The following is a 57,671-nucleotide window of genomic DNA, read 5'->3' on the forward strand; positions in this document are numbered from 1 at the left end:
ATCCGGAAGCATTACACTTGGATCGTATTTGAATTCTTTTTTTGTAAGTTCAAATTTTCTTTTAGTAACTTCTTTTTTAGCATTAAAAGCAGTCCAGGTTCCCGCTAAAAGTGTGTCATTTCTTATTTCAAAATCAAAAACACCATCATTTTTATCATCACCGGGTTCTTTAAGAGTAAAATAAAATGTATTTCCCGTTCTTCTCATAAAGCCTTTAAGAGGTCTGCTGTTTCCTGCAACAATACTTTGTCCGGTAACTTCTGTAGCGGTTATTTTCTTTATGACAATATTGATTTTGTTACTGTATTTTTCTTTTACTTCTCTGGTTGTATCGCGTTCCAAAACAATAAAATCACCAACCCAGGAACCGTACAAATCGGTTCTGATTTCTTCAGGCATTGCATTATCAGCATTGTTTTTTGCGAGGTTCTTTTCTTTAGAATTACAGGAAAAAAGGAATATTGATAACAGTAAACAAAAAAGTTTTTTCATTTTTTTAATTGGTTATAAAGATAATATTCAACGATTAATAAATTAGGAATCCAGCCCAGCCAAGCAATTATCTGATAGACATCCATAGGCGCGGGATGAAACAAATATACTAGAATAACTTTCCAGAAACGTAACGTAATAGCAGAAAAGGTCAGGGCAAAACTTCGGAACATAAATGCTTTATGTTTTATGATATTTTTATTTTTAATAGCTGTAAAACCTTTAAGAGTAAAGTAAAACCATAAAATCGATAAGGACACAAAAGAGATTTTGGAGTAAAATCCGCCATTTGCAAATATGCCAATAAATAAACCTGAAGGTGCGCTTAAAAAGAGCACGACAAAAACATAAAATTTCCCGATATTTCGATGTGTCGTAGGATATTTTTTTAAAAGCGCAGAACTAAATTGAGAAAATCCCGCCAGCAAAACAAAAATAGCCGAATAAACATGTACATAAAATATGGGATAGTAAAACGGAATTTGGCTAATCTCCGTTTGTTTTATTTGTAGAAAAGCAACATTAGAATTTAAAGGAATATATTGTAGCGTTATCTTAATCATTAAAATGAAAAAATAACTAAAACAAACCAACCATGCAATTGATAATAAACGACTGGGATTTTTTTTCAATTTATTTTGCAGATTTTGTTTCAAACAAATGTAAAGAAAATCTCTAATAAGTTTCTAAGAAACTAAGTTACTAAGTCGCTAAGAAAAAAAACTTAGAACCTCAGTAACTTAGAACCTCAGAAGCTTAAAAATTACTTTTTCAAAAACAAAATAAAACCAAGAATACTAACAATCAAAATGGTCAAAGCTGCCAAAACCATTGTTAGATCGCGAATGTTTTTTCCTGCCCAATCCATAAATAAGAATTTGTGAAGAATTGCAAAAGAATATCCTTCGACCATATCTGAGCTTTTTACTACAGCTGCTAATCTTGAAGTTGCAGTTTCTATGAAATAAGTAGTTTTTTCTGGTGTGTCATATTTCAGTTTTACAACGGGCAATCTTTTGTTTACAAAACCATATTCTCTGCTTTCGAAATCAGTTAGAACTTTAGATTCTAATAATTTTGCATTTTCTAAAGAAACCGGAGGTTCATCTGAGCTTTGATCCATTTCGCAACAAGCTGCTTTTGGTGCGCCATCTGTAAAATAATACGCTAGAAACTCAGCATATTCAAGATCAATATTCGGAACAATTTTATTGGTTGTAGCATTGATATAAATTACTTCAGATTTTTGATCTTCTTTTTTATTCCATTTTGAATTTGAATCAGATTTAGATGTTTTGAATTTTTGTTTTTCAAGCAATTGACAACGGAAATAAGTCGTGTCGTTTAAAGTGATTATACTTATATTTTGAAAACGATTCCAATCTAAATTCAAAGCGTTATTTGCCAGCGGAATTTCATTTGTTTTGAAAGTTGGCTCGTAAACCATTTGCGATAAAGTATATGGATTCCATTTTGTTGTAGCATGATAAGCGCCGCTAAAAGCAAATGTCAAAGTAAAAAGTGAGATCCAGATTCCAATTTGGCGGTGGTATTTTCGAAGTCCTTTTTTAGGCGCTAAACTATCCGTTTTTTTGAATTGTTTCCAAAGTAAACCATAAATTAAGATTCCACTCAAGGCAGAAAATCCAATTATTGACAATAAGAAAATCATTGTAATAATTCGGATACTGTTGTTTGAAATTGCATCGATAAATGACCAATTATGAAACGTGTCAAAGAACCAAATAAAAGCTTGCCTTGAAGTTGGATTATAAGTCGCCAGTTTGCTTGAAGACGTTTCTACATAAACTTGCATGGCATCAGGACGATCAAAACTGAGTTTGTAAACGGGTAAATAACGATTTACATATTTGTATTGCGAAGTGAATTCTGTGACGATTTCACTCGTTTTTATGGGGCTTTTTTGATCTTCTAAGAAATATCGCGAAAGCCATTCAGCATATTTTTGATCTCCGTTTTCCAGTTTCTGGGAGTTTGAAGTGTCAAAATACCACAATTCACCAAGTATAGTTTTTAGCTGATAATAAGTTTTATTGTTGAAGGAAACAATTCTGAAATTTTTGAATTGCGTTAGTTCGTTTTTTTGCAACACTTCCTGAATCGAAAAATGCAGTTGATTCTTATCGATAATTTGTTGTTCCAGTTTATCATGGGCAATTTCGGGTTTAAAAAAATGCGCCATAAACGGATGCATCAAACCTGATAATGTCCAGAAAATTACTGGAATAATGGTAATTAAACCAATAACACGATGCCATTTGTACATGTGTTGTTTGATTTTTTTGACAAACTTAGAATCCTTCTTTTTAGACTTTTTCTCTTTTATTTCTTTGCTCATTGTTAGGTTTTTTAGCCCCGATGGAGGCGGTATCCTTTTTATGGCTTTTTCTGCCATAAAAAGATAAAGCCGAGAGCGGGATTAGCTTCTAATAATTATTATTTTATTGCCACTGATTAAAGGATTAAAAAAAGATTATTTTAGAAAATCATTCTAATCATTTTAATCTGTGGCAAAAAAACTCTATTTTTTTAATGAAAAATTGTACTGAATTCCAAAGACAAAAGTTCTTGGAGCTGCTGCTGTATAAGTTGGTTGAGCATTTGTGGTATTGGCTCTCGAAACATTATAAGCGTATAATTTATCAGTTAGGTTTAGTACGTTTCCGTAGATTTCAATTTTTTTCCATTGATAACCAACTCTGGCGTTGAATATGTTGTAACCGCTATATTTTACAGTATTAATTTGATCTTGGTAATAGCTTCCTACAAGTTGCCATTCGACAGAAGTTCTAAGATTTGGAAGCCAATTTGGATAATAACTTACCTCAGAATTCCCAGACCATTTTGGTGCTGCCGGCATTTCTTTTCCGTTCAAATCCTGAATTGGATCCGATGGTTTGTCTGAAAGTTTAAAATCAATATAAGTATGTTGCGCGTAAGTTCCGCCAAAGCGAATGTTGAATTGTTTCGATGGACGATACGAAGCGCCAAACTCAATTCCTTTATGACGCGTTTCTCCAGCCGAACGATAATCTGTTGAGTTATCTGGAAGTTTGATGTTCAAAAGCTCATTTTTTCCTTCCATATAATAGAAAGCATAATCAAAATTTAGCTTGTTTTGAAGGAAAGAAAACCATCCGCCAACTTCATAATTGTTGAAAGTTGCTGGTTCCAGATTGTAATAAAAATCAGCAGGAACGCCAGTTGTTCCGCCAGTTCCGGGTTTTGTTCTAAAAATTGAGGTAATTCCCGGAGGTGCAAAGCCTTGTGAATAATTGCCATAAAAACCGGCAAACTCAAACGGATTATAATTTGCTCCGGCTTTAAAAGTCATTTTGTCATAAACTTTGCTTCCGGTAGAATTGTCCAGCGCATTGTCATAATTGACTTTCATGTTGTCGTAACGTCCGCCAATTGTGATTACTAATTTCTCTATTGGATTAAAACTCAATTGCGCATAACCCGCAGTGTTGAAAATATCAGCAGTATAATCGGCTAATTTTGAATCAGGATGTTCGGCAATAATTTCATAAGAATCTACCGTTTGTTTTCCTGGAGTTCCCGGATTTAGATTTGCTTTCAAGTCAATAACATACGACCAATACGTTACGGGAGAATAATCGTATAATGCTCCGGCAACGAGTTTGGCATTTAAGAAATCGAATTTTTGAGTATGTTGTCCGATAGCGCCATAACTTTTGAAATTATTCGAATTTACTTCGCCTTTTGCTGTTGTAGGATTTACAGTTGGGCTCCATTTAATTCCGTACGAAGGATTTTGACCTAGTTTATTGTCGCGTAAATAAGCTGTGATGTAACTGCTTGAATTGCTGTTCCAGTCGTGTTCTAGTGTCAATCTTGTTCGTAAAGCATCAGATTTTCTATAGGTAAAATTCGAAGTGCTTTTGTAGGTTCTGTTATTAAAAGCATCTTCGTTTACAGTTCCGCTCATGTCCGAATAATATTTTCCGTACATAGTATTACTGATCAATCGGGTAGAAGGAGAGATGTTATAATCGATTCTCGCATTCAGATTGTCTTTGTTATAATCAGAATAAGTCATCCAGCCATTTTCCTGCAAACTCGAAATTCCTGCAATATGAAAACCAACTTTCCCAATTGTTGCGCCACCTGCAGCCTGAAATCTTCTATAACCATAATTATCTGCCTGAACGCCAAATTTAAATTCCGGATCTACAGGCGGTTTTAGCGAAATTAAATTAATAGTTCCGCCAACGGCTTCTGGTCCGTACAAAGACGAAACGGGACCTTTTACAACCTCAATACTTTGCAAATTGTACTGATTAATTTCCAGTAAAGCGTTGTGATTGAAGATTCCCATTGGGCGTATTGGCAAACCATCTTCAAGATATAGATAATAAGCATTTGTTGTCATTGGCTGACGAATCGACATCATATGTTGCTCATTTCCTAAATTAACCATTAAAACCCCGGGCGTTTTATTTATGATTTCGTAAACCGCTGTAGCTTTAGTTTCGTTGATTGTTTTTGCAGTTATTTTGCTAATTGCAACAGGCGTTTCTTTGCGTAAAGTCGCAGTACGATTTGCCGTGACAAAAATGTTTTCGAGTTCCTGAGATTTTGTGGTGTCTTTTTCGACTTTGTTTTGTGCGAAGACAATTTGCCCTACAATTAATAGGGTAAAGTATATTTTTTTCATTTTGAATTATATAAATTTTAAAAGTAACGGGCGTTTTTCATGACTTTTAAACAAGAAAAACGATAACTGAATTTATATAAAACAGGATGGAGGATGAAAAGTTAGATTCGAAACCGAAATTGGTTTTTTAGTGCAATAAGTAAAACGTTTCGTTTCTGATTCAACTGGAGCTATAAATGTGCAATCAGGAGTAATTGTGTTTTGAATGTAAACAATTTCGGCTTTTTCTTTAAGATTGTCCTGCATTTTTTTTTCGTTGTCCGAGTATTTCTTGAGGCTTTTTTGAAGCTCACAACGACCGTTACAAGAATTAAAAATCATCTTTCGCTGAACACAGATCGTCTTAGAAATTTCTTCCTGATTTAATTTGAAAGAGGTATAAACAAGGAAACTGCCAAATGATGGCAGTAAAAGCATAGTGGAAAGAAATAAGATTATAATTTTTTTCAAAGCTTGTTTTTCGTTGTTTTTAGTTTTAATTCAAATCAAAAGTTGGAATGTACCTTTAGGTACAAAATATTGGTGTCTATATGATTTGAAATTAGTTGGCGTGCCGTAGGTACGCAATGATTATCGTTTTGTTGCTTACCTACGGCACGCTAAATTTATTTTAATTGATGTTTTCTACCAATATTTAGTGCCTAACGGCACAAATTGAAAACTTTTATAATTATAAAGTATAATTCAAATTTACGCTCCATCTGTAATTAGCTTCCATTTTGCCATTTGATAAATTTTGATTAATCGGAAGCATTGCATTAACACCAATCGAAAATTTATCTTTTCCCGCTTCAAAACCAAATTTCCCAAAGAGAATATCTCCTGCCGTATTTGGCAAATCTAAACCGTGTTGTTTGTTCGTTTGGTAAACTTCGCCAGCCAATCCGGCTTGTGGCACAATTTGTATTGATTTCAAATCGAATAAATAAAACATCGTTGCAGCATAATTAAACTGATCTCCGTATTGATATTCTTTTTTGTTTTCGGTCTTAAAAACATAATTTAGCGTTGTGTTTAAACCCAGATTTTTTCGGTTAATCACATATTCTGAAACAACCGAATAATCCCAACTTCCGGTTCCCAACTGAAAACTTTGGTTTACACTTCCCAGATTATTTGCCTCAGTAAATTTACCTGTTGGAATTTTTATTCCTGCGCCAATATTTATTTTATGTGTAAAAACGGCGCTGTCTTTTTTCGTTTCAAAAATTTTGTACAATCCCATTACCGTAATATCACCCAAACCAGAAATACTTTCGGTTCCGGCAGTTAATTCTCTTTCATGAAAATGATACGGAATCAAAGCTGAAATCTGAATTTTCTCCGTAACCGGAATTCTCGTCCAAACCTGAACTGTATTGAAGTTTTCGTCAATCCAAGGTGAATTATCAAAGATTCCGTCACGACTTGTATAGCTTTGTTTGAAATAGCGCACGCCCACAAAATTATTATTCAGCATTGAGCTAAAACCCATACTTCCACCACTTGCCGAACAGCCACAAGCATCACAATCAAAGTCCTCCATCATTGCCAAACGCTGAAAAGTAAAAGATGAAATACTGTCTTTTACTGTAAAACTAAAGGCAGAAAGACCAATAAACAATGTGCAGATAACTATTATTTTTTTCATTTTAATTATTTTTTTTAGAAGCTGATCCCGCTTTCGGCTATATCTTTTTTAAGGCGAAGAAAAATCGCCTCAAAAAAGGATACCGCCTCTATCGGGGCTAGGACTCCAGTTTTCATTATAACTTTATTTTTTGCCACTTGTGATAACACAATCTTGTCATTTCGACGGAGGAGAAATCACACGAGAAACTCCGTAAAGAAAAGCGCCAATCTTTGTCGACTAACGAGTGTGATTTGCTTCGCCTGTTCGCTATCGCTCGAGTCTAGAGTCTCGTTTCTCGAAATGACAAACTCTGGCGATATTTTTTGCCACAGATTACACAGATTAAAAAGATTTTTTTAAACACGATTTCCAATTGATTTTAAATCTGCATTAATCCGTACAATCCGTAAAACCCGTGGGCTAATTTTCTTAAAACTCCGAGAAACGCTTATCAGTCAAATATTGATTATCCGTCAATGTTTTTAAGAAAGCTATGATTTGCTTTTTATCCGTTTCCGAAAGTGCAATTCCTAATTTCCCATTTTTATTCAAAAGCGGATCTAAAGTTGCCGAAGCTGTAACACCACTTTCATAATGATCTAGAACGCCTTCCAAAGTTCCAAATCTTCCGTCGTGCATATAAGGTCCTGAAACTTCGACATTGCGCAAACTAGGTACTTTAAATTTGTAATAATCGGAAGCAAGTTCAGTTACTTTATAGCGACCAACATCGTTTACCATTGGATTTACAGGAAGACCATTATTTCGAAATGAATTATCCGTTTGTAAATCTGTAGCGTGACAAGAAGCACATTTTGATTTGAATAAATCATATCCTGCCAATTCATTAGATGTGAATGTTCCGCCGGCTTCATTTCTTCTGTATTTGTCAAATTTTGAATTAGACGAAACGATCATAACCATAAACTGCGAAAGCGCTTTCAGCATGTTTTCGGTTGTAATTGCTCCATCATCAAAAGCTTGTCCAAATAGTTTTTGATATTCTTTATCCGCTTTCATCATTTTTAGAATAGCGCTCAAATTGCCATTCATTTCAATAATACTCGTAAGCGGAATAATTGGCTGTAAATCCAAATGGTCTGCCGCTCCGTCATACATGAAAATACTTTGATACGCCAAATTTTGAATTGGTGGTGTATTTCGTGTGCCTTGAGCATTATCGACACCATGACTTACTGTGTGCCCGTGATGTGTAAAAGCATTCGCTTGTATGTGACAGAAACCGCAAGAAACTACTCCGTCAGACGCTAAACGTCCGTCGTAGAATAGTTTTTTTCCTAGTTCAAATCCTTTTTCTGTTGGTGGATTCAGCGTAATGTTATACGCTAAAGCAGGGAAATTTGTTGGAACTTTAAATTCTAATGGAACATTTACATATTCCTCGTCCTGATTTGAGCAACTCCACAACAAAGGAAGGATCAATAGTAGAAAATATTTTATTTTCAGCATGATTTTTTTAATTTAAAAAAGCAAAACAGTATGTTTTAGCCACGAATTGCACAAATTTGCACAAATTAAAATGTGATTGAAATTTCTTTGTAGTGATTGCTTTTTGGTTCTTAGAAGTACAAAAGTTGTCGTGTAGCCCCGATGGAAGTGGTATCCTTTTGTCGCGGTCCCGATAGCTATCGGGAGCGACAAAAGATATAATGTACAGCGGGACTTTATTTCTGGGAAACCGAAACTGTTGTGCTCCTGAAAATAAAATTAGTCGTTATGTACGTGATCAACTCTAAACATTGAAGATACGTTCTGAGTGATTAATGGCAAATTTGCTCCGCCCATAATCATAGCGCCCATTCCGCCCATGTTGTTGTCAGTAAGTTTGATTTTGTTAGTTCCGTCGATGATTTTAGAAAGGTCTGTAATCATGTGAACTTCTGGCGTAATATTAGTACGAACCAATGCTTTTGTTGGCAAATCTAAAGTTACTTCGGTATAGTTATAATCCGTTCCGGTTTTACCAGTATGAACCATAAAAGGAGTGGCAGAAGTTACGGTTGGTGAAGTAAAAGTTCCTTCGAAAGCAAGGAATTTATATCCTGCAGCCCAAGACCACATCATGCCGGCATCATTTGCCTTTGCTAGAAAATCACCTTGTCCGTCTGCGCCAAGTTTCCATTGTTCCTCATCAACTCCAATTCCGAATTTTACTTTTACGTAATCTCCCGCAGGAATATCAGTAAGTTTAAATTCGCGGCCTTCTTCAGAAGATTCATCGGCTATGAAATAACTTTTGCTTTTTGGATATGTAAAAGTAGTTCCGTCAGCTTTTGTCAAAACAACATTGCTTACAATATATTTGATCAGGCTGATTTTTAAAACTTCGTTGTTTGAGGTTTTAGTATTTTGTGCGTTTAGAATAAGATCGTTTGTTCCGTAAGCGTTATCAAATTCTAATGTAAGTTTTCCTTGTCCTGTAACATTTTGACTGCTATCGTCGCTTGAACATGAAGCTAAAGTAATTGTAAGTGCAACAATAGAAAGTGCTTTGTATAAAGTATTTTTCATTTTATGAATTTTATATAATAGTAATTTTAAATTTTGTTTGTGCGCAAACACTATTTCATTGTTTTTGGGACAATGAAAATCATTTCAAATAAAAATTGAAATGGAATTAAAATTATATAAAATAGGATGGAGGGTGAAAAGTAGCGTTTGAAACCGAAATAGGTTTGCTATCGAAAGAAGCAAAATTTTCTGCTTTAGGTTCGATTGAAGCTACTAATCTAAAATTGTTTGTTGTAGTATTTTGAATGTAAACAACTTCTGCTTTTTCTTTCAGGTTGTTTTGCATTTTCTTCTCGTTGTCAGCGTATTTTTTTAAACTTTTTTGAAGTTCGCATCGACCGTTACAACTATTAAAAAGCATTTTACGTTGTACACAAATGGTTTTCGAAATTTCGTCCTGATTTAATTTGAATGAGGTATAAACAAAAAAACTGCCAAATGATGGCACTAGAAGCATACAAGAAAGAAATATGATAAATATCTTTTTCAAAGGTTGTTTTTTGTTTTCGAGAGCAAAAATACATTTTATTCTTTTTAGTTATTACGATTTTTGTCATTTAACATAAAAAATGTCAGCAAAATAAAAAAATCTACAATACGTAATGATGGAATTTTTTTGAATAGACTCCAGCTTTAGCTGGAGTTTAAATATAAAATTATAAGATGGCTTTAGCCGAAAAGTACGTTTGAAATTTGGCTAAAGCCAATTATTATTTTCAAAAAAAAACCTCCAGCTAAAGCTGGAGGCAATTTAATTTATGATTTTAGAATAAAATTATTATTTAACAAGAACCCAAGCACCTGAAGCGATTAGGGATTCTGCTTTTTTAAATTTCATTTCTTCAGTTTTACCTGTTGCAACTTCCTGAACTGTAACAGTATCATTACGATTGATTTTTGGCATATCTCTCACAATGGTTTCTGTAACCTGACGTTGTTGTGTTTCTCCAGCTTCGCGGTTGATGTCTTCGCTGTTTACAATTTCGTCTTTGCTTAATTTGAAGTTTTCTTTTTGACGAACTTCTTTTGCTTCGTGAATTTCAGGAACGTTTTGAGCTGGTAAATCACCTTTGAATAAGAATGAGATAACTTCTTTGTTAACGTTGTCTAACATTCCTCTAAACAAATTGAATGCTTCTAATTTGTAAATAAGCAATGGATCTTTTTGTTCGTGAACGGCTAATTGAACTGATTGTTTCAATTCGTCCATTTTACGTAAGTGTTTTTTCCAAGCTTCATCAACGATAGAAAGTGTTATGTTTTTCTCAAAATCAGCAATTAACTGAGCTCCTTCGCTTTCGTATGCTTTTTTCAAGTCAGTTACCACATTCAAAGTTTTGATTCCGTCAGTAAATGGAACTACGATACGCTCAAAATGATTGTTTGGCTCTTCGTAAACTCCTTTAATGATTGGGAAAGCTTCTCTTGCGCTTCTTTCTGTTTTTTCTGTATAGAAAGCTAAAGTTTCTTTATAGATTTTTCCAGTGATTTCCATGTCAGATAATTTCAAGAAATCAGCTTCAGAAATTGGAGAAGTGATTGAGAAATAACGAATCAAATCAAATTCGAAATTTTTGAAATCATTAACTGGTTTAGTTTGACTTACGATTAATTCGCAAGTATCATATAACATATTCGCGATATCAAGTTTCAAACGCTCACCAAATAATGCGTGACGACGACGTTTGTAAACTACTTCACGTTGAGAGTTCATAACGTCATCATATTCTAATAAACGCTTACGAACACCAAAGTTGTTTTCTTCTACTTTTTTCTGAGCACGCTCGATAGATTTAGTCATCATCGAATGTTGAATAACTTCACCTTCCTGAAGTCCCATTCTGTCCATAACTTTAGCAACTCTTTCAGAACCAAATAAACGCATTAAGTTATCTTCAAGGGAAACATAAAATTGAGAGCTTCCCGGATCTCCCTGACGTCCTGCACGACCACGTAACTGTCTGTCTACACGACGAGAATCATGACGCTCTGTACCAACGATTGCTAAACCTCCGGCAGCTTTTACTTCTGGAGATAATTTAATATCGGTACCACGACCAGCCATGTTTGTTGCAATAGTTACAACTCCGGCTTTACCTGCTTCTTCTACAATTTGTGCTTCTTGTTTGTGCATTTTAGCATTCAAAACGTTATGTGTAACGCCTCTCATTTTTAACATTCGGCTTAATAATTCTGAAATCTCTACAGAAGTTGTTCCAATTAAAACTGGTCTTCCTGCATTTGATAATTCAGTTACATCTTCGATTACAGCATTGAATTTCTCACGTGTAGTTTTGTAGATATAATCTTCTTTGTCTATTCTTGAAATCGGACGGTTTGTTGGAATTTCAACTACGTCTAATTTATAAATCTGCCATAACTCTCCAGCTTCTGTAACTGCTGTACCTGTCATACCTCCTAATTTGCTGTACATTCTGAAATAATTCTGTAATGTAACAGTTGCAAATGTTTGTGTAGCAGCTTCGATTTTTACATTTTCTTTAGCTTCAATCGCCTGGTGTAATCCGTCAGAATAACGACGACCATCCATGATACGACCTGTTTGCTCATCGACAATCATAATTTTGTTGTCCATGATCACGTATTCTACATCTTTTTCAAAAAGAGCATACGCTTTTAAAAGTTGTGTAAGTGTGTGAATACGCTCGCTTTTTACTCCAAAATCCTGGAATAATCTTTCTTTAGCTTCCGCTTCAGCGTCTTTGTCTAATTTTTGTTTTTCGATAGCAGCAATTTCAGTTCCAATATCCGGAAGTACAAAAAAGTCTGCATCTGTATCTCCTGAAAGGTATTGAATACCATTATCAGTTAATTCTACCTGATTGTTTTTTTCTTCAATTACAAAATACAAAGCTTCATCAACTTTATGCATTTCGCGATTGTTATCCTGCATGTATTGATTTTCAGTTTTTTGAAGCAATTGTTTAACTCCTTCTTCACTTAAAAATTTAATTAATGCTTTATTTTTAGGTAAACTTCTGTAGGCTCTTAATAATAAGAATCCACCTTCTTTAGTGTTTCCTTCTTTGATTAATTTTTTAGCTTCTGCTAAGAAACCATTCGCTAACTGACGTTGTTGCGCTACTAAGTTTTCGATTTTTGGTTTCAACTCATTAAATTCATGACGATCTCCCTGAGGAACCGGACCTGAAATAATAAGTGGAGTTCTTGCATCATCAATCAATACAGAATCGACCTCATCGACAATTGCATAATTGTGTTTTCTTTGTACTAAATCGCTTGGCGAATGTGCCATGTTATCTCTTAAGTAGTCAAAACCAAATTCGTTGTTGGTTCCGTAAGTGATATCTGCGTCGTATGCTTTTTTTCTTTGTTCTGTACTTGGCTGGTGATTATCGATACAATCAACAGTCAAGCCGTGAAATTCGAATAAAGGTGCTTTCCATGTACTATCACGTTTTGCAAGATAATCATTCACAGTTACTAAGTGAACTCCATTTCCAGTCAAAGCGTTTAAGTAAAGCGGAAGTGTAGCCACTAAAGTTTTACCTTCCCCCGTTTGCATTTCGGCAACTTTACCTTCGTGCAAAACCATACCACCAATTAACTGAACATCATAATGAATCATGTCCCAGGTAATTTCTTTACCGGCAGCATTCCATTTATTAGCCCAGGTTGCTTTGTCACCTTCAATAGTAACATAAGTTTTTGAACCTGAGAATTCGCGGTCTTTTGGAGTTGCAGTTACTTCGATAAAAGAATTGTCTTTAAAACGACGTGAAGTTTCTTTTACTACAGAGAATGCTTCCGGAAGGATTTCCAATAAAGTTTTCTCTGAGATTTCGTATGCTTCTTTTTCAAGAGTATCGATAGCATCATAAAGATCTTCTCTTTTGTCGATGTCTTCGATGTTTTCTACTTCAGCTTTAAGCGAAGCAATTTTAGCATCTTTATCAGCTCTGGCTTCTTTTATTTTTTCTTTAAAAAATACGGTTCTAGCTCTTAGTTCGTCGTGAGACAAACTCATTAAGCTGGTTTCGAATGTTTTAATCTTATTTAAATAAGGCTGTAAAGCTTTGACATCTTTCTGTGATTTATCACCTACAAAGACTTTAATAATACTGTTTATGAAACTCATGATTTATTGTATTTCTATTTTATGTAAATGTGTATTTGAACCAAAAAAAAAGCCTCGGTGATGAGACTTTTTCCTTTGGTTTATTTTTTAATATTCATCCTCATTCCAAAGATAATCTTCGTCTGTTGGATAATCAGGCCAAATTTCTTCCATTGATTCATATATCTCGCCTTCATCTTCGATTGACTGAAGGTTTTCTACCACTTCTAATGGAGCACCAGCTCTAATAGCGTAGTCAATAAGTTCATCTTTGTTAGCAGGCCATGGCGCATCACTTAAATAAGATGCTAATTCTAATGTCCAATACATCTGTTATCTGTTTAGTTTGTGCAAAAATAAATTTTTTACTGAAAAAGACAAGTAAAATTTGATTTATTTTAATAAAATTTAAGAACGTCGTTACTAGTATTCAGTTTTTAGTGCCTGTTTTCAGTCTTAAAACTGAAATTTGTTACTAATTGCTGTGTTTTTTCGTATTCAGTTTTTGGTGCTAGTCTGCAGTCTGAAAACTGAAAAATTGCGACTGTTTACTTTCGTGGAATCCATTTTACTTCATCCGCTTTTAAGTCTGAGGACAACTTCCGTGCCAAGACAAAAAGGTAGTCAGAAAGTCGGTTTAAGTACATAATTGCGATCTCAGGAACGTGTTCATTATGACTTAAATGTACTGCCAAACGTTCTGCACGACGACAAATACAACGTGCTATATGACAATGTGACACAGTTGGATGTCCTCCAGGTAAAACAAAATGAGTCATTTGCGGAAGACTTTCCTCCATTTTATCAATTTCGTTTTCTAATAATTCAATATCTGAATCAATTATTCCGAGATTTTTTAAGCGAAGTTCTCCGTTTTTTAAAACTTCTTTTTCTTGTGGTGTTGCCAAAATAGCGCCCACAGTAAAAAGACGATCCTGAATTTCGATTAAAATAGTTTTATAATGCGAATCGATTTCCTGATCGCGAATGAGTCCTATATAAGAGTTCAATTCATCAACAGTTCCATAACTGTCAATTCGTATGTGATCTTTAGGAACGCGTGTACCGCCAAAAAGAGCCGTCGTTCCTTTGTCTCCTGTTTTTGTATATACTTTCATTTTTTCTTGTTTGAGGTGCTATCCCGAAGCTTCGGGACTGAGATGCTGAGTAACTAAGCTTTTTTAGTTTTGTTTGAAACCCAATTGATGATTCAGTTTTTCAAATTCTAATGCGGCTTTTTTATTAAAATCGCCATTTAAACCTGCAGTTTCTGCAGATGATTGAAATCGGGAGCAACCTATACAAACTATTGTCTGGCAGATTACTTCATTATTTTTAAAGTAAACAAATCCAAGTCGTGGTTCATAACAATTTGCAATGTTCGGATTCTCGAACATTTTTTTATTACTAAAAATCGAATTCAATTTTGAAATCTGTTCGTTACTAAGTTTTTGTTTTTTACGAATGGTACTTATATATTGTCCTTTTTCATTTATTGGAAAATAGAAATCTTCGCCAGAAAATCCAATATAGTCAATTCCGATAACTGAATCACATTCAAAACCTTTTATATAAGATAAATGATTTTTGGTTTTTATTTTAACCTGATTTTCAGTCAACCATTTTATTTCGGTTTTCGGTGCTTTTGGCGCCAAATTAGTATAACGAATCTCTTCTACAGGTTTTTCTTTGCAGGCTGCAAATAATAAAAAAACTAATAAAAAAGATTTAATAAAATTGGTCATTTTTTTCTTTTCCGATTAAACAATTAAACTATTTTGTCGTATCACTTTCAATCAAACCATCTCTTAAGCGAATAACTCTATGTGCATAAGCTGCGATATCTTCTTCGTGTGTTACAAGGATTACAGTATTTCCTTGTGCGTGGATATCTCCAAAAAGCTTCATGATTTCTACAGATGTTTTACTGTCTAAGTTTCCTGTAGGTTCATCGGCAAGAATAATCGAAGGTTTGTTAACCAAAGCACGGGCAATTGCAACACGCTGGCGTTGTCCTCCGGAAAGTTGATTAGGTTGGTGATCCATTCTGTCTGACAGATTTACTTGTGTCAAAACTTCTTCAGCTCGTTTGGTGCGTTCTGATTTTGAATATCCTGCATAAATCATTGGCAATGCTACATTGTCTAAAGCTGTAGTTCTTGGCAAAAGATTAAAAGTTTGAAACACAAATCCGATTTCTTTGTTTCGAATTCCTGCCAATTCATCGTCTTTCATTTGGCTGACATCTTTTCCGTTTAAAACATAGTGTCCGGAAGTTGGTGTGTCTAAACAACCAAGCAAATTCATTAAAGTTGATTTTCCAGAACCCGAAGGTCCCATTAAAGCTACATATTCGCCTTTATTAATTTCTAAATCTATACCTTTTAAGACATAAACGATTTCGTTACCTAATACAAAATCTCGTTTGATGTTTGTTATTTTAATTAATGGATTCGCCATTTTGATTTACAATTTTGGATTTAAAAGTACAAAACACTTTTCAATAAACGATAAGTAGTTTCTAATTGATTTTTGTTACAACTATTAGGATTTAAAATGATGATTTTCTACAAATTATCATTTTTATATAAATTATAATTAAATCAGACGAAAATCTGTTATGTGATTTTGTATTCTTTTTATATAATCTCCATTTTTTAGTAATTTTATTGAATTATAATGTTTTAAAAGTTGTAAAAGTGATAATTATGTAATGTTAAGCTCTGATTCGTAACTTATATTTGTTATATAATCTTAAATAATCAGAATTATGAAAAATATACAATTATTATCAGGAATTGCTTTAATAGCATTAAGCTTAACGTCGTGTAAAGATGAGAAACAAGAAAAAGCTCAAAAAACTGTAGACTCTTATGTGGCTTATGTCGATTCAGTTAAAAACGTTAAATCAGATGATCTGAAAGCAGGTTGGAAAGATGTTGAAAATGAGTATGACAGAAGAGCTGCAGAAGCTGATTTGGCTTTAGCCGATATTAAAGACAATTCGGCTGCGACCGAAAAAGTGAATACAACTAAAGTGAAATATGAAGAGTTTAAAAAAGAAATGACCGCCGTTTTTGCCCCACCTGCTCCAAGTCCACAACAACAATTAAGAAATTCTTTGTTTGGTGAAGGAAAAATTGGAGAGGATATGAATTTTGATTGGGTAAACGCTAAAAATATTCACAGTGTATACCAACAATTTGTTCATACCGTAGAGAATAATAAAGATAAATATTCACGTGAAGACTGGGATAAAATTAAAATGATGTATGAAGCACTTGACAGCAGAAAAAATACCGTTGAAAAAGAAGGTTTAACATCTGAAGATAACAGAAAAATTGCCGGTTTGAAATTGAAATTTGCTCCAATGTATACTTTAAATAGAATGGGAGCTAAATCTGAAGAAACTGCAGAAGCAAAAAAATAATTATTAAGTTAATTTGAATTAGTATTTAAATGACAATCAGAAATGGTTGTCATTTTTTTATGCCTACTTATTAATATTATTATCTTATTTTCGTGAGTATTAAATAATAAATATGGAGTTTTTTTTTAATTTGAATATAATTTATAAGGCTTTGCTTTTAATACTTTTTACAATATTACTTTTTCGTTTATGTTATTTTTTTGAAGGGTTTTCTACGTTTAAGTTTTTTGATTTAGTGACTATTTTTGTTTTATTGTTTTTATTAAATTTTATTGTTTTTAAAACTTTAAATGGAATTTACTATACAGCCGGCATAAAAGAGGACTATTCCTTAACAAAAGGAGAAATAACATATTATAAGTCAGGTAAGGGAAGAAAAAATAGAGGACAAGTTAATTATGATTACATTGTAAATAATGAATTGATTTCGACTGCTGTCGATGAGAATGATTATGTAGAGATTCCTGATAAAAAACCTGATACAACGATTAGTTATTTAATTATTTACAACAAAAAAACACCTCAGAATAGTTATTTATTGTTCAATTATCCGATAAGAGAAAAAGAAGATATACTCGAATATCAAGAATTATTCAAAAATGGGATCCCAGATAATGTCTTTAATGATTAAGCCCTAATAACAAAATGTTCTTTTTCCTGCTCGTATCTAAAAAAGACAAATCCCCATTGAAAAGTATCAATTGTTACCGTAACTTTTGGATGATTTTTTATGATTTTCCAAGCTTCTTCCATTTCTAAAGACCAATGGATATCATCAAATATCCAAACAGAATCATTGGTAATCGTTTGTAACAAAAGATCAAAATAGGCCAAAGTTGCTTTTTTAGAATGATTTCCATCAAAATAAATAAGATCATAATCTGTAGCCTGAAGGTTTGTAGAAACCAAAAAGTTTTCGAATTCTGTAATTATTGTATCAATATTTTTGCAATCAAAATTTTCTAAATGATTTTTAGCAACATTTGCAGTTTGCGGACAACCTTCAAGTGTAATTATTTTTGCGTTTGTGTTTCCTAAAGCAAGTGCAGAAGTAGCCAAACCTAATGAAGTTCCTATTTCAAGAATGTTTTTAGGCCGAAAATAATTCGTTACACGAAACAATAATTCGGCTCGTTTTGGGGAAATTCCTGCTGTCGATGCTATTTTCGAAATCTGTCTTCTATTTGATTTAAATACTTTTGAACCCGCACCAAAATCGGTTACTTCAATAAAGTTTTTATTGTTCAGCAATGATTTTCGATAGTTTTTTAAAATCGAATATTCAGGTTTTGGTTTCTTGTCGTAAAAACATTTTGTCAATAAATTAAAAACAAAAGGCGAATGTACTCCATGTTCGTTTTTGGAATCCCAAAGGAATTTTAAATAAGATTTAATTTGAAATAGCATATAAATGTTTAACAAGTAGGCGCGAAGATACAAAAAAGTCGAAAGTCGTAAAGACGAAAGTTTTAAAGGTATAAAGCGAAATTTTACAACTTTTGACTTTGAACTTTATGATTTTCAAAAAGACTATATTTGCCCATTAAGCAAATAGTAATACATTTTATAATGTTGAAGGAAGAAGTGGAAACTACGAATACGATTACCTCAGAAGAAATTAATAAATGCATTGCCATTTTAGCACAATTAAATGCCAATACAGACCAAATATTTGATATTCCGAAAGAACAACGAATCGCTTTAATCAAAGAAGCAGGAATGTTTTCGAGACCGGATCGCGATGAGTTTTCGAGAAGGTTAAAAGACGGTTTGCAAGCCGCAAAACGTAAAAAAGAGAAGAAAGACAAAACGGCGCGTAAAGAAACCGGAATTCGTCATGCGCGTGAAGCGAGCATATTTGTTGCGCCTAAATTATTGGCTCTAAATGATCTTGCTCAAAAGGAAGCATTAGAACTCGAAACTCCCAGAAACTGTTACGTTTGTAAAACAGAATTTACTAAAATGCACCACTTTTATGATACGATGTGTACAGATTGTGGTGATTTTAATTACGCCAAACGTTTTCAAACTGCCGATGTAAAAGGACAAATTGCTGTTATCACGGGTTCCCGATTAAAAATTGGTTATCATATTACATTGATGCTTTTGCGTAGCGGAGCGACTGTTATTGCGACAACACGTTTTCCTGTAGATTCGGCTTTGCGATTTGCAAAAGAAGATGATTTCATGGAATGGGGACATCGCCTAAAAATTCATGGTTTAGATTTAAGACATATTCCGAGTGTGGAGATTTTTTGCAATTTTATAGAGCAAAAATACGAACGTTTGGATATTCTGATTAATAATGCAGCACAAACGGTGAGACGTCCGGCTGGATTTTATTCCCATTTAATGGAAAATGAAGAATTGCCGATAACGTCACTTCCTAAACAAGCGCAGGATTTATTATTAGATCATTTGAATTGTCTGGACGAACTAAAAGTTTTGACAACAGGTTTTTCTTCGAATGAAAATATGCCGGTAACCTGGCACGGACCAGAACCTGGAATTGGTTTACGTGCTTCGGCTCAATTATCTCAAATTCCATATTCTTTTGATAATGCATTGGTTGCAAATGAAGTTTTTCCGGAAGGAGAACTCGATGCGGATTTACAACAAGTAGATTTGCGAAAAACGAATAGTTGGCGTTTGCGTTTAGGGCAAATAGAAACTACCGAAATGATCGAAGTACAATTAGTAAATTCTGTTGCACCTTTTGTGTTATGTAACCGACTTTCTGAAGTAATGAAAAAAGATAATACAGGGAAAAAACACATTATAAATGTCTCGGCGATGGAAGGGAAGTTTCATCGTTTCTTTAAAGAAGATCGTCATCCGCATACTAATATGGCAAAAGCCGCATTGAATATGTTGACACATACATCATCAGGAACTTTGGCAAAACACGGAATTTTTATGAATGCCGTTGATACAGGCTGGGTAACAGATGAAGATCCTGCAGAGTTAGCAAAAAAGAAACAGGAACTGGAGGATTTTCAACCGCCATTGGATATTGTTGATGGTGCAGCTCGTGTTATGGATCCTTTATTTGACGGAATAAATACGGGAAAACATTGGTGCGGAAAGTTCCTGAAAGATTATAATCCGATTCCTTGGTAGAATAGTAAGTATCAGTTTTCAGTCGTATATAAAAAAGCCACAACAAATATTATTCTGTTGTGGCTTTCTCATTGAGATAATATTTAAACTTAGTTAACTTTAATCAATTTAACGTCAAAAATAAGAACTGAGCCTCCGGGAATTCCCTTAGTAGTAAAACTTCCGTAACCTAAATGTGAAGGAACTAAAAGGGCTCCACTTCCGCCTGTTTTAAAATAAGGAATACCTTCTGTCCAGCCTTTAATAACTTCGTTTAAAGAAAAAGAGACACCTGCATCGTCGCTTTGGCTGAATATTTTTCCGCTTGTATAATAACCTCTGTAAGCTACAGTTACATTTGACGTTGCCGTTGGTTGTGCTCCGGTTCCTGGTTGATCGATAATATAATACAAACCAGAAGCGGTTCTTGTAGCTGTTAGTTTGTTTTTGGCAATATAATCAGTGATTTCTTTTTCGTTTTCAACAGTGTAATCTGTTTTTTGTGGCTCTTGATTAGTAGGTTTATCATTAGAGCAAGAAATAAAAAGTGTCATTATAAATAAGGCAGAAAAAAGATGTTTCATGAAAAGTAGATTTTTTAAAGTCGTAAATGTAATGAAATTAGGTATTTTGTTTTTGGAATTATTTACAAATTATATATTCATAAGATGGTCGGGCTCCCATGGGTGTAACTACAAATGTTCCTTTGTTTGACAATGTCATCGTAAAATCACGATTATATTCTTCATTTGCATCTGCATTGTGAAAAATGATTTTTCGTATTTTTAATTTTTTGGATTGTATTTCGATATTTCCAATTTCATAATTTTTAAATACAAATGGTTTTTCTCTAAAATCCCAGTAAGTAAATTCTTTTTTAGTAAAATCGATATAAGATTTATTTTTGGTATCACAGAATTTTTGCTGTTCTGTAATGTAGTTTTCGATATCTTTTTTGGAATCAAAAGAGATGAAACCTGTTTGTGGATCACTATATGTAACATCATCAGTATAATCATAAGATAATCCTACAATCTTTTTCTTTTCTTTTGTAATTGCAAAGTAAAAATTGTAAATACGTTTTCCATCAACATCCATTGCGCGTGCTCTGTAATTGCATTTGTCCTCCAATGCATGATGAGATTTAAAAACAGAGTCTGAAAGATTTACGTAACCATTATCAAAATCAGAAAGCTTGAATTTATTCTCATATTTTTCATAAAAAAAGCCTGTTTTCTCAAATTTAGTATCACCCAGATAAGTTGGGAATTTTTCAGAAGAAATGGTTGTATGGATTTTAGTTTCAAACCATTCTTTATAACTCATTTTGTTAGCAAAAATTATTATAGGATAAGGACCGTCATAAACATATTCGACAAAACCATCTTTTTCGTCAATGAACTTATTTATTTTATTTTCATTATTAGTATTAAAAGCTTTTATGAAATCTTGAAAAAAGACATTTAATTCCTTTTCTGATATTTCTTCAGGAGTTATAACCGCTTTTTGGGTTGGATTTAGTTGTGTTGTATTTGGAATGTTATTTTTAGGTGAATCATTTTTGCATGAAAAAGACAGTATAGTTATTAATGTTAATGCAAAACTTATAGTTAAACGTAATTTTAAAATCTTGTTCTTCGATTCCATCTTTTTTATGTTGTAAAGTACTGTCGAACATTACTAATGGTAATATTGTTCTTCTTTTTGTTTTATAGAATAGTTGTTTTTATCCTCTGCTAAAATAGGTATTTACTATTGCAAATGATAAAAAAGACTTTATTTTTTGAAATAGTTTCTTGTTAATTTTAGATTGCTTTTGTGCGAAAAAAAAGAGTCTCAATACTTTTAGTGCTATCACTAATAGTATTGAGACTCTTTATAATATAAGCTTCTGTTTTTCTATCGAAAACTAAAAAAAAACTATCCTTCTATCTTAGCCGAAAGCTCAAACCAACGTTCTTCTTTCTGATCTATTTTATTAATGATATTTTGTAATTCGTTAGCTTTTTTCTCGATATCGGCGTCAGCTACTTTTCCATCAGAGAATAATTGTTCGATTTTAGTTTTATCGATTTCTAAATCTTTAATTTCTCTTTCCAGTTTTTGATATTCTTTTTGCTCGTTGAAAGTTAGATTTCCTGTTGGATTATTTTGTTTCCAGTCTTTCTTTTCGGCTTTGTTTTCTTCTTTTTGAGCAACATCAGCACTGTCTTCATAAGCTCTGAAATCAGAATAGTTTCCTGGGAAGCTTTCGATTTCTCCTTTTCCTCTAAAGATAAATAAGTGATCTACGATTTTATCCATAAAATAACGGTCGTGAGAAACTACAAGCAAACAACCCGGATAATCTAAAAGGAAGCTTTCAAGTACATTTAAAGTCACGATATCTAAATCGTTTGTAGGCTCATCGAGAATCAAAAAGTTAGGATTCTGAATTAAAACTGTACATAAATACAAACGTTTTAATTCGCCACCACTTAATTTTTCTACGAAATCATATTGTTTTTTAGCATCAAAAAGAAAACGTTCCAATAATTGCGAAGCCGAAATCATTCTGCCTTTTGCAAGCGGAATATACTCACCGTATTCTTTAATAATATCGATAACACGCTGATTTGGTTTCGGATTGATTCCGCTTTGTGTATAGTAACCAACCTTTATAGTATCACCTTTTACAACACGTCCACTATCCAACGGAATTGTTCCGGTAAGAAGGTTTAAGAAAGTCGATTTTCCGGTTCCGTTTTTACCAATGATTCCAATACGTTCTCCACGCTGAAAATCAAAACTGAAGTTGTCGAGAATAACGTGATCTTTGAATTTTTTAGAAATTTTGTGAAGCTCGATAATCTTGCTTCCCATACGTTCCATATTAATTTCAAGCTCAACTTTATTTTCGCGACGACGACTTTGTGCTTTTTCTTTAATTACATAAAAATCATCCTGACGTGATTTTGATTTTGTAGTTCTCGCTTTTGGCTGACGGCGCATCCATTCTAATTCTTTTACGAATAAGTTCTTTGCTTTGTCAACACTTGCATTTTCAGAGGTAATACGTTCTTCTTTTTTCTCTAAATAATAAGAGTAATTTCCTTTGTATTGGTATAATTTACCATTGTCAAGTTCGATGATTTCGTTACATACACGCTCCAGGAAGAAACGGTCGTGCGTTACCATAAACAACGTAATGTTTTCTTTGGCAAAATAACTTTCCAGCCATTCGATCATTTCAAGATCCAAGTGATTGGTTGGCTCATCAAGAATCAATAAATCAGGACGATTAATCAAAATGATGGCTAAGGAAAGACGCTTTTTTTGTCCACCCGAAAGATTTTTTACTTTAAGTTTAAAATCTTCAAGTTTCAGTTTGAATAAAATTTGTTTGTATTGCGTTTCAAAATCCCACGCATTATGCTGATCCATTCCATCAAAAGCTTTTTGATACGCTTCTTCATCGTCTGGATTTTCAAGTGCTTTTTCGTAAGCTTCGATTACTTTAAGCGTTTCATTGTCTGATGCAAAAATGCTTTCTTCAATGGTTAGCTCATCTTGTAGATTATTATCTTGCGAAAGAAATGCCATTCTGATTCCTTTTCTCAAAACTACTTGACCTGTGTCAGGTTCGTCCAAACCATTAATGATACTCATAATGGTAGTTTTTCCCGAACCGTTTTTAGCTATAAAAGCAATTTTTTGGTCTTTATTGATTCCAAATGAGATATTGTCAAAAAGCGTTCTTTCGCCAAAAGACTTCGATATATTTTCTACAGATAAGTAATTCACTTTGTAAAATATGAGTTATAAATTATAAGTTATGAATGTTTTAGAAAACATAACTTTTTGCAAAAGTAAACTTTTATCTTACCATTTACGAATTGTTAATCTTATTTAAGTTGACTAAGACAAACTTAATTATTTAGATTTGTGATCAAAATTGTTTTATGTACTCGATATTCAATGCAATAATTTGCGGAGCAGCATTTTTACTGACATTTATAATTTTTGTAAATCAAAATAAGATCAATGTAAAAGCCAATCGCTGGTTTGGATCTTTTATAGGCTGTATTTTTTTAATTTTATTTGAAAATGTCATTGTAGACAGCAAAATACTCAGAGAAGATGATATTCTGAATCAATTAATAAATATCTCCAGTTTTGTTGTTGCTCCGGTATTTTATCTAAGTGTGTGCTATTATATCGAGCCAGTCAGAAAATGGAAAGCAATTGATTACTTGCATTTTAGTTTCGCTTTCTTAATCTTTATTCTTCTTATTATTTCCTGGATAATAGACGACAACAATAAACCCGAAGATATAAGTCCGGAAATTGTCCAGAAAACCATAGCAATATTTAATTTTATTTTCAGCCTGTACGTTTTTATTTATTGTTTTCTGGCGTACCGAAAAATCGTTAAACACGAAAAAACGATTAAACTTTTAAATTCTACTTCTGAGAATCTGGATTTAAAATGGCTGAAAAATATTATTGTCGGCGTTATTTTTATCACCATTTTTTGGGTTCTTGATATTGTATTTCAAATATCCGAAGGGAATAAAACTTTCGATATCCTGACAAGTTTGATTTACTTTTTAAGTATTCTGTACATAACTTATTATTGGCAGAAACAAAAAGAAATCTTTCCATATAGTTTAAAAGAGAAAGAAGAAATAGAAACTATTATTGTTGAAACTTCTCTGCCGGAAGGAAAACGAAAACAATTGCTGACCAGCGAAGAATTAGAAGAGCAAAAAATCAGATTATTACAATTAATGGAAACCGAAAAGCCTTTTTTAGAATTTGGCTTAAGTTTGGTAAAATTGGCTGGTTCGATGAAAATTTCGACACATATACTTTCGTATGTAATTAATAATGGATTTGGTGAAAATTTCTATCAGTTTATAAACAGATACCGAATTGAAGAAGCTAAAAAATTAATGATTGATTCAGAAACGGATCGTTTAAGTTTATTAGGAATTGGATTTTCTGTAGGTTTTAATTCGAAAACGGTTTTTAATACTACATTTAAAAAAGTCACGGGACAAACTCCGTCAGAATATAAGAAACAAATAGGTTCTAATTTATAAATCAGAACGACCGGCCTTTGTTTTTAAGGGATTTTTGCTGAAAATTTTAATCTTAAAGAAATGAAATCAGCAAAAAACATTATTGCAAAAATTGGACTAAGTTTATTCTTTACATTCGTTTCGTGCGATAAAGACAGTGATAATAATACTGAAACTTTAAAAGAAATAAAAGTAGATGTTGGAACTCATAAATTGGCAACTTACTCCATTATTCACAACTCAAAATATTTGGTAGTTTTTGAATCTGGACTCGGAGACGGACATTCTGTTTGGAACGAAAAAAAAATACCAATAAAACTAAGTGCTCAATTAGATGTCTTAACATACGACAGAGCCGGTTATGAAAAATCTGAAAAAGATTCAAAACCAAGAAATATAAATCAATTAAGAAGTGAACTCGAAACTGTAATTAATAATTTTTCGAATGGCAGAAAAGTTATTCTTATTGGGCATTCTCTTGGCGGAATGATTATTAGAGATTATGCGGTTAAAAATCCATCTAAAGTTGCCGGATTATTATTTATAGATCCAGCGCACGAATATTATAATCAGCCTTCGCAAGAAGAAGAGGATATGCTTTACAATCTATGTAAGACCAATTATGGAGAAAATTATGGAGGAACACGCGAAGCCAGAGAAATAATAGAAGATTCTCAGTATATGGCAACACTTCCGCATTTGCCAAATATTCCTGTAATTGTAATTTCGAGCTTAAAAGTCGATGCATCTACTTCTGAAGCAGATAAACAAAAATGGTTTAAGGCGCATGAATTATTAAAAGAAGGAGTTTCTGATTTTACGCACATTACAACTACAAAATCCGGGCATTACATTATGAATGATGAACCCAATTTGGTGATCGATAATTTTAATTTAATACTGTCTAAAATAAAATAAAACTAACTTTTGCGGAATTTGGTTTAATACAAAAATTAAGTTCCGCAAAAGTTTATTTATGGAGATAAGAATCCAATACAGAACTTAAATCAACGCGATGAATTTGTTGCGGAACATTGATTATGGGTTTTCGAACCAAAGATTCATTTGTTAAATAATAATGCAACCCGTCTTCAGTCGAAATTCCTTCTATTTGATGAAAAGGAAGCGGGAGATTTAGTCGCCTTTTATTTCCGGATAAAAAATCATGGTTTTTAAAGTCGTACAAAAGATATAAAAAGGGCTTTCCTATTTTAGAATAACCGCAAAGAACAATCAGTTTCTTGGATTCTAAATAAGTTGCGCCTGTGACTAATCCTTTTGTATTTAAAGTATCTTTTAGTTGTGCAACGTGTTTTCCGGATTGATTTGGTAAAGAATAAATAGAAGTTTTTGAGGAATTCCATTGTTTTGTAAACAAATAGATACTGTCTTTTGAAACGATGAAAGCTTCACAATCGAAATTTGTGGTATTGCCTTTTTGAGACGAAAAATCAGTTTGATCAGAATATTGAAACGAAATAGTTTCAATTTGTGGGTTTCCTGCTAAAAAAGATTCTTTTTCTATTTTCAGAATGTGTAAATCAGTTCTGTTTCCGGTATAATTATTTCCAAAATCACCGATATAAATATGTGTACTATCTTGAGAAATTTCTTCCCAGTCGTTGTTTATTACTTCGTTCAGGACTATTTTTCTTTTAATTTGACCCAAAGAATCCAATCCGTAAATGGTTTTATCATGATCGTCATTATGCGTCCACAATAAATTATCGAAAGAAATTAATCCGGAAGTTTCTTTGATCGAGTCCGATAATTTCCTGGAATATTCCGGTTTAATTTTGAAAGAAGCATATAAACAGCTTCCGTCATTTATAGTTGCCAATGGATTATAGTTCTTTGAAAGTGGATCTGTACAACCTGATATTTGCGCATTTGCAGAAGCTGAAATCAGGAAAAAAAATAGAATTGTTTTAAGCATAATCTGCAATATTAAATCTGCATACTATAAAAGTAAACTTTTAAAGAATAGATTCTAAATAGTACCGAAAAATCTAATTAAAATATTATTTTGCAGTGCTAAATTTTTAATTAATTTTTAGTCTAAAATTAAGCATAAAACCTCAATATGAAAATTCTACAAAAACTATCGCATTATCGTTTTTCGCGCTATTTTAAGCTTTTGTTTGTTTTAGTAGATTTAATATTGTTGAATCTGGCTACAATTTTTTCTGCATACGCCAGATTTGAAAGTTTGGATAAGCTTTTGTCAAAAGAAGAAAGAGTAGTTTCTTTATTAGCAATTTTAATTTGGCTAGTATTATTGCTTCAGAACGATTCAAACCGAAGCATTCGTGTAGAACCTATAGAATCAATATTATTCAGAACCATAAAAAAACTGCTCATTCATGCTGCTTTAATCTCAATATTTGTGGTGTACTTGAAATACACTGATATTTCGAGACTTAGATTAGTTTATTTTTACATGATTTTCTTTGTATTATTGATGGTTTCCCGTTATTTCTCCATGAAACTTTTAAAATATATTAGAGCGCAAGGATATAATTTTAAGACTTTTATTGTTGTTGGTGTTAATGAATCTGGAGAGAAAATCCGAAAAATATTAGCAAAAGATCTTACTTACGGTTATAAATTTCTGGGCTTTTTTGATGACAATATAGATAATTCAATTGTTGAGGCTTCTTCAGTTTTAGGAGGTTTTAATGCAATTCCAGAATTTGTTGCCGAAAAGAAAATAGACGAAATGTATGTTGCATTACATATTGATAATATCGAAATTATTAATGAACTGACCAGAATTTGCGAACAAAATATGATCCGAATTAAGTTTATTCCTGATTTTCAGTTGTACACAAAATCAAGTAAAGTTGAGGTTGCTTTTTATGAAAATATGCCTGTATTGATGTTTCGAACAGAACCTTTGGAACTTGTGGTAAACAGACTTGCAAAAAAAGTTTTTGATATTGTTTTTTCGATTTCTGTAATTTTATTGATATTTCCGTGGTTGTTTCCTATAATAATGTTGATTATTAAAATAGAATCGCCGGGACCAATATTCTTTAAACAAGAAAGATCAGGTCGCGATAATAGAACTTTTATGTGCTTTAAATTCAGAAGTATGTATGTTAATGGTTTGGCGCATAAAAAACAAGCCGAAAAAGGAGATAGCCGAATTACTAAATTTGGCGCCTTTATTCGTAAAACAAGCATTGACGAATTGCCTCAGTTTTTTAATGTTTTTTATGGCGATATGTCCGTAGTTGGACCAAGGCCACATATGGTAAATCTGGCAAAGGAATACAGTGATTTAATCAACAATTATTTAGTGCGTCAGTATGCTAAACCCGGAATTACAGGTTGGGCGCAAGTCAACGGTTATCGAGGCGAAACTAAAGTATTGAGCGATATGGAAAGCAGAGTAGAATATGATATCTGGTATATTGAAAACTGGAGCTTATTACTGGACGTGAAAATTATCGTAAAAACGATTATCAATGTCTTTAAAGGGGAAGAAAATGCTTATTGATTAAGATTTAAAAAACTGATTGTTATTGATTACTTCTTTTAGATTAGAAATACTTTTAACTTTAATTTTGTTGCCAAAAGCGTTAATATGTCTCATATGATGAACATCAGTTCCTGCAAAATCATACATTCCCTTTTTAAGAAGTTCGTCAGCAATTTTGGATATTTCACTTCCATAATAACCAACTGTCGACAATAAATTCAACTGAAAAAGACAACCTGCTTTTTTTAGTTTTTCGTATTCATCAAAATTTTTATGATAAAAAATATAGCGTTCCGGATGTGCCAAAACTGGAATGTAACCTGCAACCTGCAAATCAAATAATATTTTATACAATCGGATAGGAGCATTCAAGTACGACATTTCTACCAATACATAATTGTCTTTTAGCGTAAGAAGCTTTTCGGATTGAAAATGACTTTCAAACCAATCATCCATTAAATACTCTGCTGCGGTTTCAAAAGGAATTTGAAGTTTGCTTTCTTCTGCTAAAAGAATAGTTTCTTTATGATTATTTAAAATTGTCTCTTGCGAATTTTTCCAAATGTGACTAATATGCGGAGTAGTAATAAATTGAGAAAAGCCCATTTCCTGAAAAGCTTTTATAAGTTTAATACTTGCATTACTATTCTTTGCACCATCGTCAATACCTGGTAATACGTGGGAATGAATGTCGATAAAACCTTCAGGAATTATGTCTTTTAAGTATAGCTTGGGTTTGAGGAATGATAACATGTGTGCAAAAGTAAAAAAATGAAAGGATTTTTAATGAAATTGGTTAGAGGATTTATTTAAAACGATTTATTGAGAATTTGTTACAGAAACCTAATTTGACATTTCATCCATTAGTTTATATTTGTTGTTATCAATACGCTGAAATTTTATGAAAATTAAAGAGAATTTATACAATCAAAGGATTATTTCGATAGATGCTTTACGCGGAATTACCATTTTTATAATGATTTTTGTAAATGAGCTCGCTAGTATAAAAGAAGTTCCGCAATGGATGAAACATATGCCGGCAGACGCTGATGCAATGACCTTTGTTGATGTGGTTTTTCCGGCTTTTTTATTTATTGTCGGAATGTCGATTCCATTTGCTTTCAATGCTCGATTATTAAAAGGAGATAGTACAAAAACAATTTGGACACATACCTTAAAAAGAGCTTTCGCTTTAATTATTATTGGTGTTTTTATGGTTAATGCTGAATATGGTTATGATGCAACAAAAATGATTATTGCGCCTGCATTTTGGGGACTTTTGGCTTATTTCATGCCAATTCCAATTTGGAATAAATATGCGAAAGATTTTCCGGTTTGGTTAGAAAACACAATTCAATATGGTGGTATGCTTGTTTTAGTAGCCTTGTATTTTTTATACGTTCAGGATACTGGCGAAATTGGAATGACACCAAAATGGTGGGGAATTCTGGGATTAATAGGTTGGGCGTATTTAATTTCAGTAATCTATTATTGGTTAGTTTCAGGAAGATTATGGGCTATGATTGCTTTTTTGATAGTTTGTGTAATCGCCAATTCAGTTAATTTGACAGAAGGATCTGTAATACAACAAACGCCTTGGTTAAGTTTTATCGCCGGACATTTAACACATGCTTCATTAGTAAGCGCCGGAGTTGTGATTTCGCTTTTGTTCTTTGATAGAAAAGTCGCTCCCAAAATCAATTGGGCAGTAATGGGTTTTGCCGTTGTGTTTTTTGTGACAGGATATTTATTAAGACCTTATTTTGGAATTTCAAAAATAAAAGGAACACCATCTTGGACTATGTTTTCGGCTGCAATTTGTACCGTATTATTCTATTTTCTGTATTGGTTAATGGAGATTAAAAAACAAACAAAATGGAGTAATTTCTTCATGCCGGCAGCAGCAAATCCTTTGTTGATTTATATTTTGCCAGGAGTAATTTACTATTTCTGCATAGCTTTTAATATTCATGTTATTCCGGATTATTTTCGTGTAGGCGTTCCGGGAATTATTTGGTCATTAGTTTTCTCAACAATAATGTTGTTTGTAATGAAATTATGTAATAAGTATAAAATTCAGCTTCATTTGTAGGGGAGTTTAACCGCAAAGTTCACAAAGATTTACGCAAAGTTCGCAAAGCTTTAAACACAAAGCTTTGCGAACTTTGTGTTTGCTAAACGTAATCTAAGGAAAAAAAACCTTTGCGGACTTTGCGGTTAAATAATCTCATTTCAACTTGAAACCTGAAACAAATTTTTCTACCTCACACGTTTAAACGCAATCGGTCCGTTTCGTTTTTTATTGTCTACAAAAGAGCCTTCCAGAGTATTTCCGTCTTCAGATAATTTTAAAGTATGCGTTCCCGCGGTTGCCCAGCCTTCAATTGGCAATGTTACGGTTACAGTATAAGTAATTGTATTTCCTGTTCTTTTTCCCGTGCCGCTTTCAACAAATTTCTGTCCTTTCCATTCCAGATAATGTGAGAAAATAATTTTTCCGTTTTGTTCTGATATAATGGCAACTGCATTTTGAACGCCGGGATTTATATCTTCCCAAACACCATTAATATCAATTTTAGAAACAGCAGATTTATTTTGGCTATAGCCGAAATTTGAAAAAAAGATAGAAACGAAAAGGATAAATAAAAGTTTTGTTTTCATGTTTTTAAATTTGAACTATAACTGATTTTATTTCTAAAAATGCTCCCGAAACCGGATTGTAATTCACAAAATTGAATTTACAAAGGTTATGAATATTTAAAAGTTTTCCGTTTGCTAAGCCGTCTTGTTTAAAATTTGACCAAGGAATTTTAATCGTCTTAAATTTTTTCGGAGAAGCCGGAATGTCAACTCTCGGATGCGAACCGCCGTGTACACAACCAGTTCCTTCTTGATTTCCTTCTCGGGCTTGCAATTTTATAAGATGTGAAGATCTGTAAGTTATAGTGACGAATTTCGAATTATTCGATAAGTTTGTTGCAATGCCATCATTTGAATCTGATGCCGTAATCATGACATTGAGTTCTATTTCTCCAATTGGATTGTCTTTTGCTGTTATTCTGATAATCCCTTCTCTTTGTCGGATTGTATTTATGGTTTCCTGATTTTCTTTGGCTGGACCGGCAACATACCAAGTCGAAGATTTTACAAGATTTCGGTCTGAATCTAAATCATGCTGCATAAATCCAAAACCTGATGTAAAAAAGATTGTCAATAACAAGAGAAAGGAATCAATTAGAATCAGGATTCTGTTTTTCATGGAAAACTATTTTTGTTCAAAATCAAAAATATACTTTTTTACAATCCGTTTTAGTTTTTCTTTTTTTATTCTTTTTAAAATAGACGACTGTTTTAAATTAAATTTTAAATTTGTAAGAAGTTGTCTCTGAAAATCTTACGAAATGAAAAGTATAAAATCACGAATTGTTTTATTTTTCCTTTTTCTTACTTCATTTTGTTATTCACAGAATGATACGATTTCGAACAACAAAAAAGATATTTTGGATGTTTTGTATAAACTATTCCATAAAAATGATTCCGTAAGAGTAGATTCAAACAAAAAAGTGGCTTTTTCTTTGCTTCCTGTTCCTATAGATGCAAATAAAAATGCGGGATTGGTCGTTTCGTTTTTAACCACATTCTATTTGGGCGATAGTAATACGACCAAAATGTCTCAGGTTTCTTTTTCGCCTTATTTCAGTTTTTCCAAGCAATATGTTTTTCCTATTCAATCCTATATTTATACAAAAGATGATAAGTGGAATTTTATTGGAGATTATAGATATATGATTTATCCGCAAGATACTTACGGTTTAGGCGGACACAATACAGACGAAAAAATGTCAACACTAAATTATCAGCAATGGCGTTTTTATCAGTTTGCAACCCGAAAAATAATTGGCAATTTCAGAATGGGATTAGGATTATTATTGGATAATTATCAAAATATTTCTGAGGAATCTTATATCGATGATCAAACCGATTATTACAAATATATGAATGGAGATTTCTCCGATGAAAACTCTTTTGGAGTTGCTGTTCAGGGACTTTATGATTCCAGAAAAAATAACGTAAATCCGGAACAAGGACTTTATGTAGAAGCCGATTATAGAATAAACACAACTGGAGTCGACGGAAAAAAATGGAATTCTATTTATTTTGATGCTCGAAAATATCATTCGTTTAGTAAATATAAACACAGAGTTTTGGCTTATAGAGCTTTTTATTGGTCGACTTTTGGCGGAAAACCACATTATCTCGATTTGCCAAGTATTGGTTGGGATCGCGATGGAAAAACAGGTCGCGGTTTTACCAGAAATAGATTTCGAAGTAATGCATTGATGTATTTTGAAACAGAATATAGAACTGATATTTCCAAGAATGGATTTTGGGGAGCTGTGTTTTTTACAAATATTTCGTCAGTTTCAAAGTTAGATACCTACGATTTTAAAAAATGGAATCCTGCCGCCGGAGCTGGTTTACGCATTAAATGGAACAAGCAAAATAATAGTAATTTGGTGCTCGATTTTGGAGTTAGTAAAAACGATTGGTCATTGCGATTGGGTTTAGCCGAAAATTTCTAACTTTCGAAAAAATCAATTCCTATATTTTTCATGCAATTATCGGTAATTATTCTTAATTATAATGTGCGTTACTTCTTGGAACAATGTGTTTTAAGTGTTCAGGAAGCGATTTCGACACTTGATGCTGAAATTATTGTAGTTGATAATAATTCTTCAGATGAGAGTTGTTTGATGATGAAAAATAAGTTTCCGAACATAAAATTAATCGAAAACGCCTCAAATTTTGGTTTTCCAAAAGGGAATAATATTGGTGTTTCTCAAGCTTCGGGAAAATATATTTGCATTTTAAATCCCGATACAGTTGTTGCAGAAGATACGTTCGTTAAGATTCTGGCTTTCGCCGAAAGGCAAACTGATTTAGGAATAATTGGCTGTAAATTAATTGACGGAACAGGAGGATTTCTGCCGGAAAGCAAACGCGGAATTCCAACGCCGTGGATTGCTTTTACAAAGATTTTGGGTTTGTATAAGATTTTTCCAAAAACTAAACTTTTCAATCAATATTACGCACAACATTTAGGAGAAAATGAAACCGGAAAAGTCGATATTCTAGTTGGAGCTTTCATGTTCTTAGAACGCAATTTATATAAGGAATTAGAAGGTTTTGATGAAAATTGTTTCATGTATGCAGATGATATTGATTTGTCGTATCGTGCGTTGCAAAAACAAAAAGTAAATTACTATTTTCATGAAACTACCGTTTTGCATTATAAAGGAGAAAGTACGGTAAAAGACGAAAAGTACATGAAGCGTTTTCAGGAAGCGATGACTTTCTTTTATAAAAAGCATTTTAAGAAATCCTGGTTTTTTGAATTTTTTATTCAAATTGGAATTTGGTTTTTCTCTTTTGTGAAAATGTTTCAGGGAAAAGTTAAGTCAAAACCTTTGCCCGAAAGTGTCTTTTTTTGTTCTTCAAATAAAATTTTGTCTGAAAAATTACCTTCTATTTTAAAAAATAAAGTACTCTTTTTGGATTTAAAAAAAGAAAAAATGGTAAATTCGTGCCTACTTTTTAAGGGTAAACGAGGAGAGATTATTTTGGATAATCACTATATTTCATTCAAAAAATGTATCAAAATGATAGAAACTCTTAAAGATAAGAACATTACTTTTAAGATTTTCCCCAAAAACACCAATTTTATTATAGGAAGTAATTCCCGAAATGACAGAGGGCAAATTATAAAAATTGAGTAAAAAATTATATTAAGTGTAATTTATATTTAAAATATTCAGTAATTTCGCAATCACAAAATCAAAATCATCCTTTAGATTAACAATATGGCAAGATTTGAATTAAAGCTTCCTAAAATGGGAGAAAGTGTCGCTGAAGCAACCATTACCAACTGGTTGAAAGAAGTTGGAGACAAAATTGAAGCTGATGAAGCAGTACTTGAAATTGCAACTGATAAGGTTGATAGTGAAGTGCCTAGCGAAGTATCGGGGATTTTAGTTGAACAATTATTCGGTAAAGATGATTTAGTTCAGGTAGGACAAACCATTGCAATTATTGAAACAGAAGGAGATGCGCCAACTGCAAATGCAACTCAGGAAGTTGCTGCTTCCGCTGAGGTTGCTGCTATTGAAGCTACAATTGAAACTGCAAAAGAAACTGTCGCTGCTCCACAAGATTTCTCAGGATCTGATAAATTCTTTTCTCCATTAGTAAAAAATATTGCAAAGGAAGAAGGTATTTCTGTTACTGAATTAGAAAATATTGCTGGTTCAGGAAAAGACGGACGCGTAACAAAAGAAGATATCTTTAAATATATTGAAAACCGTAAAGCAGGTGTTGTAGAAACTCCTAAAGCGGTTGTTCAGGCTCCAAAAGCAGCAGAACCAGTAGTTCAGGCGGCTCCGGTTCAAAAAAGTCAACAAGCAGTTCCGGTTTCTGTAAATGGTGGTGATGAAATCATCGAAATGGACAGAATGCGTAAACTGATTTCTGGATATATGGTAGCTTCGGTACAGACTTCGGCTCACGTACAATCATTCATTGAGGTTGATGTGACGAATATCGTAAAATGGAGAGAAAAAGTAAAAACTGCTTTCGAGAAAAGAGAAGGTGAGAAGTTGACTTTTACGCCAATTATGATGGAAGCGGTTGCAAAAGCATTAAAAGATTTCCCGGGAATGAATATTTCTGTTGATGGAGATTATATCATCAAAAAGAAAAATATAAACTTAGGAATGGCTGCGGCTTTACCAAATGGAAATTTAATTGTTCCTGTAATTAAAAATGCAGATCAGTTAAACCTTGTTGGAATGGCAAAAGCGGTTAACGATTTAGGAAACCGTGCAAAAGCCGGAAAACTAAAACCAGACGATACTCAAGGCGGAACTTATACAGTTACAAACGTGGGAACTTTTGGAAGTGTTTTTGGAACGCCAATTATCAATCAGCCACAAGTTGGAATTCTTGCTCTTGGAGCGATTCGTAAAGTGCCTGCAGTTATCGAAACTCCGGAAGGTGATTTTATCGGAATCCGTCAAAAAATGTTCTTATCGCATTCTTACGATCATAGAGTTGTAGATGGAGCTTTAGGTGGAAGTTTTGTAAAACGTGTAGCCGAATATTTAGAAGCTTTTGATGTAGACAGAGATTTCTAATATCAGAATAAAAATAAATTGAAACCCGGGAAATTATTAAAATTTCCCGGGTTTTTTGTTTTGTAGGAAAAGGTTAAGAAATGAATGAGAGCTTACATTTTGATTGATTTTAAAAGTTAAAATGTCGAAATCGCAGCCATTTTTGTTTAAAAAAATCAAGAATAAAAGGGAAAATTCGGCTTTAAAAATTACATTTGTAATCTTATAAAAATTAAAAATGGAACTCAAACTCAACAAACCAATTTGCTTTTTTGATCTTGAAACAACCGGAATTGATATCGGTAAAGATCGAATTGTAGAAATTTCGATATTCAAAGTTTTTCCAAACGGAAATAAAGAAAGTAAAACCTGGTTGGTGAATCCAACGATTCCAATTCCTCCGCAAACCACTGCTGTTCATGGTATCACGGATGAAAAAGTAGCAAACGAACCTACTTTTACAGAATTGGCGCCACAAGTTCATAATATGATTAAGGATAGTGATTTGGGAGGTTTTAATTCAGATCGTTTCGATATTCCGTTGCTTGCAGAAGAATTGCTTCGTGCCGGAGTTGATTTTGATATGAAAAATAAAGTTTCAGTAGATGTGCAAACTATTTTTCATAAAATGGAAGAACGTACGCTAAGTGCTGCATTGAAATTTTATTGTGGAAAAAGTCTTGAAAACGCCCATTCAGCAGAAGCTGATACAATGGCAACTTACGAAATCTTAAAAGCACAATTAGATCGTTATCCGGAATTAGAAAATGATATGAAATCATTGTCTGAATTTACAACCCGTAAAAAAATCGCTGATTTTGCAGGAATGATTGCTTTTGATGCAGACAACGAAGAGATTTTTACCTTCGGTAAACATAAAGGAGCAAAGGTTGATAAAGTATTAGAAACGGAGCCTGGATATTTCAGCTGGATTCAAAACGCCGATTTTCCTTTGTATACTAAGAAAGTTTTGACGGCAATAAAATTAAGAAAGTTAAATACTAAATAAGATTCTGAGTCGCTAAGGTTCTAAGATGCTAAGTTTTTTGCATAGTTTCTTAGAGCCTTAGTAGCTTAGTACCTTCGCAACTTATAAAAAGAAATGAAGATCATCTGTATCGGTAGAAATTATACCAATCATATTGAGGAATTAAAAAACGAGCGACCAACGGAACCTGTGGTTTTTATGAAACCGGATTCGGCAGTATTGTTGAAGCAACATCCGTTTGTAATTCCAGAATTTTCTGAAGAAATTCATCACGAAATAGAGATAATTGTTAAAATTAACAAAGTAGGGAAGTACATTGAACCTAAATTTGCTCATAAGTATTATGATGAAATAAGTGTAGGTATAGATTTTACAGCCAGAGATTTACAAGATAAATTGAAACAAAAAGGATTGCCTTGGGAGAAAGCAAAAGCCTTTGATGGCTCTGCGGTCATTGGAGATTTTGTCTCAAAAAATGATTTTGTTTCTATGGAAAATCTTACATTTGAGTTGACTAACAATTCTAAAACAGTTCAAAAAGGAAATACAAGCTTCATGCTTTGGAAAATTGATGAACTTGTTTCTTATGTATCTCAATATTTTACATTAAAAATAGGAGATATTATTTTTACAGGAACACCGGAAGGAGTTGCTGCAGTTAAACCAAATGATGTTTTAGAAGGCTTTTTAGAAGATAAAAAATTATTCAGAATACAAGTAAAATAATGGCTTTAAAGTACAACCTTTCGAAAGTATATGCGCTTTCAGACAACGATCCTGAATTTGTAAACGAAATTCTAAAACTTTTTGTTACCGAAGTTCCCGAAGATTTAAAACAAATCAAAGAAGGAATTAAGAAAAAGGATCATAAATATGCTTATTCTTATGCGCATAAAATAAAACCTACATTAGATTTAATGGGTTTAAATGTAGCTTTTGAGGAAATTCTTCAAGTCGAAGCCTGGACGAAAGCAGAAGGCAAGAAAAAAGAAATTGTCGAAACTTTTAAAAGCATTAAATTGCAGGTAAAAGAGGCAATAAAAGAAATTAAAAAAGATTTTGATTTGTAAGATATGGGCGTGACTCTATTTTTGACCTTTTAAATTTAGGTCAAAAATAGAGTCGGGTTATACACTATATCTTTTGTTCCGGAAAATTTTGTTAAACGAGCACTTGTCGTTTGTTACAAAAGGATGCCGTTTCTACCCCTCACGCAAAATCGTTGCGACAACAACCTTCTTTCTAATAATAACTTACAAAACAGTAAGTAAAAATAATCCACAGATATGAAAGCAACTATCATTACTATTGGAGATGAGATATTAATAGGTCAAATTGTAGATACAAACTCTGGTTTTATCGCAAAATCTCTAGACCGAATCGGAGTTGAAGTTCATGAAATGATTTCGATAAGCGACGATAAAAAACACATTTTAGACACGTTTGCCCAATTACAAAACAAAGTCGATGTTGTTATTGTAACAGGCGGTTTAGGTCCGACAAAAGACGATGTTACCAAGAAAACTTTCTGTGATTACTTTGATGACGAATTAGTCGTTAATCCTGAAGTTTTGGCTCATGTAACAGAATTGATCGAAGGATTTTATAAAAGACCAATTTCACAATTAAATAAAGATCAGGCTTTAGTGCCATCAAAATGTACTGTTTTGCACAATAAAATGGGAACCGCGCCAGGAATGTGGATGAAGAAAGAAAACACAGTTTTTGTTTCGCTTCCGGGAGTTCCGTATGAGATGAAATATCTGGTCGAAGAAGAGATAATTCCTAAAATAGTTCGGGAGTATAAACGTCCGTATATTATTCATAAAACCATTTTGACTTACGGTCAGGGCGAGAGTTTAGTTGCAGAACGTATCGAAGATTGGGAAAATAATTTGCCTGAATTTATCAAGCTTGCTTATTTGCCAAATCCCGGCCGAGTGCGTTTGCGTTTGTCAGCAAGAGGAACAAATAAAGAATTGCTTGAAGCTGCAATAGAGGAAAATGTAAAATCATTGGATGCTATAATTCATGATATTATAGTAGGTTATGAAGAAAATGAAACGATAGAATCAGTAGTTGGGAAAATTTTAACGAAACAAGGTAAAACGATTTCGACTGCCGAAAGCTTTACGGGAGGAAAAATAGCTTCGCTTTTGTCGGCTATTCCCGGAGCTTCAAATTATTTTAAAGGAAGTGTTGTTTCGTATGCAACAGAGGCGAAGGTCAATGTTCTTGGTGTCTCGCAGGATTTGGTCGATCAATTTACGGTAGTTAGCGCTGAGGTTGCATCGGCTATGGCTTTGAATGTTAAAGAGATACTTAAAACAGACTATGCAATTGCGACAACTGGTAACGCCGGACCAACAAAAGGAGATTCAGATGCTGAAATTGGAGCTGTTTTTATCGCTTTGGCTACTCCAACTGGCATAATTGTAGAAGAATTTAACTTTGGGCAACCACGTGAAAAAGTGATAGATAGAGCGACGATTAAGAGTTTAGAAATATTACAGAAAGAAATTTTAAAAATTGTGCGATAATTTTTTGTTTCAATCGTTTATTTTTCTTTTCTTTGCACCCTGATTTTGAATAACGATAAAAGATAAGTATAATGTCAAGAGTTTGTGACCTTACAGGTAAAAGAGCGATGGTAGGAAATAACGTTTCTCACGCTATGAACAAAACTAAGAGAAAGTTTTCTGTAAACTTAGTTAAAAAGCGTTTTTATCTTCCAGAAGAAGATAGATGGATTACTCTTAGAGTAGCAGCATCTACGATAAAAACAATTAATAAAAATGGAATTTCTGCTGTTTTGAAAAAAGCGCAGTCAGAGGGATTTATCAAATAATCTTTTCCTAAATAAATATATAGCAAGATGGCAAAGAAAGGTAATAGAATCCAGGTAATTTTAGAATGTACTGAGCACAAGACTTCTGGTGTAGCAGGAACTTCTAGATATATTACAACTAAGAACAAAAAAAATACTCCGGATAGATTAGAGATTAAAAAATTTAATCCAATCTTGAAACGCGTAACTGTTCACAAAGAAATTAAGTAATAATTAGAGATTTATAGTGCTCGGTGGTTTTGCCATTAGAGTTTTATAAAACTTCAAATAACATTTGAATCATGGCAAAGAAAACCGTAGCATCGTTACAAACATCTTCTAAGAGATTATCAAAAGCCATCAAAATGGTGAAATCTCCTAAAACTGGTGCATATACATTCGTAGAATCTATTATGTCTCCTGAAGAAGTTGATGAATTCTTGAAAAAGAAATAATTACAATCACACTATATAGAAAAGCTACTTTCATTCGGAAGTAGCTTTTTTATTTTTTATATTTGTCTAAAATTTAAAGAAGCATACGTAATTTTGGCTTTCTTTAAATATTAAGTATTATTTGGATTATAAAACCGAATAATCTAAAAAACTAACAATCTATAAAAAATGAGTTTTTTTAAAAAATTATTCTCTACTGATAAAAAAGAGACTTTGGATAAAGGTCTTGAAAAATCAAAAACTACTTTTTTCTCAAAGTTAAGCAAAGCTGTTGCCGGAAAATCTAAGGTTGATGACGATGTTCTTGATGATCTGGAAGAAATTCTGGTCGCTTCTGATGTTGGTGTAAATACAACTCTGAAAGTAATTTCAAGAATCGAAAAACGTGTTGCCGAAGATAAATATTTAGGAACAGAGGAGTTGAATCAAATCCTTCGTGAAGAAATAGGAGCTTTACTTTCTGAAACAAATACAGGCGAAGCAACTGAATTTGAAATTCCAAAAGATAAAAAGCCATATGTTTTAATGGTAGTTGGTGTTAATGGAGTTGGTAAAACAACTACTATTGGTAAACTGGCTTATCAGTTTAAGAAAGCAGGTTATAATGTGGTTTTGGGAGCTGCGGATACTTTTCGTGCGGCTGCTATTGATCAATTACAAGTTTGGGCAGATCGTGTAGGTGTGCCAATCGTAAGACAAAATATGGGTAGCGATCCTGCTTCTGTTGCTTTTGATACGTTACAATCTGCTGTAGCTCAAAATGCCGATGTAGTAATTATAGATACTGCAGGACGTTTGCATAACAAAATCAATTTGATGAACGAACTTACCAAAGTAAAACGTGTAATGCAGAAAGTTGTTGCTGATGCTCCACATGATGTGCTTTTGGTTTTGGATGGTTCTACCGGTCAAAATGCTTTTGAACAAGCAAAACAATTTACGGCTGCTACTGAAGTAACTTCTCTTGCTGTTACCAAACTAGACGGAACTGCAAAAGGTGGTGTTGTAATTGGTATTTCAGATCAATTTCAGATTCCTGTGAAGTATATTGGTATTGGTGAAGGAATTGAAGATTTGCAAGTCTTCAATAAATATGAATTTGTAGATAGTTTTTTTAAATAATCTTTTAAGGTAATTTCAATGAGTTTTTCTTCTTTAAAAAATATAACGCCAGTTAGTTTTTATTTTGCAAGTGTTATATGTTTTGTTTTGGCAAATGTATTAAAAGACAAAAGTTTGTCTTTTTATTATATTTTGTTGGTTGTAGGATTGGTTCTCTTTTTTATGGGAATGTTAAAGAGATTACGCACTAAATAAAAAAATATTTTCTATTTAATATATAAAGAAAAACTCATGTAGTCGTTTGATTACATGAGTTTTTTTTATGTTCAGTGTATCTTAAAAGCTTTTTTTTAGGATCCATATAAAAACTTGTGTAGCAACAAATATTCAGGATGGATTTAACTGCAATCCCGATAGCTATCGGGAACAAAGTTTTTTTATACATATCGGTATCGGGTTTTATAAAAACACAAAGTTCGCAAAGCTAAATCAATACAAAGCTTTGCGAACTTTGTATTTTTAAACATACGATTAGATAAAATCTTAGCGTGCTTTGCGTTAAAATGATTAACCTGTGCAAAACATTTTATGTTTCTCCACGGGTTTTTGCATCGATCCCTTTTTTATTGATATAAAGCACTTATTTTCGTCCATAGTGTTTTATCAAAATCTGATAAGGCAAGATTGACATCGTCAGCGGCATCTCCCATTCTAATGATAATCATGTTTTTGCTTGGAACAACATAGATTTTCTGATCATTTTTTCCTAGTGCCATAAACATGTCATTTGGTCCAGTTGGAATTATACTTCCCTGAAAAGTAAGCTGTGATTGTGGTAAATGATAGGATGTTTTTCCGTTAAGCCACCATAAATACCCGTATCCTAAATTAATATTTTGAGAAGTAGTTGTTGCTTCATTAAAATAGGCTTCGTTTAAAATTTGAGTAGTATTCCATTTTCCTTTATTAAGCATTAAAAGTCCAAATCGTGCCATACTTCTTGATGTGCTGGTGTAAACACTATTAACACCAAGCTGAACCCAATTGCCATCCATGCCAATTTTGTCTCTCAGTTTAGCATTGAAATAGTTTTGCCAGGTTTGTCCGCTTGCTTTTGCTATAACATCTTGCAATTTTACATATACATTGTGATATGCCCAACGTTTTCCGGCATCAGCCTTGTAGATTAAACTTGCCGGATCAGCATCATCTGTGCTGTCATCAAGTCCTGAAGTCATTGTTAGAAGATTTCTGCAGGTTATTAAATTTTCTTGTGCTAATGTTTCACTTGTCCAGCCGGTTCCTATATATTGTGAAACTTTATTGTTGATGTCTAATAAGTTTTCTTGTTGTGCAATTCCGGTCATGGTTGATGTTAACGTTTTTCCTGCACTTGCCCAATACCAGTTTGTAGTTGCGGAATGACCATTGAAGTAATTCTCCAATACAATTCGACCATTTACTAATATGATGAAGGATTTAGAATGTTTGAGTTCTAAATAATCTAAAAGTGGTTGAACTGCGGCTTGATTCCATTTTAGATCTGCAAGAGATTTTGTTTCCCAAGTATTTCCTGTTAATGGAGGGAAATACATGCTTTCAGTTGGATTTGTGTTTGTTTGTGTTGGATCTGAACTGCATCCTGCAAATGCTAAGATTGTCAGGATTATACAAATTGTTTTAGTCATGGTTTTTTGGTTTTGGTTTAGAGTTTGACTAAAAATATGTAAAATAGTTTAATTGGTTTTGTAAATTTTTATTTCTTTTGAGTTTTATAAGTTTAACTTTGTAGTTCGCAAAAAAAAATCTCTTTTGAAAATTGGAGCCCTAGCCCTGATGGAAGCGGTATCCTTTTATGGCAGGGTTTGACATAAAAGATATAGCGTACAGCAGGAAATAGCTCCTGATTCTTAATTTAAATAAGATTGAAAATAATTGAATTTTAATATAATAATCTATGAAAAACACTTTTATGATTTTGGTTTTGTCGCTCTTGTTTGTGAGTTGCAAGCAGGAAATTAAACCAACAGATATCGCGAAACTTAATGGCTATTGGGAAATTGAAAAAGTAGTTTTTGATAAGGGTGAACAGAAGGATTATGGAATGAATGAAAGTTTTGATTTCTTTGAAATTAAAAATAATAAGGGAATTCGAAAGAAAGTAATGCCGCAGTTTGACGGAACTTTTTTGACAAGTGATTCTTTTGAAAATGTTTCGGTTCGGTTTAAGGATAATCAAGTGTTTTTAGATTACAAAACGGATTATGCAAAGTGGAGTGAGGAATTGATTTCGATTTCGGATAAGGAATTGGTAGTTAAAAATCAACAGAAAAAAGAGTATCATTATAAAAAAGCAGAACCAATAAATTTATTAAACGATGGCAAAAAGACTAAATAATCAGAGTACGATTGGGGCTGTTTTGCAACAGATTATTCAGGTGAATAAATTAGGTCCCGGAATGGATCAGATTGACGTAAAAGAGGCGTGGAGACAGTTGATGGGGAATGGAGTGAACACGTATACTAAAAATGTCGTGCTAAAAGGCAGTACTTTGTATGTTGAACTTGGATCGGCTGTTTTGAGAGAAGAACTAAGTCACGGAAAATCTAAAATCGTGAAAATGATTAATGAAGAATTAGGACGTGAAGTGGTGAAAGATGTAGTTTTGCGTTAGACTTGCTTAGACTTTTAGACTAACTTAGATTTTAGATTATTATTATTATTATTATTATTATTTAAAATATTAGGTAAAAAAGAAAACCCACTTCATTGAAGTGGGTTTTCTTTTATAAAAATCTAAGAAGTCTAAAAATCCAAAGATCTAAGAAGTCTAAATTAAAACTGCTCTCTTCCAGCAAAGTGGAATGCACCTTCGATTGCAGCGTTTTCGTCGCTATCAGAACCGTGAACTGCATTTTCTCCAATAGAAGTTGCGTATGCTTTACGAATAGTTCCTTCAGCAGCTTCAGCTGGATTTGTAGCTCCAATTAAAGTTCTGAAATCTTCTACTGCGTTGTCTTTTTCTAAAATTGCAGCAACAATTGGTCCACGAGACATGAATTCAACTAATTCTCCGTAGAATGGTCTTGCAGAGTGAACTGCGTAAAATGCCTGAGCATCAGCTACAGTTAATTGAGTTAATTTTAATGAAACGATTTTGAAACCTCCATTAGTAATCATTGCTAAGATATTACCGATGTGTCCGTTTTGAACTGCATCTGGCTTAATCATTGTAAAAGTTCTATTTGTTGCCATTTTATTGCTTATTTTTAATTTTGTGCAAAAGTATACTTTTTTTATGAATTGATTTTAATAAATTCATAATTAAAGAGTAAGAAATAATGTTTTTATGATTTTTTTAAACCATATAGTTGATAGTAGAGATGCACAGCAGTGCATCTAACACAAAGTGATATTTAATAAAAAAAGACGCACTGTTGTGCGTCTCTACATATATGGTGAAAAAATTAGACTTTGAAAATCAGTTTGTTTTTATAGAAAATCCATAAAATAAAAGACCAGATTCCCACATAAACTAAAGCTCCGGCTAGTGAAGCCATCATCGGATTGCTAAAAAAAGGTGCAATTCCAAAATGATATAAATAGTTTAATAGATTGATTTGAGTTTCGGGATTTTCAGGATTTTTAAGTTGAACCATAACTAAGGCTTGCGGAATAATCTGAGAGAAGAAAAATACAATCATTGGATTTACTCCCCAGATTAAAAACAATTTGAATCCTTTTTTGTACTCTGCAATATCAATTATATAATAGAGTATTGATAAAACTGTAGCGGCTAATCCTGTCGTGTATAAAACATAACTACTTGTCCATAACGATTTATTTATTGGGAAAACTGTACTCCAGATTAATCCAGTGATGATAAGTGTTATTCCGACAATAGCAATTTTTGTGGCTTTTTGAATTTTTGTTATTTCAAGTTGTAATATCTGTCCAATTAGTAAACCAATAATTCCGTTTACAATTGAAGGAAGTGTGCTTAAAATTCCTTCAGGATCCCAAGTTATGGTTTCGCGATACATATGTCCTTTTAGTAAAACGCTGTCTAACCAAGAGGCAAGATTTGTTCCTTTTTCTAAATTTGCTTCGCCAATTCCCGGAACTGGAATTAAGGCCATTATTGCCCAATAACTCAGTAATAAAACTATTCCGGTGATGATTTGCGTTTTTTTACTTGTTTTTAAATACAATAAAGAAACTACGAAGTAAACAATTCCAATTCGTTGTAAAACGCCTGGCAAACGAACACTTTCATAAGCTTCGATACCACTATAAGCTAAAAAAAGATAAATAAACAAAATCGAAAAGACCAATATATTTTTGACTTTAGAACTGAAATTTCCCATTAAAGCATAACCTACAGCAACGGTAATAATCAAACGGCCAATAAGAAGTGGGATTCCGTCGAGTCCAAAAAGCTGAATTTTGGCAAAATAATTAAAGAAAATCCCAAGACAGAACATTCGTAAAGAACGGACAAGGATTTTATTAAAAGTGGTGTCGTCCCAAGTTTTAGTTGGCATAGCAAGAGGAACTGCAACTCCCATAATAAAGATAAAAAAAGGAAAAACTAAATCGGTTGGCGTGCAGCCATGCCATTCTGAATGTAATAAAGGTGCGTAAACGTGTCCCCAATCTCCGGGATTGTTTACAATAGTCATTAATAAAATTGTTAATCCTCTAAAGACATCCAAGGATATCAAGCGCTCTCTGGTCATAATTTTGGTAAATAGGTTAATTTTTTGTTTTTAAAAGTTACTATTTGGTTTAGAGAGGCAATAATCTTAGAAGAGGTGGTTATTTGTTTCTGAGGATTATTACTTTATTGTTCATATTGATCCGGCTAACGGATTGTTTTTTTTGCCACGAATTTCATAAATTTTCACGAATTAATTTTGTCTTTGCGAATAGAAATTAGTGCGAATTAGTGAAATTCGTGGCAAACGATTATATTGTTATGATATTAAAATTTGTTTCTAATGGTTTTAATTTTTGAATTAAAAGCGGAATCAATTGTTCGCCTTTTTCCAGATAAAACTCCGAAAAATTAGCTTGACGTTCCTGCAGGCTTTGATTCGGAAATAACTCGAATTGTAAATCTGCAACACGTTGTAATTCATTATCCAGTTTTCGTTTTTGTGCTTTTAATAAACGTTTTTCCAGATTTTCCAAACCTTTCTTTTGCTTTACTTCTTGCGCTTTTACAGCTCCGGTAAATGATTTGTCAGTTTGTTGTGCCAGTTCGTAAAGATATTCAAATTGTTTTTCCAATGTTTCTTTTTGAGTTGTTAAATCAATAGGAAAAGCGGATAATTTACGAGTGATTCTATTTACTAAATCAGCAGGTTTTGTGAATAGATCTGCCCAACTCAATCCTAGATTGTCTGCTTTTTTTGCTTGTTTTTCAGTATTTAATAAAACAGAATTACGAACCAAAAGCATTGGGAAAGTGATTTTTACGGCATCAAAGAAAGATTTTAATTCTAACCAATAAGCAATTTCTCCGCCTCCGCCAATGTAACATAAATTGGGTAAAATAATTTCCTGATACAGCGGACGCATAATCACATTTGGACTAAATTTCTCCGGATTATTTTCTAATAGTTGTAAAATTTCTTCTTTCGAAAATGAAATCTTAGTATTATTAACATAGTATTTGCCATTCTCAAAAATGATTCTTTCTCTTAAATCATCTTCAATATAAAACAAATTGATTTCACGTGGATTTACCTGAACTGTATAATCTTGAAATTTTGAGATCGTTTCCTGAACAGTTTTAAAGGAAGTTTGTTGCTCTAATTCCTCTTTGATATATGGAATAAAAGGACGTTTTAAATTGACATCATCAGCATCCAGAATTACTAAACCATAATTTGCAAATAAACTATTGGCTAAAAAGCGAGTTGCATCAGCAAGATTCTCATGTTTTAAATAAGCTTCTTCAAATATTTTTTTCAGGATATTAGCATTTGTGCTTGAACCTAATTCTTTTGAATATATTTCGAAAAATTCCTCTAAACCTTCTGTAGAAAGTCTACCTACTGGTCCGGTACTTTCTTTGTTCCAGCGGAATTTTTTTCCTTTAAAATTAAAATAATTAATCTCTTCAAAATCGTGATCTTCTGTCGCCATCCAATAAATTGGCACAAAATTATTGGTTGGATATTTTAGTTTTAATTCTTTGGTAAGATTAATTGTCGAAATGATTTTATACAAGAAATACAATGGACCGCTAAATAAATTTAATTGATGTCCGGTTGTAATTGTAAATGTATTTGGAAGTGCTAAAAGCTCAATGTTTTGTTTTGTTGAATCTGAAACTTCAATACTTTGATATTGCTTTTTTAATGTTTCAACCAAAGGAATTCGGTTTGCATGATCAAAATTTGCTTGTTTTTCAGTGATTTGTTTTTCGAAGTTTTCCAGAGTTGGAAAATGATTGTATAGCGGTTTTAATTCTGATTTTTGATCTAAATAATCTTGTATTAACTTAGAGAAATATCCTGAAGTTTGATAGCTGATACAGTCGGTAGGCATAATTTGAAATTTATTTTTTGATAGCTGTAAATTTAATGAAAATATGTAGTTAAAAACGGTTTTAACTATTGCTTATGATTTGATTTTTATTTTTAAGTATAAAAGTCCTGTAATCAGGTTTTTATTTTTTTTTGTTTTAACGATGTTGGGTAAAATCGAAAGTGCATGTAATTTGTTAAAAAAGCAGGATTGTTTTGAAACTTATTTTGGTAAAGATGAATTATTAATAATGAAATTATATTTTTGCAACTAAAAAAAGTATATCTATATTACATGAAAAATAATTCTACTAAGGAAAATTCCTTGCGACATGTTCTTTTTGGTTCTTTAATTGGGACCACAATTGAATTTTTTGATTTCTATATTTATGCCAATGCTGCCGTATTGGTTTTTCCTCAACTTTTTTTCCCGGGAGCTAATAGCACAGTTTCTACACTGGAATCTTTGGCTACGTTTTCGATAGCATTTTTAGCAAGACCTTTAGGATCTGCTGTTTTCGGACATTACGGTGATAAAATAGGGCGTAAAGTAACTTTGGTAGTTGCATTATTGACAATGGGATTATCGACAATAGCAATTGGATTTTTACCGGGTTATGCAAGTATCGGCATTGCTGCACCAATTTTATTAATGTTATGTAGATTTGGTCAGGGAGTTGGTTTAGGAGGTGAGTGGGGTGGAGCTGTTTTATTAGCGATCGAAAATGCTCCGCCGCATAAACGTGCCTGGTACGGAATGTTTCCGCAATTGGGTGCACCAATAGGATTGTTACTTTCTGGTGGAACTTTTTTAATTTTAACAGATAGTATGAGTAGTGAAGCTTTTATGGATTATGGATGGAGAATTCCATTTATAGCAAGTTCACTATTGGTAATTGTTGGGTTTTATATTCGTTTAAAAATCAGCGAAACACCTGCTTTCGAAAATTCTAAAGAAGAACAAAAAGAAGTTAAGATTCCATTTTTTACTTTGCTAAAATCATATAAGAATCAACTGATTTTTGGAACATTGTCTGCAGTTACAACCTTTTTGGTTTTTTATTTAATGACAGTTTTTACGCTTAGCTGGGCTACTTCAGATTTAGGTTTTACTAAAAGAGAAGCTTTATTGATTCAATTACTTTCTGTACTGTTTTTTGCTTTTTTTATTCCTGTTTCGGCTTTAGTTGCCGATAAAATTGGACGTCGAAAAATATTAATTATAACTACAGCTGCTATTGCAGTTTTTGGATTTTTCTTTTCTTACTTTCTTAATTCAGGAAATTCTGTGTTAGTAACAGCTTTTGTTTGTATCGGAATGTCTTTGATGGGATTTACTTATGGACCTTTGGGAACTTTTTTGTCTGAGTTGTTTCCTACTACAGTTCGTTATTCCGGTGCTTCTTTGACTTTTAATTTGGCAGGAATTCTTGGTGCAGCATTTGCACCAATGATTGCAATTTGGCTGGCAAGTACTTATGGTTTGAATTATGTAGGTTTTTATCTGACTGCTGCTGCTTTAATTTCGTTAATCTCATTCTTAGTGATTTCTAAGAAAGTACATCAGTTTTAGTTTTTTTTTTCTAACCGCAAAGTTCGCAAAGATTTTTTTTAATCTTTGTTTTTATAACGCACACAAAGTTCGCAAAGCTTTATCTCGATCTAGCTTTGCGAACTTTGTGTTTTTTTCTATGCGTAATGGAAAATTAAAACTTAGCTAACTTTGCGGTTAATTACTCCTTTATCGTTTCAAACTAAAATGTCCTCGATATTCAGTTCCGTTTAATCTTGTTACTGTAAACCAATAATCAGATGCGGGTTGTTCCTGATCAAGAAAAGTACCGTCCCAAGCTCCATTATTAACTAATTCTTTGATTAATTTTCCATAGCGATCATATATTTTGATTCCTGTATTTGGCGCTAAATACGCAAAATCAATTGTCCAGTAATCATTATAAGTATCATTGTTTGGAGTGAAGAATTTTGGAAAAGGAAGCTCGTCAACAAAATTAATACAGTCGCCAGTAGTAGCTTCAAGAACTTTTATCGCTACCGGAATTCTGTCACTTTCACAATTGTTGATTGTTTGTGAAGCATAATAAGTAATGCCGTTTTGTAGCAAAGTTGATTCTGATAAAGTAGTATTTGAAGAGGTGCTTTCAAACCATTTGATATTTTCTCCGGTAATAGTGATGTCACTTATTTTAGCATTTTTTTGAATACAAAATGTTTGAGGAGATTTGGCAATTGGGTTTTGAGTGTCTTGTATTTTTATAGTCACGGCAAATCGTTTACTTTCGCAAGTGTTTAAAGTTTGCGTTGCGTAATACGTTCTATTTTGTAGCAAAGTTGTTTCTGCCAGAATGTTTCCGGCTGTAGCCGAATCATACCAAATGATTCCTGTTCCTTGAATATTAATATCAGCAATTGTAGCATTTTGATCGATACAGAAAGGTTGTTCTGCTTTTGCTGTTGGCAAATTTGTGTCATTTACTTTTACCAAAATAGGAGTTCTGTCACTTTCGCATCCTGTAGTTTGTGAAACATAATAAGTAGTATTGTTTTCCAGCAAAGTACTATTCGGTAAAATACTGGCTGCAATATTTGAACTGTACCATTTCAAATTTTGTCCATCAATTTGAATATCGTTTAAAGTTGCATTTTCATTTTTGCAGAAAGCACGACTATTAAGTTCAAGAGGAGCAAGAGGAGTATTCTTTACAGAAACAGTGACAGCAAATCTTTGACTTTCACAACTATTTGCTGTTTGAGAGGCGTAATATGTCTTTCCGTCTTGAAGATTTGTTGTATCTGGCAAAAGTGTTCCATTTGAAGTGGCATCATACCATTTTACAAGATTTCCCGTAACTATAATATCGCCGATAGTTGGATTTGATCCCGAACAAAAAGGTTGATTTGCATCTCCTGTTGGAGGTAGAGTATTTTCAATTTTTGCGACTACAGCCAATCTATCGCTTTCACAACCGCTAATTGTTTGCGTGGCGTAATACGTTACATTATTTTGAAGTAAAGTTGTACTTGGTAATAATGTTCCCGCGGTTGCAGCGTCATACCATTTTATATTTTGTCCCTTAATAGTAATATTATCCAAAGTAGCATTTTGAATACTACAGAAAGTTTGCGAATTATTAGCAGTAGGAAGTGGTTGACTTTTAATAGTAACAGTTTGATTTTGTGTTGACGTATTTCCATTTCCATCATTATAATTCCAAATAATAGTATAAGTTCCTGGTAAACTATATGATAATGGATCTGTTGTTGTTCCCGTAATCGCTCCAGCACAAGCATCTGTCGCAGTTGGAATGGTATTTATTGTTGTGTGACAATCTCCATTTATTGTTGGAAGAGTTGCTAAATCAGGAATTGGTTTTTCAATATCGCCAATAACAACGGTAATTTTTTTGGTATCATCACAACCTCCAGTTCCCGTAATTGAACAACTGTATTCACCACTGTTAATGGATGTTGCATTTGTAATAGTTGGATTTTGATCCGTAGATGTAAAACCGTTTGGTCCAGTCCAGGAATAATTTGTTCCTCCAGAAGCTTTTAGCTCTAAAGAGTTTCCAGTACATATAGGAGAGTTACTTGTTGTAGTTGTATACAATTGGCAATCTTGGAACTCCGCAACAAAAACGTCAATAAATCCTCCACCATTTGTTTTATGCGTGCCTGGTGTACTTAAATCTGATGAATCATCAGAAACAGTTCTCCCTGACACGACAATTTTCCCATCTAAAACATCAATACTTCTTAAAAAATCCCCTCCTTTTCCACCATAATAAGTACTCCAGTTTAAATCGCCGGTTGTCGAAAATTTTGCAATATATCCATCAGGTCCACTTTTAATAATGCTTTGAAAAGAATTTGGAGTAGAGATATTAGTTGGGCTATCTGTATATCCAATTAAATATACATTACCCTCTGCTGAAACAAAACAGTTTGTACCAAAATCAGTAAATGCTGTGGAGTCATTGCCAAAATATGATCCCCATTGTCTCTCACCATTGGGATTGAATTTTGCAATGAAGGCATCTTGACCTCCTGTATTTTGAGAAGTTTTAAATGCTCCTATTGTGGACATATTGTTTGAGCTAGTTGTAGATCCAACTATATATATGTTACTTGCATTATCAATTCCAATTCCACTTATTATATCTGAATTTTCAGATGGGTCTATGACAGTTTTATCTCCGCCATAATAGGTGCACCAAAGTTTTGTAAAACTGGTGTTAAACTTAATTATAAAGCCATCATTAGAATTATGAGTTGTTTTAAAAGCTCCGGTTGTTGAGATATTTGGATAGGTATAAAAATCACTAAAATATTGATTTCCTGCAAGAATTATATTGTCGTTTATGTCTATTGTACTACATTTTATTACAAAAGGGAAATAACTTCCATAAAGTAGCTTACTACCATCTTTGTCGAGTTTTGCAAAGAATCCTGTATAATCAGAGGAATTACTTAATGTAGTTTGATATCCATTGGGAGTTGCAATTCCTTTAAAGCTATGGGTTTCTCCCGCGATTATTATATTTTCATGGCTGTCTAGAGAAATGGCATCTATCCGCTCAGGACCTTCTCCTCCAAAATACGTGCCCCAAATTCTTTGGCCATTAGTATCAAATTTCATCAACAGACCATCAGTAAAGTCACCAATTTCTTTGAATGAATTGGGAGTTGAAAGGGATCCCTCATCAGCATATCCTGCAATATAAATTTGATTCAAAGGGTTAATTTTAGCACACTGAATTCCTGCTCTTCCTAAATAAGTTCCCCAAATTCTTACTCCATTTGAATTTAATTTAACCATGAAAGCAGGCCGAAATGTTGTTGCAACTGATTGAAAAGAACCGCTAGTCGCAATTCCAGTGGTACTCTCAGTGCTTCCTGTAAAAATTGTATTTCCTAAGTGATCAAGATTAATAGAATTTGGTTCGTCAGTAAAATGAATATCTCCATAATAAGTTCCCCATAATCTAATAGGGACTGGATCAATAACAATAGTTTTACCATTTACAGAATTAGAAGTATTAAACCCATAAACATTCTTCTTAATCTTAGTATATCCAACTTCAATTTCCTTTTTACTATTCCCATCTTCAATCCAACTTGCTGGAAGTGTTTCTTCTATTTTACCAAAGCGAACATTCATCTGGATTTTGTTATCAACCAAATCAGTTTCAGCACCAGTAAATTTTAATTGAATGTCTGAAATTTTCCCTTTTGGATGAATTACAAAATTATATTCGACTGTTTTTTGAGGATCATTTGGAATAGAAAAAACAACATCAATATTTGGGTAGATGTTTTTGTAAGTAATTTGTTTGTATTGATGAACACCAACAATTCCTTCTGGTTTGTTGGGAACATTGTAGTAATTATCAAAGTCTTTTGATTTTTGTTCTGTAATTAATTCAACTTTAGAACTTGAGTTTACAAAGTCAATGTCTATTCTATGGAAAGTATATTCTAAATTGTACTCAGGTTTGGTTTGTTTATCTTTTTCCGGAATCTGCTCAGGATTTGTTTTTGCTGTTTGTGAACGAACGATTGGAGTTTTTTTTACTTCGTAAACATCATATGAAAAACCGTTTTTTCTAAGCTGAACATTTAATCCATTAGAATTTAATAGATATTTTACAGCGGAGTTCGATTTTCCTTTTTGGTCGATTATTTGACCTTTATTTTCTTTAAATCCAATAGATTGGTTCTTAGTTTGAGAAAATAGTTGGATTGTTATTATAAAAAAAAATAAAAGTAACTTATGTTTCATTTTGAAAATTTGGCTTGTGGCAAATGTAATTAAATATCTACAAAAGTCAATTTAAAACTCTGCATACTAGAAAGCCGATTTTGAATCTTTATTAGAAGAATCAAAATCGGCTTTGTTGCAATTTTTGAATGAAATAATTTTATCGTTTCAAACTAAAATGTCCTCTATATTCGGTTCCGTTTAATCTTGTTACAGTAAACCAATAATCTGATGCAGGTTGTTCCTGATCAAGAAAAGTACCGTCCCAAGCTCCATTATTAACTAATTCTTTGATTAATTTTCCATAGCGATCAAATATTTTGATTCCTGTATTTGGTGCTAAATACACAAAATCAATTGTCCAGTAATCATTATAAGTATCATTGTTTGGAGTGAAAAATTTTGGAAAAGGAAGCTCGTCAACAAAATTAATACAGTCGCCAGTAGTAGCTTCAAGAACTTTTATCGTTACCGGAATTCTGTCACTTTCGCAATTGCTTACTGTTTGCGAAGCATAATAAGTAACGCCGTTTTGAAGCAAAGTTGCTTCTGATAAAGTAGTATTTGAAGAGATGCTTTCAAACCATTTTATATTTTGACCGCTTATAGCAATATTACTGATTTTGGCATTTTTTTGAATACAAAATGATTGTGGCGAATCTGAAAATGGAATTTGGGTATCCTGAATTTTTACTGTTACAGCGAGTCGCGGACTTTCACAATTATTTAGGGTTTGTGTAGCATAATAAGCTCCAGTTTGTAATAAGGTTGTTTCTTGTAAAATAGTTCCGCCTGTTGCGTTATCATACCATTTAAGGTTCGTTCCTGTTATATTAAGGTTTTCTAAAGTAGCAATTTCATCAATACAGAATTGCTGACTATTATTACCAGTTGGCAAGCCAGTATCATGAATTTTCACTAAAACAGGTGTTCGATCGCTTTCGCAACCAACAGTTTGCGAAGCATAATAGGTTTTGTTGTTTTCTAACAAAGTGGTATTTGGCAGAGAAGCTGCAGAAAAAGCAGTGTCGTACCATTTTAGGTTTTGACCTGTCATTTGAATGTTACTTAATTTTGCATTCTCGTTTTTACAAAATTCCAGATTTCCATTTGTAGTTGGAGCAATTGGAGTGTTTATAAATGAAATTGTAACTCCCAATCTAGAGCCTTCACAATTGTTTTCTGTTTGAGAAGCGTAATAAGTTTTTCCGTTTTTAAGACTTGTTGTTTCTACTAATAATGAACCATTGATTAATGCGTCATACCATTTTATTGAAGTTCCCGTAATTTTAATGTTCGCTAAAGTTGGATTTTGTCCTGTACAAAATGTCTGATTTGCATCGCCGGAAGGAGCATTAGTATTTTGAATTTTTATGGACACAGCAACTCTTTCGCTTTCACAGCCATTTATAGACTGAGAAGCATAGTAGGTCTTAGCGTCTTGAAGCACAGTTGTATTGGGTAAAAGGGATCCGCTTGTTAATGCATCATACCATTTTATGCTTTGCCCTGTGATAATAATTGAATTTAGTGTCGCATTTTGTTGGATACAGAATGCTTGAGGGCTAGTCAAAGCAGGCTTTGGCGCAAAATTTGTAAAAGGAGTGATAGTAACGGTAGTTGCATTTGAAACACAACCGATATTATTTTTGATTTTAATAAAATAGGTTTTTGGGTCAAGATTTGATTTCGTTGCAGATGTAGTCCAGCTAACACCATTATCGAAACTATATTGTGATGCAGCGTCGGTAATTGTAATAGCACCTTTAAGATTATTACAATCAGGCTGGATAGTTGTAAATACAGGATTGCTTGGATAATCTGTTGGAGGATTAATAGTTGTAGATATTGGAGCAGACTCACAGCCACTACTATTTTTAACACGAACTATATAGGTTCCGGCTATTAAATTTCCTGAATTAGGATTGACTGAATAAGTTTTACCATTGTCAAAACTATATTGAGTTGCTGTATTTGTAATTAAAATCGAGCCAAATGGATTGCTGCAAGTAGTAGGTTGAGTAACCTTTAGAACTGGGATTGCGGGAGCATTTGGCGCTGCGTTGATGATTGCTTTATAGGCAATAGATTCGCAACCATTTGTGTATTTTATTCGGACAAAATAAGTTCCGGGAGATAACGAGGCACTATTGCTGGTATTCCAGGTAAGACCATCGTCAAAACTATATAGATTGGCAACCGTAGAAACCATAATGCTACCCGTAGGTGAATTACAGCCAATTGGGTCTGTGACTACAACTTGTGGTGCTTGAGGAATTACAGGTGCAGCTTGTATATTGACTGGTGCCGCAAGAGAAATACAACCCGAATTATATTTAATCATCAAATTATAGGTTCCTGCAGATAGATTAGATTTTTTATTGGATGTCCCATAGGTGATTCCATTATCAAAACTATAAAAATCTGCTACAGTATTAATTGAAATTGACCCTGTAAAATCGGTACAATTGGGTTGAACTGCTGTAAAGGCAGGAGCTGCAAGCGGTGATAACGGTGAAATCGTGACTGGAGCAGCAACTGAAACACACCCTGTTAAATTTTTAATTTTTATGTAATAAATACCCGGAGAAAGATCTGTTTTTGTATTAGAAAAAACGTAGGTTAATCCGTTGTCATAGCTATAAGTTGCTGCATTTGTTGTAATGGTAATAGAACCTTTTGATGAGCTGCAATTTGGCTGAGTTGCAGTAAAATCCGGAGCTGCAATTGTAGTCCCAGAACTCAAATTAACAACAGTTGTTGATGATTCGCAACTATATGAATCTGTTTTAATTTTAATAATATAGGTACCAGCGCCTACATTTATTTTCGTAGGACTTGTTGTCCAACTGTTTCCATCATTAAAACTATAACTCATGGCAGATGTTGTTATGGTGATGCTACCATCAGTGGCGCCGCAGGAAGAAGGTTGAGTTATCTTTACATCGGGTGCAGCAGGAATTGTGGGAGGATTATTTATATAGGTATAACTGCCGTAAGAGGTACAGCCCTGAGTGTTTTTTATTACTAAATTATATGAGCCACCAGCTAAATTTTTCTTTACAGGATTTGTAGTCCAGGTTATTCCTCCATCAAAACTATATTGGTCTGCGGCAGAATTTATTATTATAGTTCCGGTAGGAGTACTACATGTGGGTTGAATGGTAGATACATTTGGTGAGGGAAGATAATAATTGTTTATGTAGACAGATTGTGAATTTGATTTACAACCTGTTGCATTTTTAATAAGGACATTATAAGATGAACTTACAGGATTTAATAAAATTGGATTTGTCGTCCAAGTGGTACCTCCATCAAAACTATAACTATCAGCAGGAGTTGTAACGGTAATGCTTCCTCCATTTCCGCAGCTGGGTTGTACTACTTTTATATTTGGATTGGGAAGATAAAAAGCATTGATTGGTATTGATAAACTATAAGATTTACAACCTACTGCATTTTTTATCATAATGTTATAATAGCCAGAAGTAAGTCCTGAAAGAACTGGATTAGTTGTCCAGGTATAACCGCCGTCAAAGCTATAAGAACTTGCAACTGTTGCAATGTTAATGCTTCCGTTGATACCACAGGTTGGTTGTATAACTGTAAAATCCGGATTAGGTAAAAAATATTCTTGTAGGCTAGTGTATGCACCGTAAGGTCTAGACGTACACCCGGAAGCATCTTTTACTGATAAATAATAATAGCTTGGACTTAAATTAGTAAATACAGGATTAGTTGTCCAGGTAGTGCCTCCATCTATACTATATTGTGCTGCAGTTGAAGTAAAGGTTATACTTCCGCCAACTCCACAAGTAGGTTGTGTTGTTTTAAAAGTGGGAACTGGAAGATAAAACTCTTGAAAGTTTACCGAGTTTGAGTTAGAAATACAACCTTGAGCATTTTTGATCACTGGATAATAATATCCTGCTGAAAGATTCGAAAAAAGAGCATTTGTACTCCAATTTATCCCGTCAAGACTATAAGAGCTGGCGGTAGTGTTAATTTTGATACTGCCTTTTGTTCCACATCCTGGCTGAACGACGGTTAATTTGGGCTGTGCTAACTTTGAATTATCCAGATAAACGGAAATGTAATTGGATATACAATTATCTTTTTTTACCATTAAATAGTAAGATCCCTGGCTTAAATTATTAAAAATATTACTTGTACTCCAAGTTGTACCATAATCGATACTGTAATAATCTGCAGTTTTGCTGAATGTAATATTGCCAATATTTCCACAACTTGGATTGGTAACTGTATAATCTGGTTCAGGAAGCCTTGGGTCGCTAATTGAAACACTTGCAGAGTTAGAAATACATCCTAAATTGTTTTTTA

General features: G+C 33.1%; 49 protein-coding genes (2 of these 49 only partly in view). 21 read left to right on the plus strand and 28 right to left on the minus strand.

All coding sequences use genetic code 11. The features are described from left to right. From C8C83_RS14810 to C8C83_RS14875, 14 genes are all read right to left on the minus strand, one after another. A protein-coding gene (locus C8C83_RS14810; protein ID WP_199735291.1) for a YARHG domain-containing protein crosses the window boundary here: on the minus strand, window positions 1–492 show its 5' portion. Its footprint begins 429 nt before the window's first position; only the first 492 of its 921 coding nucleotides appear in the window; its start codon is at window positions 490–492; the stop codon falls past the left edge of the window. After that, window positions 489–1,124: a DUF2306 domain-containing protein gene (locus C8C83_RS14815; RefSeq protein ID WP_233566083.1), complete on the minus strand. Its 636-nt coding sequence runs from the start codon at window positions 1,122–1,124 to the stop codon at window positions 489–491. The genes C8C83_RS14810 and C8C83_RS14815 overlap by 4 nt, the downstream gene beginning before the upstream one ends. A 131-nt stretch (window positions 1,125–1,255) precedes the next feature. Continuing rightward, complete coding sequence (locus C8C83_RS14820) at window positions 1,256–2,851, minus strand: PepSY-associated TM helix domain-containing protein (protein WP_121330061.1); 1,596 nt, start codon at window positions 2,849–2,851, stop codon at window positions 1,256–1,258. Between the two features lie 183 nt (window positions 2,852–3,034). Beyond that, the gene (locus C8C83_RS14825) at window positions 3,035–5,194 is read right to left on the minus strand and encodes a TonB-dependent receptor (protein ID WP_121329216.1); all 2,160 of its coding nucleotides are present in this window, start codon (window positions 5,192–5,194) and stop codon (window positions 3,035–3,037) included. Between the two features lie 72 nt (window positions 5,195–5,266). Further along, on the minus strand, window positions 5,267–5,644 hold the full coding sequence (locus tag C8C83_RS14830) for a hypothetical protein (RefSeq protein WP_233566084.1): 378 nt from the start codon (window positions 5,642–5,644) through the stop codon (window positions 5,267–5,269). A 220-nt stretch (window positions 5,645–5,864) separates the two neighbouring features. After that, window positions 5,865–6,824 carry a transporter gene (locus C8C83_RS14835; protein ID WP_121329218.1) on the minus strand — a complete coding sequence of 320 codons (960 nt, stop codon included), beginning with the start codon at window positions 6,822–6,824 and terminating at the stop codon, window positions 5,865–5,867. A 411-nt stretch (window positions 6,825–7,235) separates the two neighbouring features. After that, window positions 7,236–8,276, minus strand: a complete 1,041-nt coding sequence (locus C8C83_RS14840) for a cytochrome c peroxidase (RefSeq protein WP_121329219.1) — start codon at window positions 8,274–8,276, stop codon at window positions 7,236–7,238. 258 nt (window positions 8,277–8,534) lie between these two features. Next, a complete protein-coding gene (locus C8C83_RS14845; RefSeq protein WP_121330062.1) occupies window positions 8,535–9,338 on the minus strand; it encodes an MbnP family protein in 804 nt (267 codons plus the stop codon). A gap of 112 nt (window positions 9,339–9,450) precedes the next feature. After that, on the minus strand, window positions 9,451–9,828 hold the full coding sequence (locus tag C8C83_RS14850; RefSeq protein ID WP_233566085.1) for a hypothetical protein: 378 nt from the start codon (window positions 9,826–9,828) through the stop codon (window positions 9,451–9,453). A 288-nt stretch (window positions 9,829–10,116) separates the two neighbouring features. After that, window positions 10,117–13,458, minus strand: coding sequence for a preprotein translocase subunit SecA (gene secA / locus C8C83_RS14855; RefSeq protein WP_121329221.1), 3,342 nt, complete (start codon window positions 13,456–13,458; stop codon window positions 10,117–10,119). Window positions 13,459–13,545: 87 nt separating this feature from the next. Next, window positions 13,546–13,767, minus strand: a complete 222-nt coding sequence (locus C8C83_RS14860; RefSeq protein ID WP_007138072.1) for a DUF2795 domain-containing protein — start codon at window positions 13,765–13,767, stop codon at window positions 13,546–13,548. 218 nt (window positions 13,768–13,985) lie between these two features. Next, a complete protein-coding gene (locus C8C83_RS14865) occupies window positions 13,986–14,555 on the minus strand; it encodes a cob(I)yrinic acid a,c-diamide adenosyltransferase (protein ID WP_121329222.1) in 570 nt (189 codons plus the stop codon). 63 nt (window positions 14,556–14,618) lie between these two features. After that, window positions 14,619–15,182 (minus strand): hypothetical protein, encoded by a 564-nt coding sequence (locus C8C83_RS14870; RefSeq protein ID WP_121329223.1) that lies wholly within the window; start codon window positions 15,180–15,182, stop codon window positions 14,619–14,621. Between the two features lie 28 nt (window positions 15,183–15,210). Next, window positions 15,211–15,897, minus strand: a complete 687-nt coding sequence (locus C8C83_RS14875) for an ABC transporter ATP-binding protein (protein ID WP_121329224.1) — start codon at window positions 15,895–15,897, stop codon at window positions 15,211–15,213. 310 nt (window positions 15,898–16,207) lie between these two features. Here C8C83_RS14875 and C8C83_RS14880 point away from each other — a divergent pair, with 310 nt between their 5' ends. Beyond that, the gene (locus C8C83_RS14880) at window positions 16,208–16,867 is read left to right on the plus strand and encodes a DUF6565 domain-containing protein (RefSeq protein ID WP_121329225.1); all 660 of its coding nucleotides are present in this window, start codon (window positions 16,208–16,210) and stop codon (window positions 16,865–16,867) included. 112 nt (window positions 16,868–16,979) lie between these two features. After that, window positions 16,980–17,498, plus strand: a complete 519-nt coding sequence (locus C8C83_RS14885; protein ID WP_121329226.1) for a hypothetical protein — start codon at window positions 16,980–16,982, stop codon at window positions 17,496–17,498. Here the strand turns inward: C8C83_RS14885 and C8C83_RS14890 are convergent. Further along, window positions 17,495–18,274, minus strand: coding sequence for a class I SAM-dependent methyltransferase (locus tag C8C83_RS14890; protein ID WP_121329227.1), 780 nt, complete (start codon window positions 18,272–18,274; stop codon window positions 17,495–17,497). The two genes, C8C83_RS14885 and C8C83_RS14890, sit on opposite strands and share 4 nt — an antisense overlap. Window positions 18,275–18,436: 162 nt before the next feature. Here C8C83_RS14890 and C8C83_RS14895 point away from each other — a divergent pair, with 162 nt between their 5' ends. After that, window positions 18,437–19,987, plus strand: a complete 1,551-nt coding sequence (locus C8C83_RS14895) for an SDR family oxidoreductase (RefSeq protein WP_121329228.1) — start codon at window positions 18,437–18,439, stop codon at window positions 19,985–19,987. An 89-nt stretch (window positions 19,988–20,076) separates the two neighbouring features. On the opposite strand, the gene C8C83_RS14900 is transcribed toward C8C83_RS14895, so the two are convergent. The 3 genes from C8C83_RS14900 to C8C83_RS14910 all read right to left on the minus strand — a co-directional run bounded on the left by C8C83_RS14900 (window position 20,077) and on the right by C8C83_RS14910 (window position 23,749). Beyond that, window positions 20,077–20,550 (minus strand): FKBP-type peptidyl-prolyl cis-trans isomerase, encoded by a 474-nt coding sequence (locus tag C8C83_RS14900; RefSeq protein WP_121329229.1) that lies wholly within the window; start codon window positions 20,548–20,550, stop codon window positions 20,077–20,079. A gap of 58 nt (window positions 20,551–20,608) precedes the next feature. After that, window positions 20,609–21,613 (minus strand): hypothetical protein, encoded by a 1,005-nt coding sequence (locus C8C83_RS14905; RefSeq protein ID WP_121329230.1) that lies wholly within the window; start codon window positions 21,611–21,613, stop codon window positions 20,609–20,611. 273 nt (window positions 21,614–21,886) lie between these two features. Next, window positions 21,887–23,749 carry an ABC-F family ATP-binding cassette domain-containing protein gene (locus C8C83_RS14910; RefSeq protein WP_121329231.1) on the minus strand — a complete coding sequence of 621 codons (1,863 nt, stop codon included), beginning with the start codon at window positions 23,747–23,749 and terminating at the stop codon, window positions 21,887–21,889. 158 nt (window positions 23,750–23,907) lie between these two features. On the opposite strand from C8C83_RS14910, the gene C8C83_RS14915 reads away from it, so the two are divergent. Both C8C83_RS14915 and C8C83_RS14920 read left to right on the plus strand, forming a co-directional pair. Beyond that, window positions 23,908–25,050, plus strand: a complete 1,143-nt coding sequence (locus C8C83_RS14915; protein WP_132011798.1) for an AraC family transcriptional regulator — start codon at window positions 23,908–23,910, stop codon at window positions 25,048–25,050. A gap of 60 nt (window positions 25,051–25,110) precedes the next feature. Continuing rightward, window positions 25,111–25,947, plus strand: coding sequence for an alpha/beta hydrolase (locus C8C83_RS14920; protein WP_121329234.1), 837 nt, complete (start codon window positions 25,111–25,113; stop codon window positions 25,945–25,947). A 52-nt stretch (window positions 25,948–25,999) separates the two neighbouring features. Here the strand turns inward: C8C83_RS14920 and C8C83_RS14925 are convergent, their stop codons facing one another. Beyond that, window positions 26,000–26,965 (minus strand): T9SS C-terminal target domain-containing protein, encoded by a 966-nt coding sequence (locus tag C8C83_RS14925; RefSeq protein ID WP_121329235.1) that lies wholly within the window; start codon window positions 26,963–26,965, stop codon window positions 26,000–26,002. Between the two features lie 147 nt (window positions 26,966–27,112). Here C8C83_RS14925 and C8C83_RS14930 point away from each other — a divergent pair, with 147 nt between their 5' ends. Further along, the gene (locus tag C8C83_RS14930; protein WP_121329236.1) at window positions 27,113–28,531 is read left to right on the plus strand and encodes an undecaprenyl-phosphate glucose phosphotransferase; all 1,419 of its coding nucleotides are present in this window, start codon (window positions 27,113–27,115) and stop codon (window positions 28,529–28,531) included. On the opposite strand, the gene C8C83_RS14935 is transcribed toward C8C83_RS14930, so the two are convergent. Beyond that, window positions 28,532–29,266 carry a CpsB/CapC family capsule biosynthesis tyrosine phosphatase gene (locus tag C8C83_RS14935; RefSeq protein ID WP_121329237.1) on the minus strand — a complete coding sequence of 245 codons (735 nt, stop codon included), beginning with the start codon at window positions 29,264–29,266 and terminating at the stop codon, window positions 28,532–28,534. Window positions 29,267–29,414: 148 nt separating this feature from the next. Here C8C83_RS14935 and C8C83_RS14940 point away from each other — a divergent pair, with 148 nt between their 5' ends. Continuing rightward, window positions 29,415–30,605 (plus strand): DUF5009 domain-containing protein, encoded by a 1,191-nt coding sequence (locus tag C8C83_RS14940; protein ID WP_132011799.1) that lies wholly within the window; start codon window positions 29,415–29,417, stop codon window positions 30,603–30,605. Window positions 30,606–30,772: 167 nt separating this feature from the next. Here the strand turns inward: C8C83_RS14940 and C8C83_RS14945 are convergent, their stop codons facing one another. Beyond that, window positions 30,773–31,174: a hypothetical protein gene (locus C8C83_RS14945; protein WP_121329238.1), complete on the minus strand. Its 402-nt coding sequence runs from the start codon at window positions 31,172–31,174 to the stop codon at window positions 30,773–30,775. Window positions 31,175–31,178: 4 nt separating this feature from the next. Next, a complete protein-coding gene (locus C8C83_RS14950; protein WP_121329239.1) occupies window positions 31,179–31,772 on the minus strand; it encodes a hypothetical protein in 594 nt (197 codons plus the stop codon). Window positions 31,773–31,914: 142 nt separating this feature from the next. On the opposite strand from C8C83_RS14950, the gene C8C83_RS14955 reads away from it, so the two are divergent. From C8C83_RS14955 to ftsY, 11 genes are all read left to right on the plus strand, one after another. Then, window positions 31,915–33,096 carry a hypothetical protein gene (locus C8C83_RS14955; RefSeq protein ID WP_121329240.1) on the plus strand — a complete coding sequence of 394 codons (1,182 nt, stop codon included), beginning with the start codon at window positions 31,915–31,917 and terminating at the stop codon, window positions 33,094–33,096. Between the two features lie 30 nt (window positions 33,097–33,126). Then, on the plus strand, window positions 33,127–34,290 hold the full coding sequence (locus C8C83_RS14960; protein ID WP_121329241.1) for a glycosyltransferase family 2 protein: 1,164 nt from the start codon (window positions 33,127–33,129) through the stop codon (window positions 34,288–34,290). An 84-nt stretch (window positions 34,291–34,374) separates the two neighbouring features. Next, window positions 34,375–35,703 (plus strand): dihydrolipoamide acetyltransferase family protein, encoded by a 1,329-nt coding sequence (locus tag C8C83_RS14965; protein WP_121329242.1) that lies wholly within the window; start codon window positions 34,375–34,377, stop codon window positions 35,701–35,703. 217 nt (window positions 35,704–35,920) lie between these two features. Beyond that, on the plus strand, window positions 35,921–36,691 hold the full coding sequence (locus C8C83_RS14970) for a 3'-5' exonuclease (RefSeq protein WP_121329243.1): 771 nt from the start codon (window positions 35,921–35,923) through the stop codon (window positions 36,689–36,691). A 93-nt stretch (window positions 36,692–36,784) separates the two neighbouring features. Continuing rightward, window positions 36,785–37,396: a fumarylacetoacetate hydrolase family protein gene (locus C8C83_RS14975; protein WP_121329244.1), complete on the plus strand. Its 612-nt coding sequence runs from the start codon at window positions 36,785–36,787 to the stop codon at window positions 37,394–37,396. Further along, complete coding sequence (locus tag C8C83_RS14980) at window positions 37,396–37,740, plus strand: Hpt domain-containing protein (protein ID WP_089350788.1); 345 nt, start codon at window positions 37,396–37,398, stop codon at window positions 37,738–37,740. The genes C8C83_RS14975 and C8C83_RS14980 overlap by 1 nt, the downstream gene beginning before the upstream one ends. Before the next feature lie 216 nt (window positions 37,741–37,956). Then, window positions 37,957–39,210, plus strand: a complete 1,254-nt coding sequence (locus C8C83_RS14985; protein WP_121329245.1) for a CinA family nicotinamide mononucleotide deamidase-related protein — start codon at window positions 37,957–37,959, stop codon at window positions 39,208–39,210. A 71-nt stretch (window positions 39,211–39,281) separates the two neighbouring features. Beyond that, window positions 39,282–39,518: a 50S ribosomal protein L28 gene (gene rpmB, locus C8C83_RS14990; RefSeq protein ID WP_007805815.1), complete on the plus strand. Its 237-nt coding sequence runs from the start codon at window positions 39,282–39,284 to the stop codon at window positions 39,516–39,518. Between the two features lie 27 nt (window positions 39,519–39,545). Beyond that, window positions 39,546–39,728: a 50S ribosomal protein L33 gene (gene rpmG, locus C8C83_RS14995; protein ID WP_017495179.1), complete on the plus strand. Its 183-nt coding sequence runs from the start codon at window positions 39,546–39,548 to the stop codon at window positions 39,726–39,728. A gap of 71 nt (window positions 39,729–39,799) precedes the next feature. Beyond that, window positions 39,800–39,952, plus strand: coding sequence for a DUF4295 domain-containing protein (locus C8C83_RS15000; protein WP_121329246.1), 153 nt, complete (start codon window positions 39,800–39,802; stop codon window positions 39,950–39,952). A gap of 168 nt (window positions 39,953–40,120) precedes the next feature. Beyond that, window positions 40,121–41,074 carry a signal recognition particle-docking protein FtsY gene (ftsY, locus tag C8C83_RS15005; protein ID WP_121329247.1) on the plus strand — a complete coding sequence of 318 codons (954 nt, stop codon included), beginning with the start codon at window positions 40,121–40,123 and terminating at the stop codon, window positions 41,072–41,074. Window positions 41,075–41,637: 563 nt separating this feature from the next. On the opposite strand, the gene C8C83_RS15010 is transcribed toward ftsY, so the two are convergent. Next, window positions 41,638–42,702 carry a serine hydrolase gene (locus tag C8C83_RS15010; RefSeq protein ID WP_121329248.1) on the minus strand — a complete coding sequence of 355 codons (1,065 nt, stop codon included), beginning with the start codon at window positions 42,700–42,702 and terminating at the stop codon, window positions 41,638–41,640. Window positions 42,703–42,971: 269 nt separating this feature from the next. Between C8C83_RS15010 and C8C83_RS15015 the strand changes: the two genes are divergently transcribed. After that, window positions 42,972–43,412 carry a hypothetical protein gene (locus C8C83_RS15015; protein WP_121329249.1) on the plus strand — a complete coding sequence of 147 codons (441 nt, stop codon included), beginning with the start codon at window positions 42,972–42,974 and terminating at the stop codon, window positions 43,410–43,412. Then, entirely contained in the window at window positions 43,393–43,689 is a 297-nt protein-coding gene (locus C8C83_RS15020) for a DUF721 domain-containing protein (RefSeq protein WP_121329250.1), read from the plus strand. Before C8C83_RS15015 ends, C8C83_RS15020 begins: the two co-directional genes overlap by 20 nt. 161 nt (window positions 43,690–43,850) lie before the next feature. Here C8C83_RS15020 and C8C83_RS15025 read toward each other — a convergent pair whose 3' ends face one another. The 3 genes from C8C83_RS15025 to bshC form a co-directional block, all read right to left on the minus strand. Further along, on the minus strand, window positions 43,851–44,270 hold the full coding sequence (locus C8C83_RS15025; protein WP_065451312.1) for a nucleoside-diphosphate kinase: 420 nt from the start codon (window positions 44,268–44,270) through the stop codon (window positions 43,851–43,853). Window positions 44,271–44,482: 212 nt separating this feature from the next. Beyond that, on the minus strand, window positions 44,483–45,754 hold the full coding sequence (locus tag C8C83_RS15030; RefSeq protein ID WP_121329251.1) for a DUF5009 domain-containing protein: 1,272 nt from the start codon (window positions 45,752–45,754) through the stop codon (window positions 44,483–44,485). A gap of 229 nt (window positions 45,755–45,983) precedes the next feature. Further along, window positions 45,984–47,573, minus strand: coding sequence for a bacillithiol biosynthesis cysteine-adding enzyme BshC (gene bshC, locus C8C83_RS15035; protein ID WP_121329252.1), 1,590 nt, complete (start codon window positions 47,571–47,573; stop codon window positions 45,984–45,986). 273 nt (window positions 47,574–47,846) lie between these two features. Here bshC and C8C83_RS15040 point away from each other — a divergent pair, with 273 nt between their 5' ends. Beyond that, a complete protein-coding gene (locus tag C8C83_RS15040; RefSeq protein WP_121329253.1) occupies window positions 47,847–49,124 on the plus strand; it encodes an MFS transporter in 1,278 nt (425 codons plus the stop codon). Between the two features lie 168 nt (window positions 49,125–49,292). On the opposite strand, the gene C8C83_RS15045 is transcribed toward C8C83_RS15040, so the two are convergent. Together C8C83_RS15045 and C8C83_RS15050 are read right to left on the minus strand one after the other, a co-directional pair. Continuing rightward, window positions 49,293–53,351 (minus strand): T9SS type B sorting domain-containing protein, encoded by a 4,059-nt coding sequence (locus C8C83_RS15045; protein ID WP_121329254.1) that lies wholly within the window; start codon window positions 53,349–53,351, stop codon window positions 49,293–49,295. 139 nt (window positions 53,352–53,490) lie between these two features. Continuing rightward, on the minus strand, window positions 53,491–57,671 hold the 3' portion of the coding sequence (locus tag C8C83_RS15050; RefSeq protein WP_121329255.1) for a T9SS type B sorting domain-containing protein. 3,076 nt of this gene lie beyond the right edge of the window; 4,181 of the gene's 7,257 nt are visible here — the last part of the coding sequence; its start codon lies beyond the right edge, outside the window; its stop codon occupies window positions 53,491–53,493.

Source organism: Flavobacterium sp. 90 (assembly GCF_004339525.1).
Classification (GTDB): domain Bacteria; phylum Bacteroidota; class Bacteroidia; order Flavobacteriales; family Flavobacteriaceae; genus Flavobacterium.

Bases quoted from the DNA above. Each gene is read 5' to 3' on its own strand.
- C8C83_RS14820 (WP_121330061.1), bottom strand. From the start codon at position 2,851: ATGAGCAAAGAAATAAAAGAGAAAAAGTCTAAAAAGAAGGATTCTAAG.
- C8C83_RS14825 (WP_121329216.1), bottom strand. From the start codon at position 5,194: ATGAAAAAAATATACTTTACCCTATTAATTGTAGGGCAAATTGTCTTC.
- C8C83_RS14835 (WP_121329218.1), bottom strand. From the start codon at position 6,824: ATGAAAAAAATAATAGTTATCTGCACATTGTTTATTGGTCTTTCTGCC.
- C8C83_RS14840 (WP_121329219.1), bottom strand. From the start codon at position 8,276: ATGCTGAAAATAAAATATTTTCTACTATTGATCCTTCCTTTGTTGTGG.
- C8C83_RS14845 (WP_121330062.1), bottom strand. From the start codon at position 9,338: ATGAAAAATACTTTATACAAAGCACTTTCTATTGTTGCACTTACAATT.
- secA (WP_121329221.1), bottom strand. From the start codon at position 13,458: ATGAGTTTCATAAACAGTATTATTAAAGTCTTTGTAGGTGATAAATCA.
- C8C83_RS14860 (WP_007138072.1), bottom strand. From the start codon at position 13,767: ATGTATTGGACATTAGAATTAGCATCTTATTTAAGTGATGCGCCATGG.
- C8C83_RS14865 (WP_121329222.1), bottom strand. From the start codon at position 14,555: ATGAAAGTATATACAAAAACAGGAGACAAAGGAACGACGGCTCTTTTT.
- C8C83_RS14870 (WP_121329223.1), bottom strand. From the start codon at position 15,182: ATGACCAATTTTATTAAATCTTTTTTATTAGTTTTTTTATTATTTGCA.
- C8C83_RS14875 (WP_121329224.1), bottom strand. From the start codon at position 15,897: ATGGCGAATCCATTAATTAAAATAACAAACATCAAACGAGATTTTGTA.
- C8C83_RS14880 (WP_121329225.1), top strand. From the start codon at position 16,208: ATGAAAAATATACAATTATTATCAGGAATTGCTTTAATAGCATTAAGC.
- C8C83_RS14885 (WP_121329226.1), top strand. From the start codon at position 16,980: ATGGAGTTTTTTTTTAATTTGAATATAATTTATAAGGCTTTGCTTTTA.
- C8C83_RS14890 (WP_121329227.1), bottom strand. From the start codon at position 18,274: ATGCTATTTCAAATTAAATCTTATTTAAAATTCCTTTGGGATTCCAAA.
- C8C83_RS14895 (WP_121329228.1), top strand. From the start codon at position 18,437: ATGTTGAAGGAAGAAGTGGAAACTACGAATACGATTACCTCAGAAGAA.
- C8C83_RS14900 (WP_121329229.1), bottom strand. From the start codon at position 20,550: ATGAAACATCTTTTTTCTGCCTTATTTATAATGACACTTTTTATTTCT.
- C8C83_RS14905 (WP_121329230.1), bottom strand. From the start codon at position 21,613: ATGGAATCGAAGAACAAGATTTTAAAATTACGTTTAACTATAAGTTTT.
- C8C83_RS14915 (WP_132011798.1), top strand. From the start codon at position 23,908: ATGTACTCGATATTCAATGCAATAATTTGCGGAGCAGCATTTTTACTG.
- C8C83_RS14920 (WP_121329234.1), top strand. From the start codon at position 25,111: ATGAAATCAGCAAAAAACATTATTGCAAAAATTGGACTAAGTTTATTC.
- C8C83_RS14925 (WP_121329235.1), bottom strand. From the start codon at position 26,965: ATGCTTAAAACAATTCTATTTTTTTTCCTGATTTCAGCTTCTGCAAAT.
- C8C83_RS14930 (WP_121329236.1), top strand. From the start codon at position 27,113: ATGAAAATTCTACAAAAACTATCGCATTATCGTTTTTCGCGCTATTTT.
- C8C83_RS14935 (WP_121329237.1), bottom strand. From the start codon at position 29,266: ATGTTATCATTCCTCAAACCCAAGCTATACTTAAAAGACATAATTCCT.
- C8C83_RS14940 (WP_132011799.1), top strand. From the start codon at position 29,415: ATGAAAATTAAAGAGAATTTATACAATCAAAGGATTATTTCGATAGAT.
- C8C83_RS14945 (WP_121329238.1), bottom strand. From the start codon at position 31,174: ATGAAAACAAAACTTTTATTTATCCTTTTCGTTTCTATCTTTTTTTCA.
- C8C83_RS14950 (WP_121329239.1), bottom strand. From the start codon at position 31,772: ATGAAAAACAGAATCCTGATTCTAATTGATTCCTTTCTCTTGTTATTG.
- C8C83_RS14955 (WP_121329240.1), top strand. From the start codon at position 31,915: ATGAAAAGTATAAAATCACGAATTGTTTTATTTTTCCTTTTTCTTACT.
- C8C83_RS14960 (WP_121329241.1), top strand. From the start codon at position 33,127: ATGCAATTATCGGTAATTATTCTTAATTATAATGTGCGTTACTTCTTG.
- C8C83_RS14965 (WP_121329242.1), top strand. From the start codon at position 34,375: ATGGCAAGATTTGAATTAAAGCTTCCTAAAATGGGAGAAAGTGTCGCT.
- C8C83_RS14970 (WP_121329243.1), top strand. From the start codon at position 35,921: ATGGAACTCAAACTCAACAAACCAATTTGCTTTTTTGATCTTGAAACA.
- C8C83_RS14975 (WP_121329244.1), top strand. From the start codon at position 36,785: ATGAAGATCATCTGTATCGGTAGAAATTATACCAATCATATTGAGGAA.
- C8C83_RS14980 (WP_089350788.1), top strand. From the start codon at position 37,396: ATGGCTTTAAAGTACAACCTTTCGAAAGTATATGCGCTTTCAGACAAC.
- C8C83_RS14985 (WP_121329245.1), top strand. From the start codon at position 37,957: ATGAAAGCAACTATCATTACTATTGGAGATGAGATATTAATAGGTCAA.
- rpmB (WP_007805815.1), top strand. From the start codon at position 39,282: ATGTCAAGAGTTTGTGACCTTACAGGTAAAAGAGCGATGGTAGGAAAT.
- rpmG (WP_017495179.1), top strand. From the start codon at position 39,546: ATGGCAAAGAAAGGTAATAGAATCCAGGTAATTTTAGAATGTACTGAG.
- C8C83_RS15000 (WP_121329246.1), top strand. From the start codon at position 39,800: ATGGCAAAGAAAACCGTAGCATCGTTACAAACATCTTCTAAGAGATTA.
- ftsY (WP_121329247.1), top strand. From the start codon at position 40,121: ATGAGTTTTTTTAAAAAATTATTCTCTACTGATAAAAAAGAGACTTTG.
- C8C83_RS15010 (WP_121329248.1), bottom strand. From the start codon at position 42,702: ATGACTAAAACAATTTGTATAATCCTGACAATCTTAGCATTTGCAGGA.
- C8C83_RS15015 (WP_121329249.1), top strand. From the start codon at position 42,972: ATGAAAAACACTTTTATGATTTTGGTTTTGTCGCTCTTGTTTGTGAGT.
- C8C83_RS15020 (WP_121329250.1), top strand. From the start codon at position 43,393: ATGGCAAAAAGACTAAATAATCAGAGTACGATTGGGGCTGTTTTGCAA.
- C8C83_RS15025 (WP_065451312.1), bottom strand. From the start codon at position 44,270: ATGGCAACAAATAGAACTTTTACAATGATTAAGCCAGATGCAGTTCAA.
- C8C83_RS15030 (WP_121329251.1), bottom strand. From the start codon at position 45,754: ATGACCAGAGAGCGCTTGATATCCTTGGATGTCTTTAGAGGATTAACA.
- bshC (WP_121329252.1), bottom strand. From the start codon at position 47,573: ATGCCTACCGACTGTATCAGCTATCAAACTTCAGGATATTTCTCTAAG.
- C8C83_RS15040 (WP_121329253.1), top strand. From the start codon at position 47,847: ATGAAAAATAATTCTACTAAGGAAAATTCCTTGCGACATGTTCTTTTT.
- C8C83_RS15045 (WP_121329254.1), bottom strand. From the start codon at position 53,351: ATGAAACATAAGTTACTTTTATTTTTTTTTATAATAACAATCCAACTA.